The sequence below is a fragment of the Lutibacter profundi genome (assembly GCF_001543325.1).
GTDB classification, from domain to species: Bacteria; Bacteroidota; Bacteroidia; order Flavobacteriales; family Flavobacteriaceae; genus Lutibacter; species Lutibacter profundi.
The window spans coordinates 2870343-2928013 of record NZ_CP013355.1; the positions used below are offsets into that span (position 1 = coordinate 2870343).

General features: G+C 29.5%; 57 protein-coding genes (2 of these 57 cut by a window edge). 32 read left to right on the top strand and 25 right to left on the bottom strand.

The window, feature by feature from the left end:
- From Lupro_RS12625 to nhaB, 8 genes are all read left to right on the top strand, one after another.
- Positions 1 to 496 carry the 3' end of a SulP family inorganic anion transporter gene (locus Lupro_RS12625; RefSeq protein ID WP_068211020.1) on the top strand. 1358 nt of this gene lie to the left of the window's left edge, so the window shows 496 of its 1854 coding nt (coding positions 1359-1854); its start codon lies beyond the left edge, outside the window; it ends in the stop codon at positions 494 to 496.
- A 317-nt stretch (positions 497 to 813) separates the two neighbouring features.
- Positions 814 to 1482 (top strand): TetR/AcrR family transcriptional regulator, encoded by a 669-nt coding sequence (locus Lupro_RS12630; protein ID WP_068211025.1) that lies wholly within the window; start codon positions 814 to 816, stop codon positions 1480 to 1482.
- Entirely contained in the window at positions 1483 to 1812 is a 330-nt protein-coding gene (locus Lupro_RS12635; protein WP_068211028.1) for a hypothetical protein, read from the top strand. It begins immediately after the preceding gene.
- Positions 1813 to 1987: 175 nt separating this feature from the next.
- Positions 1988 to 3583, top strand: a complete 1596-nt coding sequence (locus tag Lupro_RS12640) for a SulP family inorganic anion transporter (RefSeq protein ID WP_068211031.1) — start codon at positions 1988 to 1990, stop codon at positions 3581 to 3583.
- A gap of 31 nt (positions 3584 to 3614) precedes the next feature.
- Complete coding sequence (locus Lupro_RS12645) at positions 3615 to 4442, top strand: universal stress protein (protein ID WP_082703917.1); 828 nt, start codon at positions 3615 to 3617, stop codon at positions 4440 to 4442.
- A 109-nt stretch (positions 4443 to 4551) separates the two neighbouring features.
- Entirely contained in the window at positions 4552 to 5169 is a 618-nt protein-coding gene (locus Lupro_RS12650; RefSeq protein ID WP_068211037.1) for a carbonic anhydrase family protein, read from the top strand.
- Positions 5166 to 5858 (top strand): DUF2490 domain-containing protein, encoded by a 693-nt coding sequence (locus Lupro_RS12655; protein WP_068211040.1) that lies wholly within the window; start codon positions 5166 to 5168, stop codon positions 5856 to 5858. The genes Lupro_RS12650 and Lupro_RS12655 overlap by 4 nt, the downstream gene beginning before the upstream one ends.
- Before the next feature lie 15 nt (positions 5859 to 5873).
- Positions 5874 to 7343, top strand: coding sequence for a sodium/proton antiporter NhaB (gene nhaB, locus Lupro_RS12660; RefSeq protein WP_068211042.1), 1470 nt, complete (start codon positions 5874 to 5876; stop codon positions 7341 to 7343).
- A 118-nt stretch (positions 7344 to 7461) separates the two neighbouring features.
- On the opposite strand, the gene Lupro_RS12665 is transcribed toward nhaB, so the two are convergent.
- Both Lupro_RS12665 and tsaD read right to left on the bottom strand, forming a co-directional pair.
- Entirely contained in the window at positions 7462 to 8667 is a 1206-nt protein-coding gene (locus Lupro_RS12665) for an OprO/OprP family phosphate-selective porin (protein WP_068211045.1), read from the bottom strand.
- A gap of 2 nt (positions 8668 to 8669) precedes the next feature.
- Positions 8670 to 9704: a tRNA (adenosine(37)-N6)-threonylcarbamoyltransferase complex transferase subunit TsaD gene (gene tsaD, locus Lupro_RS12670; RefSeq protein ID WP_068211048.1), complete on the bottom strand. Its 1035-nt coding sequence runs from the start codon at positions 9702 to 9704 to the stop codon at positions 8670 to 8672.
- Positions 9705 to 9812: 108 nt separating this feature from the next.
- Between tsaD and Lupro_RS12675 the strand changes: the two genes are divergently transcribed.
- The 5 genes from Lupro_RS12675 (at position 9813) to Lupro_RS12695 (ending at position 17622) form a co-directional block, all read left to right on the top strand.
- Complete coding sequence (locus Lupro_RS12675; RefSeq protein ID WP_068211051.1) at positions 9813 to 14231, top strand: translocation/assembly module TamB domain-containing protein; 4419 nt, start codon at positions 9813 to 9815, stop codon at positions 14229 to 14231.
- Positions 14224 to 15126 carry a nucleotidyltransferase family protein gene (locus tag Lupro_RS12680; protein WP_068211054.1) on the top strand — a complete coding sequence of 301 codons (903 nt, stop codon included), beginning with the start codon at positions 14224 to 14226 and terminating at the stop codon, positions 15124 to 15126. The genes Lupro_RS12675 and Lupro_RS12680 overlap by 8 nt, the downstream gene beginning before the upstream one ends.
- 76 nt (positions 15127 to 15202) lie before the next feature.
- Complete coding sequence (gene pfkA, locus Lupro_RS12685) at positions 15203 to 16189, top strand: 6-phosphofructokinase (RefSeq protein WP_068211057.1); 987 nt, start codon at positions 15203 to 15205, stop codon at positions 16187 to 16189.
- Positions 16190 to 16216: 27 nt separating this feature from the next.
- On the top strand, positions 16217 to 17209 hold the full coding sequence (gap, locus tag Lupro_RS12690) for a type I glyceraldehyde-3-phosphate dehydrogenase (protein ID WP_068211060.1): 993 nt from the start codon (positions 16217 to 16219) through the stop codon (positions 17207 to 17209).
- A gap of 50 nt (positions 17210 to 17259) precedes the next feature.
- Complete coding sequence (locus Lupro_RS12695) at positions 17260 to 17622, top strand: methylglyoxal synthase (protein ID WP_068211063.1); 363 nt, start codon at positions 17260 to 17262, stop codon at positions 17620 to 17622.
- A 5-nt stretch (positions 17623 to 17627) separates the two neighbouring features.
- Here the strand turns inward: Lupro_RS12695 and Lupro_RS12700 are convergent, their stop codons facing one another.
- The 3 genes from Lupro_RS12700 to Lupro_RS12705 form a co-directional block, all read right to left on the bottom strand.
- Positions 17628 to 18008 (bottom strand): RidA family protein, encoded by a 381-nt coding sequence (locus tag Lupro_RS12700; protein WP_068211066.1) that lies wholly within the window; start codon positions 18006 to 18008, stop codon positions 17628 to 17630.
- A 25-nt stretch (positions 18009 to 18033) separates the two neighbouring features.
- Positions 18034 to 18546, bottom strand: a complete 513-nt coding sequence (locus Lupro_RS13775; protein ID WP_227807449.1) for a hypothetical protein — start codon at positions 18544 to 18546, stop codon at positions 18034 to 18036.
- 119 nt (positions 18547 to 18665) lie between these two features.
- The gene (locus Lupro_RS12705; protein ID WP_227807450.1) at positions 18666 to 20663 is read right to left on the bottom strand and encodes a putative LPS assembly protein LptD; all 1998 of its coding nucleotides are present in this window, start codon (positions 20661 to 20663) and stop codon (positions 18666 to 18668) included.
- 195 nt (positions 20664 to 20858) lie between these two features.
- On the opposite strand from Lupro_RS12705, the gene Lupro_RS12710 reads away from it, so the two are divergent.
- From Lupro_RS12710 to Lupro_RS12750, 9 genes are all read left to right on the top strand, one after another.
- Positions 20859 to 22004, top strand: coding sequence for an N-acetylmuramoyl-L-alanine amidase family protein (locus Lupro_RS12710; protein WP_082703919.1), 1146 nt, complete (start codon positions 20859 to 20861; stop codon positions 22002 to 22004).
- Positions 22005 to 22063: 59 nt separating this feature from the next.
- Positions 22064 to 23023, top strand: coding sequence for an MlaD family protein (locus Lupro_RS12715; protein WP_227807451.1), 960 nt, complete (start codon positions 22064 to 22066; stop codon positions 23021 to 23023).
- A 40-nt stretch (positions 23024 to 23063) separates the two neighbouring features.
- Positions 23064 to 24368, top strand: coding sequence for a 4Fe-4S dicluster domain-containing protein (locus Lupro_RS12720; RefSeq protein ID WP_068211069.1), 1305 nt, complete (start codon positions 23064 to 23066; stop codon positions 24366 to 24368).
- A gap of 30 nt (positions 24369 to 24398) precedes the next feature.
- Positions 24399 to 24845, top strand: a complete 447-nt coding sequence (locus Lupro_RS12725; RefSeq protein WP_068211072.1) for an LNS2 domain-containing protein — start codon at positions 24399 to 24401, stop codon at positions 24843 to 24845.
- A gap of 20 nt (positions 24846 to 24865) precedes the next feature.
- Positions 24866 to 25645: a (Fe-S)-binding protein gene (locus Lupro_RS12730; protein ID WP_068211074.1), complete on the top strand. Its 780-nt coding sequence runs from the start codon at positions 24866 to 24868 to the stop codon at positions 25643 to 25645.
- A 233-nt stretch (positions 25646 to 25878) separates the two neighbouring features.
- Complete coding sequence (gene menA, locus Lupro_RS12735; protein ID WP_068211680.1) at positions 25879 to 26784, top strand: 1,4-dihydroxy-2-naphthoate octaprenyltransferase; 906 nt, start codon at positions 25879 to 25881, stop codon at positions 26782 to 26784.
- A gap of 61 nt (positions 26785 to 26845) precedes the next feature.
- Complete coding sequence (locus tag Lupro_RS12740) at positions 26846 to 27235, top strand: hypothetical protein (RefSeq protein ID WP_068211078.1); 390 nt, start codon at positions 26846 to 26848, stop codon at positions 27233 to 27235.
- Between the two features lie 185 nt (positions 27236 to 27420).
- The gene (locus tag Lupro_RS12745; RefSeq protein ID WP_068211081.1) at positions 27421 to 29691 is read left to right on the top strand and encodes a TonB-dependent receptor domain-containing protein; all 2271 of its coding nucleotides are present in this window, start codon (positions 27421 to 27423) and stop codon (positions 29689 to 29691) included.
- Positions 29692 to 29805: 114 nt separating this feature from the next.
- A complete protein-coding gene (locus tag Lupro_RS12750; RefSeq protein WP_068211084.1) occupies positions 29806 to 30486 on the top strand; it encodes a metal-dependent hydrolase in 681 nt (226 codons plus the stop codon).
- Here Lupro_RS12750 and Lupro_RS12755 read toward each other — a convergent pair whose 3' ends face one another.
- On the bottom strand, positions 30487 to 31383 hold the full coding sequence (locus Lupro_RS12755; protein WP_068211087.1) for a sterol desaturase family protein: 897 nt from the start codon (positions 31381 to 31383) through the stop codon (positions 30487 to 30489).
- A 65-nt stretch (positions 31384 to 31448) separates the two neighbouring features.
- On the opposite strand from Lupro_RS12755, the gene Lupro_RS12760 reads away from it, so the two are divergent.
- The 3 genes from Lupro_RS12760 to Lupro_RS12770 all read left to right on the top strand — a co-directional run bounded on the left by Lupro_RS12760 (position 31449) and on the right by Lupro_RS12770 (position 34676).
- On the top strand, positions 31449 to 32486 hold the full coding sequence (locus tag Lupro_RS12760) for an o-succinylbenzoate synthase (protein ID WP_068211090.1): 1038 nt from the start codon (positions 31449 to 31451) through the stop codon (positions 32484 to 32486).
- Positions 32487 to 32489: 3 nt separating this feature from the next.
- Positions 32490 to 33449 carry a CPBP family intramembrane glutamic endopeptidase gene (locus Lupro_RS12765; RefSeq protein WP_068211093.1) on the top strand — a complete coding sequence of 320 codons (960 nt, stop codon included), beginning with the start codon at positions 32490 to 32492 and terminating at the stop codon, positions 33447 to 33449.
- Positions 33450 to 33524: 75 nt separating this feature from the next.
- On the top strand, positions 33525 to 34676 hold the full coding sequence (locus tag Lupro_RS12770; RefSeq protein WP_179945745.1) for an AMP-binding protein: 1152 nt from the start codon (positions 33525 to 33527) through the stop codon (positions 34674 to 34676).
- Here the strand turns inward: Lupro_RS12770 and Lupro_RS12775 are convergent.
- From Lupro_RS12775 to Lupro_RS12785, 3 genes are read right to left on the bottom strand one after another with little or no spacing between them, the layout of a single operon-like run.
- Positions 34657 to 34989, bottom strand: coding sequence for a hypothetical protein (locus tag Lupro_RS12775; RefSeq protein ID WP_068211096.1), 333 nt, complete (start codon positions 34987 to 34989; stop codon positions 34657 to 34659). The two genes, Lupro_RS12770 and Lupro_RS12775, sit on opposite strands and share 20 nt — an antisense overlap.
- Positions 34989 to 35705 (bottom strand): YebC/PmpR family DNA-binding transcriptional regulator, encoded by a 717-nt coding sequence (locus Lupro_RS12780; protein ID WP_068211099.1) that lies wholly within the window; start codon positions 35703 to 35705, stop codon positions 34989 to 34991. Before Lupro_RS12780 ends, Lupro_RS12775 begins: the two co-directional genes overlap by 1 nt.
- Before the next feature lie 59 nt (positions 35706 to 35764).
- Entirely contained in the window at positions 35765 to 37393 is a 1629-nt protein-coding gene (locus tag Lupro_RS12785) for an acyl-CoA carboxylase subunit beta (RefSeq protein WP_068211102.1), read from the bottom strand.
- 136 nt (positions 37394 to 37529) lie between these two features.
- Here Lupro_RS12785 and Lupro_RS12790 point away from each other — a divergent pair, with 136 nt between their 5' ends.
- The 3 genes from Lupro_RS12790 to Lupro_RS12800 are packed head-to-tail and all read left to right on the top strand — an operon-like array spanning position 37530 to position 39232.
- Positions 37530 to 38063, top strand: coding sequence for an NADPH-dependent FMN reductase (locus Lupro_RS12790; RefSeq protein WP_068211106.1), 534 nt, complete (start codon positions 37530 to 37532; stop codon positions 38061 to 38063).
- 2 nt (positions 38064 to 38065) lie between these two features.
- The gene (locus Lupro_RS12795; RefSeq protein WP_068211109.1) at positions 38066 to 38503 is read left to right on the top strand and encodes a MarR family winged helix-turn-helix transcriptional regulator; all 438 of its coding nucleotides are present in this window, start codon (positions 38066 to 38068) and stop codon (positions 38501 to 38503) included.
- 3 nt (positions 38504 to 38506) lie between these two features.
- On the top strand, positions 38507 to 39232 hold the full coding sequence (locus Lupro_RS12800) for a pirin family protein (RefSeq protein ID WP_068211112.1): 726 nt from the start codon (positions 38507 to 38509) through the stop codon (positions 39230 to 39232).
- Here Lupro_RS12800 and Lupro_RS12805 read toward each other — a convergent pair whose 3' ends face one another.
- Positions 39233 to 40486, bottom strand: a complete 1254-nt coding sequence (locus Lupro_RS12805; protein WP_068211116.1) for a M14 family metallopeptidase — start codon at positions 40484 to 40486, stop codon at positions 39233 to 39235.
- A gap of 154 nt (positions 40487 to 40640) precedes the next feature.
- Here Lupro_RS12805 and Lupro_RS13610 point away from each other — a divergent pair, with 154 nt between their 5' ends.
- The 3 genes from Lupro_RS13610 to Lupro_RS13570 all read left to right on the top strand — a co-directional run bounded on the left by Lupro_RS13610 (position 40641) and on the right by Lupro_RS13570 (position 42841).
- Positions 40641 to 40817 carry a CAL67264 family membrane protein gene (locus Lupro_RS13610; RefSeq protein ID WP_099092403.1) on the top strand — a complete coding sequence of 59 codons (177 nt, stop codon included), beginning with the start codon at positions 40641 to 40643 and terminating at the stop codon, positions 40815 to 40817.
- Between the two features lie 26 nt (positions 40818 to 40843).
- On the top strand, positions 40844 to 42535 hold the full coding sequence (gene ettA / locus Lupro_RS12810; RefSeq protein ID WP_068211119.1) for an energy-dependent translational throttle protein EttA: 1692 nt from the start codon (positions 40844 to 40846) through the stop codon (positions 42533 to 42535).
- Between the two features lie 138 nt (positions 42536 to 42673).
- A complete protein-coding gene (locus Lupro_RS13570; protein ID WP_099092404.1) occupies positions 42674 to 42841 on the top strand; it encodes a hypothetical protein in 168 nt (55 codons plus the stop codon).
- Here the strand turns inward: Lupro_RS13570 and Lupro_RS12815 are convergent, their stop codons facing one another.
- The 9 genes from Lupro_RS12815 to Lupro_RS12855 form a co-directional block, all read right to left on the bottom strand.
- Complete coding sequence (locus Lupro_RS12815; protein ID WP_335339113.1) at positions 42842 to 43156, bottom strand: DUF6122 family protein; 315 nt, start codon at positions 43154 to 43156, stop codon at positions 42842 to 42844.
- A 2-nt stretch (positions 43157 to 43158) separates the two neighbouring features.
- Positions 43159 to 43773: a WbqC family protein gene (locus Lupro_RS12820; RefSeq protein ID WP_068211122.1), complete on the bottom strand. Its 615-nt coding sequence runs from the start codon at positions 43771 to 43773 to the stop codon at positions 43159 to 43161.
- 43 nt (positions 43774 to 43816) lie between these two features.
- On the bottom strand, positions 43817 to 45361 hold the full coding sequence (gene lepB, locus Lupro_RS12825) for a signal peptidase I (protein WP_068211125.1): 1545 nt from the start codon (positions 45359 to 45361) through the stop codon (positions 43817 to 43819).
- An 18-nt stretch (positions 45362 to 45379) separates the two neighbouring features.
- Positions 45380 to 46084: a 4-hydroxy-tetrahydrodipicolinate reductase gene (dapB, locus tag Lupro_RS12830; protein WP_068211128.1), complete on the bottom strand. Its 705-nt coding sequence runs from the start codon at positions 46082 to 46084 to the stop codon at positions 45380 to 45382.
- 2 nt (positions 46085 to 46086) lie between these two features.
- Positions 46087 to 46665 (bottom strand): DUF5683 domain-containing protein, encoded by a 579-nt coding sequence (locus tag Lupro_RS12835; RefSeq protein ID WP_068211131.1) that lies wholly within the window; start codon positions 46663 to 46665, stop codon positions 46087 to 46089.
- Complete coding sequence (locus Lupro_RS12840) at positions 46665 to 47564, bottom strand: ParB/RepB/Spo0J family partition protein (protein ID WP_068211134.1); 900 nt, start codon at positions 47562 to 47564, stop codon at positions 46665 to 46667. Before Lupro_RS12840 ends, Lupro_RS12835 begins: the two co-directional genes overlap by 1 nt.
- Positions 47548 to 48330 (bottom strand): ParA family protein, encoded by a 783-nt coding sequence (locus tag Lupro_RS12845; protein ID WP_068211137.1) that lies wholly within the window; start codon positions 48328 to 48330, stop codon positions 47548 to 47550. The genes Lupro_RS12840 and Lupro_RS12845 overlap by 17 nt, the downstream gene beginning before the upstream one ends.
- A gap of 120 nt (positions 48331 to 48450) precedes the next feature.
- Entirely contained in the window at positions 48451 to 49908 is a 1458-nt protein-coding gene (locus Lupro_RS12850; protein WP_068211139.1) for an aminoacyl-histidine dipeptidase, read from the bottom strand.
- Between the two features lie 19 nt (positions 49909 to 49927).
- Entirely contained in the window at positions 49928 to 50560 is a 633-nt protein-coding gene (locus Lupro_RS12855) for an NAD(P)H-dependent oxidoreductase (protein WP_068211141.1), read from the bottom strand.
- Between the two features lie 98 nt (positions 50561 to 50658).
- On the opposite strand from Lupro_RS12855, the gene Lupro_RS12860 reads away from it, so the two are divergent.
- Entirely contained in the window at positions 50659 to 51948 is a 1290-nt protein-coding gene (locus tag Lupro_RS12860; protein ID WP_227807452.1) for a DUF2851 family protein, read from the top strand.
- Here the strand turns inward: Lupro_RS12860 and Lupro_RS12865 are convergent.
- The 6 genes from Lupro_RS12865 to Lupro_RS12890 form a co-directional block, all read right to left on the bottom strand.
- Entirely contained in the window at positions 51945 to 52703 is a 759-nt protein-coding gene (locus Lupro_RS12865) for an MBL fold metallo-hydrolase (protein WP_068211143.1), read from the bottom strand. The genes Lupro_RS12860 and Lupro_RS12865 overlap by 4 nt on opposite strands.
- A gap of 34 nt (positions 52704 to 52737) precedes the next feature.
- Positions 52738 to 53154 (bottom strand): hypothetical protein, encoded by a 417-nt coding sequence (locus Lupro_RS12870; RefSeq protein WP_068211146.1) that lies wholly within the window; start codon positions 53152 to 53154, stop codon positions 52738 to 52740.
- Between the two features lie 162 nt (positions 53155 to 53316).
- Complete coding sequence (locus tag Lupro_RS12875) at positions 53317 to 55110, bottom strand: acyl-CoA dehydrogenase family protein (RefSeq protein ID WP_068211149.1); 1794 nt, start codon at positions 55108 to 55110, stop codon at positions 53317 to 53319.
- Between the two features lie 29 nt (positions 55111 to 55139).
- On the bottom strand, positions 55140 to 56324 hold the full coding sequence (locus Lupro_RS12880) for an acetyl-CoA C-acyltransferase (RefSeq protein WP_068211152.1): 1185 nt from the start codon (positions 56322 to 56324) through the stop codon (positions 55140 to 55142).
- A 13-nt stretch (positions 56325 to 56337) separates the two neighbouring features.
- Positions 56338 to 56718, bottom strand: coding sequence for a four helix bundle protein (locus Lupro_RS12885; RefSeq protein WP_068211155.1), 381 nt, complete (start codon positions 56716 to 56718; stop codon positions 56338 to 56340).
- A 36-nt stretch (positions 56719 to 56754) separates the two neighbouring features.
- Positions 56755 to 57671: the end of a 3-hydroxyacyl-CoA dehydrogenase/enoyl-CoA hydratase family protein gene (locus tag Lupro_RS12890; RefSeq protein ID WP_068211158.1), read on the bottom strand. It continues 1483 nt past the right edge of the window; 917 of the gene's 2400 nt are visible here — the last part of the coding sequence; its start codon lies off the right edge, out of view — the gene reads right to left on this strand; the stop codon is at positions 56755 to 56757.

The window sequence follows — 57671 nt, forward strand, 5'->3', positions numbered from 1 at the left end:
ATACGCCGTTGGAATAGGTTTGATAATTGCATCTTTAATGTTTATGAAAAAAATAGGGGATTTAACAGCTGATAGATCAAGCATTGAATCTTTTGATAGATCAAAAGCATGGCCAGATGAAGTTAATTTATCAAAAAATTTAAAAAATGAAGTTTTTATAAAGCATATAAGAGGACCTTTATTCTTTGGGTCTACAAGTTATTTTCAGCAATTAGTGAAACAAATTCCTAATACTGCCTCAATAATAATTATAAGAATGGGGAGAATGCAATATATAGATCAATCAGGATTATATGCTATGGAAGACGTTTTGGTTGATTTAACAAAACAAGGCAAAAAAATATTGTTAGTAAATATTATTGAGCAACCACGTTACATGCTTGAACGTATTGATATAATACCAGATTTAGTACCCGAAGATCAAATTTTTGATAGTTTTGATGAAAGTTTGGTTTGGGTTAAAGAAAATGCTGTCAGTATTAATAGAGCTCAATAGCACCACTTAATTAGTTTAAATATTAGTTGTATAATAAAAGCTTATATTTTTTTAAGCTTGTTATTCAATCTGTATATGCAACTCTAATTCTATAATTATAATGGTACAGCCACTAATTATACTGATGCCATTTAAAATTTACGTTAAAATTAGGTATGTACAAAAAACATTAAAATCATTTGGTGTTTTGTCTTGCGTTTTAAATTTAATTTTTAAACTACAAAGTGTTAATAGTTGCATATTATGTGTTTTACAAAAAAAATACATAATAAAACTTGCATAATTGATAGTAATACTATTATATTTGCAAGTGTAATATGAAAGATTTACAAATACATATAGAGGTTAACTCAGAATTATATTTGAAAAAACCTGATTCATCTGAATTAGGACGTAGAATTATATCAGGAAGTATTGAGTTGATAAACGAACTTGGTTTTGAAGAATTTACATTTAAGAAATTAGGTAATAAAATTGGATCTCCTGAAAGTTCTATTTATCGTTATTTTGAAAGTAAACATACATTATTAATTTACCTTACCTCTTGGTTTTGGAGTTGGATTGAATATCGCTTGGTTTTCGCCACAATAAATGTCAATTCACCAATTGATAAGTTAAAAAGAGCCATTAAAATATTAACTCAACCAGTAGTAGTTGATAAGTCGTTTTCATATATAAACGAAGTATTATTGCATAAAATTATAATAACGGAATCTGTAAAAGTATTTCATACCAAAGATGTAGATGATGAAAATAAAAAGGGTTATTTTAAATCGTACAAACAAGTTGTTCAGAGGGTTAGTGGCATGGTAATAGAGATAAATCCAAATTTTAAATTTCCTCATATGCTAGTTTCTACTGTTATTGAGGGGGCAAATCATCAAAGGTATTTTGCACAACATTTACCATCGTTAACTAACGTAGAAAAAGGAAAAGAAAACATAGTAGAATTTTATATAGACTTAATTTTTAAAGTTATTAAGTAAATGAGTGAAAGCGTTTTTCATAGAATATCTTTAATAAGGTTGTTTGTTTTTAACATATTGATAGCTGTTATGATAATTCTACCTGCCGCACAAACGCTAGAACTTTTAAGTCTATCAAATTATGAATTAGTTAAGTTTAATGATGATGGAAGTACTGACAATCAAGAAAATATAGAGCGTAATAGTAAAGATGAAAAAACAGTATTTCAAATTTACAATGTTACTTATTCCTATTACGGTTATAAGAAAAAAATACGATATAAAAAGAATCAAGAATTAATATCATACTTTAATCAGGATATTTTTATACCACCGCCTGAAAAAATATAATCTCCATACGCTACAACTCAAAATATTTAAGAGATAAACTTATATCTATAGCACAATTTCTAGAAGAAATTGAGGGTTGTTATATTATAAATTAATAAAAATTTAATCAATTACAGATATAAAGGTAGGTGCTAAAAACCAATGTTGTATCAATCAAAAAAAAAATAAAAAAATCATGAATTCTTCAAATCCATTTAAAAACTTAAAAGCTGATTTGCCAGCGAGTGTTGTTGTATTTTTTGTTGCACTTCCTCTTTGTTTAGGAATAGCATTAGCTAGTGGAGCACCTTTGTTTTCTGGCTTAATAGCGGGTATTATAGGAGGTATAATAGTTGGAGCATTAAGTGGCTCGCAAATTGGTGTTAGTGGTCCAGCGGCCGGACTTGCAGCAATTGTTTTAACAGCTATTGGTACTCTTGGTAGTTTCGAAAATTTTCTTTTAGCGGTAGTACTAGGAGGTGTAATTCAAGTGCTTTTTGGAATACTAAAGGCTGGTATTATTGGTTATTACTTCCCTTCATCTGTAATCAAAGGAATGCTAACAGGAATAGGTATTATAATAATTCTTAAACAAATACCCCATTTTTTTGGTTATGATGCCAATTTAGCAGAAGGTTTCGCATTCTTTGATGTTGACGGAGAAAATACATTTTCAGAAATTATTAATTCTATCAATAATATTAGTCTTGGAGCAACATTAGTTGCTATTATAGGTTTAGGAATTCTTATTCTTTGGGACAGTGTTTTAACCAAAAAAGCTAAAATATTTAGACTTATTCAAGGGCCTTTAGTAGCAGTAGTATTTGGTATAGTATATTTTGTTATAACAAAAGGTAATGAAAAGCTGGGTATTTCTTCAGCACACTTGGTAAGTGTACCTGTGCCAGAAGATATTACATCTTTTATAAGTCAGTTTAGTTTTCCAAACTTTGGAGCCATTACAAAACCTGAAATTTGGATAGTTGCTTTTACAATTGCATTAGTAGCCAGTCTTGAGACGTTGTTGTGTGTTGAGGCTACAGATAAACTTGATCCATTAAAAAGAGTAACACCTACAAATAGAGAACTATTGGCTCAAGGTACAGGAAATATTCTTTCAGGACTTGTAGGTGGTTTACCTATTACACAAGTAATTGTGCGTAGCTCTGCGAATATCCAATCTGGCGGAAAAACTAAAATGTCTGCAATTATTCACGGTATCTTACTCTTAATTTCTGTGATTTTAATTCCAAAATTGTTAAATATGATACCACTATCAGTACTTGCATCTGTTTTACTTATAGTTGGTTATAAACTTGCAAAACCTATGTTATTCAAGCAAATGTATGAATTAGGGTGGAAACAATTTGTACCGTTTGTGGTAACTGTTTTGGGAATTGTTTTTACAGATTTACTTGTAGGAATAGGTCTTGGATTGGGTGTTGGAATTATTGTAGTTTTAATAAAGAGTTTCCAAAATTCTCACTTTTTACATATTGAAGATAAAAGTAATGGGAAACATAAAATTAAAATGACTCTTGCTGAAGAAGTAACTTTCTTTAACAAAGGAGCAATTCTTAAAGAATTAGACAGTCTTCCTAGAGATACTTATTTAGAGCTAGACGTTAGAAAAACACGCTATTTAGACAATGATATTATTGAAATTTTAGAAGACTTCTCAATTAAAGCAAAGAATAGAAATATAGATGTTAAACTTATTTCTGAAAGAGGAATTATTGAAAACCCAAGTAGTTATATACAATTTTTTAAACTAAGACCTAAAACTGCTTAATGCAAGATGAATAAATAAAAAACTTATTATTATGATGGAAGCTAAATATAAAATATTAGTATTAGTAGACTTATCTGAAACATCTCATGAAACTTTAAAAAATGCTTTGAATTTAGCAAAAGTGATTGGGGGTAGTTTAGAAGTATTCCATGTGAAATCATTAACAAATATTGTGAAAAATGAAAATCAAATCTCAGCGATGAGGTCTTTAGATGAGGAAAAGAATTTATCTAAAAGAAAATTACAAAATTTAGTAAATATTTTCTCAAAAGAAGAAAGTATTCCCCTTACATTTGATTTCGCATTTGGCAATGTAAAAAATGAAATTGAACATCACATTGAGAAAATCAAACCAGACATTATTGTTTTGGGGAAAAGAAGACAGAAAGTTTTTAATTTTTTGGGCGAAGATGTGACACAATTTTTATTAAATAAATTTTTTGGCATTATTTTAATTGCTGGTGAAGGTAAAAACCTTCAATCAATTGATGGTATTTCAATTGGTTTTTACAGTGATACATTGGGTGATTATAACGTTGAAATCACTAAAGATTTAAGTAAGAAAGCAATCAGTCCTATAAAATTTTTTAAAGTACGTAAAAGATCCTCCGTTCATGCTACAAATGAAGCTGTGAACCGTCTAAAATCTACTTATAATGGCAAAAATGTAGTCGAATATGAATTTGAAGAAAGTTCAGATGCATTGATAAATTTTGTATCAAAAAATAAAATAGGATTGTTATGTATGGGCAGAGGAGGTAAGAAAAAAGACTGGACAGATAAATTTATAGGCGAAATCATTGGAACTAATAGGGAAAATAGTAAATTAAAGGCTCCTTTGCTTATTTATGGAAGATAGTAATAATAAAGAAACTTTAAAATGAGCCTAATATTTTTTAAAGAAGTATAAATAAAAGTAAAATATAATACTTGCCAAATAAGGCATAAAATAATTAAAAAGAATAATTATGAGAACACAAACAAAAATAACACAAGATAATCTTACACCTAAAGATGCACACAAAATTTTAGTTGAGGGTAATCATAGATTTGTACAAAATTTAAAAGCACAAAGAAATTTACAAGACCAAGTATTTGAAACAAGTAAAGGCCAATACCCTTTTGCTGTAATACTAAGTTGTATTGATTCAAGGGTTCCAGCTGAACTGGTTTTTGATCAAGGAATAGGTGATATTTTTAGTGCAAGAGTTGCTGGGAATATTATTAATGAGGATATACTAGGCTCTATGGAATATGCGTGTAAAGTTGCAGGTTCTAAAATAGTTGTAGTTATGGGACATACCAAATGTGGTGCTGTAACTGCTGCTTGTCAAAATGTTAAATTAGGAAATATTACGCCCTTATTACACAAAATAAAGCCAGCCGTTGATATAATAAAAGTTGAAAGAGGAGAATTTGATGAAGAAGCAATAGAGGAAGTAGCTTTAGTCAATGTGAAAATTTCAATTGATAGAATTAGAGAAGAAAGTCCAATACTGTTAGAAATGGAAGAAAATAATGAAATTGAAATTGTTGGAGCTATTTATGATGTATCAAATGGTAAAGTAGACTTTTTTGAATCATGAATATAGTTGTAAATTCAATTAAAAGAATTTCATTAATACTACTTATTTTACCCTTTTCTCTTCTTGCTCAGCAAGAAGAGGTGGGTAATTGGCTTATGTATTTTGGGACAAATAAAATTAGTGATAAATATAGTATTCATACAGAAATACAATATAGAAATTATACAATAACTCCAAATAATACAGAGCAATTATTATTAAGAACAGGATTAAATTACCATTTTTCTGATAGAGCTACTGTAACAGCTGGTTATGCATATATACCTTCTTATATTTATGAATCTGAACAAAAATCACCTGAAACAGAGGAGCACCGTATTTGGCAACAATTTATTTTAACCAATAAAATTGGTAGAGTAAAATTTGAACATAGATACAGAATTGAACAACGATGGGTTAATCATGATTATAAAAATCGTTTACGATACCGTTTAATGTTATTTGTACCACTAAATAAACCTAAAATTGAAAAAGGAAGTGTTTTTTTAGGCTTGTATGATGAAATTTTTATCAATACAAAAGAAACTTTTTTTGATAGAAATAGGTTGTATGGAGCCTTAGGATATCAATACAATAAAACAACAAGTATGCAGGTAGGTATGATGCATCAGCAAGTAAATAATATAGGGAAATGGTATTTACAATTTGCTCTAGTTTTTAATACAGATTTGACAAACAAAAATAATTAATTTCAAAATAAAAGAATGCTTAAAAACTTTTTAGGGAATAGCCCTATATGGTATAAATACACAATAATTAGTTTTTTAATTTTTAATGTAATTTTCTATTTCACTTTAGGGTCAACAATAACAGCTTGGATTTTTATTGCTGAATTTATTTTCACACTAGCTATGGCTCTAAAATGCTATCCACTAGTTTCAGGAGGTTTATTAGCAATACAAATTTTATTTTTAAATCTAACAACAGCAAAAAATGCCTATCATGAAGTAGCACAAAACCTTGAAGTTATATTGCTATTAATGTTTATGGTAGCCGCTATTTATTTTATGAAACCCTTATTAATGTTTATTTTTAGTAAGGTTTTTACAAAAGTAAAATCAAAGTTAGCTTTATCACTGTTATTTGTAATTCTTTCCGCTGCTCTTTCAGCGTTTTTAGATGCGTTAACTGTAACTGCAGTTTTAATTAGTGTTGGTGTTGGGTTTTACGGTGTATATCACAAAATTCATTCAAGTGACCTTGATTTAAATGACGACGGTACATTAGATAGAAAACAATTAAGTGGAGAAACATTAGAACAGTTTCGTGGTTTTTTAAGAAGTTTAATAATGCATGGTGTGGTAGGTACAGCACTAGGTGGTGTAATGACTTTGGTAGGAGAACCTCAAAATCTACTAATTGGAGAAAAAATGGGCTGGGATTTTATTGAGTTCTTTAAACAAATGGATGTAATAACAATCCCTGTTTTTTTTGCAGGGTTGTTGACAACAATTATTCTTGAAAAATTTAAACTATTTGGTTTTGGTGCAAAATTACCAGATGTTGCTAGACAAATAATTGAAAATTACACAATTATAGAAGATGAAAATCGTACTGAAAGAGAGAAACACAGACTTGTAGTTCAAGCCATTGCTATGGTACTACTTATAATTGGTTTAGCTTTACATTTGGCTCCAGTAGGGTTTATAGGTTTGGCTTTAATTATTTTTCAAACGGCATTCATGGGGGTAACAGATGAGCATCATATAGGGCCTGCATTTGAAGAGGCGTTACCTTTTACAGCATTATTGGTTGTCTTTTTTGTAATTGTGGCAATGATTCATGACCAACACTTGTTTAAACCAATTATTGAATGGGCACTATCTATGGAACCATCAACACAACCAATGATGTTCTATATTGCAAACGGATTACTATCAGCAATTAGTGATAATGTTTTTGTTGCTACCGTTTATATAAATGAAATTCAAGCCTCATTTAATGCAGGAGAATTATCGAGATTACAATACGAAAAATTGGCCATTGCAATTAATACAGGCACAAATTTACCAAGTGTTGCAACACCAAATGGACAGGCAGCATTTTTATTTTTGCTTACTTCAGCATTAGCTCCTTTAATTAATTTATCTTATGGAAGAATGGTAAAAATGGCTTTCCCATATGCAATTGTTTTAGGAGGTGTTGGTTTATTATGTGTTATGTATTTACTGTAGATTAGGCAGTGGTATTGTTATAAAGAAAAGTATAACTTATTAAAATAATCATCTTTAATAAGTTATACTTTTATATTTGATAATGATGTATGATCAAAAGTTTATGAGGTTTATTAATTTAAAAAGCAACCTGAAATTTCATTTGAAAAATAGTGCTATTACCAACAGCTTTTAATTTAGCAGAGGTATAGTCAATACTAAATTTTGTTACTGGATTTAAATGCCAGTTAATACCAACTGTTATGTCGTTTAAAACTCCTCCTTCAATAGATTTATCAGCATAATCTGCAGAAGAAAATCTCGTAACAAACTCTACAGCTCCAATTCCTTTTCCTGTTGCATTGAAATTAGATTTTGGAGAAACCCTTTTAAAATACCCTACTTTTTTCGAATAATTTTTATGTTCTCCTGTAATAAAATAACTTAGTTCAATATAGTATCCAAAAAAATTATAATTTTCTAATAAATCTTTTCTATTGACTCTAGAATGGATATACTCAGACTGAAGAGAGAAATAGTTGAGCATTAATGCAACTTCTATTCCTGTTAATTGAACATTGTCAACTTGATTTATGATTCCTGTATTGATATAGCTGGTAAGTAAATAAGCTTCTGGTCTAGATTTTATGCTGTACTTACTTTCATTGGGAGTTCTATAACTATATGCTAATCCAACGTGTAGAAATTTATTTTTTTCTTTGTTAGAAATTGGTAATGCTGTAATTCTTCCGGTAAAGTTGTACTTATTTCCAAAACTTGTAAGTCCAAAATTATTGGTATCTCTAAAAGTACCAATAGCCCAAGTCGCATTTTCATTAAAAGCAGTATTCGAAAACATAAAACCATTATTTCTACCAGGTGTTATATCAATATTTGAAGCACGTTCAATAAACGACATATCGTTACTGCTATTGTATTGATCTAGTCCAAATGGCTCTTTAAAATATCCAATTGTAAATTTTCCTACAATAGGTAATTTATGAATTGAAATGTGAATATCTTTAACAGTAGTTGGCCCTTCTGCAAATTCAAGTTGTAAATTATAACTAATAAAATTAAAGATAGAACCAGAATTGTAAAGTCTAATTCTTCTAAATTTAGAACCGTTATTTGGTTTTCCAAATAAGTTATCAATTACTTCATTTTGTGAAGAATAAGACCAATGTTGTTGAATTATTCCTCCAAATTTCATTTTAAAATTACCGTCATTACTTTCTAAATGATAACCTTTATTCCAAAATAATTTAAATTTTTTAGTTTCTTGTGCCCAAATAAAAGTGAAATTAATTAAGAAAATAATTCCTAAAAAAAGAAGTTTTTTCATTATTAATTTTCAGTTACTTTTAATCTTGCAGTAGTAATAGTTTTTTGATTTAAAAAAGTATTTTCTAAGTATTTAAGATAACCTACAATGGCTATCATACCAGCATTATCAGTTGTATATTCAAATTTTGGGATATAAGTAGTCCATCCTAATTTTTCTTCGTAAGATTTTAAAACTAATCTTATTTCAGAATTTGCACTAACACCTCCAGCAATAGCAACATGTTTAATTCCTGTTTCATTAACGGCCTTTTTTAGTTTATCAAATAAAATTTCTACAATGGTATACTGTATAGATGCACAAATATCATCTAAATTTTCTTTAATGAAATGTGGATTTTCTTTAGTTTTTTTCTGAATAAAATAAAGAATAGCTGTTTTAAGCCCGCTAAAACTAAAATTCAATGCATCAACTTTAGGTTTGGTAAACTTAAAAGCTTTAGGGTTTCCTGTTTTTGCATGTTTATCTATTAAAGGGCCTCCCGGGTAAGGTAACCCAAGAATTTTAGCCGATTTATCAAAAGCCTCACCAACAGCATCATCTAATGTTTCTCCAAGAATTTCCATATTAAAATAACTAGAAATTTTTACAATTTGGGTATGTCCGCCACTTATGGTTAAACACAAAAAAGGAAACGGTGGTTTTTGTTGTTTCTCATCATCAATAAAATGAGCTAAAACATGTCCTTGCATATGGTTAATAGCAATTAAAGGTATGTTTAAAGCTAAAGAAATTGATTTGGCAAATGAACTTCCAACCAATAATGAACCCATTAATCCAGGTCCGCGTGTAAAAGCTATGGCATTTAAGTCTTTTTTGTCGATATTTGCCTGTTGAATTGCTTGTTGAATTACAGGTACAATATTTTGTTGATGCGCACGAGATGCCAATTCAGGAACAACACCGCCATATTTAGCGTGAATTTCTTGAGTTGCAACAACATTTGAAAGTATTTTTCCGTTGCATATTACAGCAGCACTTGTATCATCACAAGAAGATTCAATACCAAGAATATAAATTGATTTATTTTTAATCATTTAATAACAAATAAAGGCATGAAAATTGCCATAAAAAACGCAAATTTAAGGCATATCAAACGAATTAAAAAAATAGTTGTTAGAATTTTACTGATACTGCTCCTTTTAATGGCTGTAGTAAGCATGTTATTATCTATAACTGCAGTACAAACCAAGTTAGGTAAAACAGCTACAAGTTACCTGCAAAAAGAGTTTGACGTGACCATTAATGTTGATAAAATTGATTTCTCCTTTTTAGGCAATGTTCAACTTAAAGATATTTTAATAAAAAATCATCATGCAGATACACTAATCTATGTTAAAAATTTAGAAACTTCTATTTTTAGTTATCGCAATATGGTGAATAGTAAATTAGATTTCGGACAGATTTCATTAAATGGTTTTATTTTAAATATAAATACGTACAAAGGAGAAAAGGATGATGCTTTAACCGTATTTATTGATAAATTTGATGATGGAGTTAAGACAGATAAACCTTCAGGTTTTTTGCTAACAGCAACCAATTTGAAATTAGAAGATGGCTATGTTGAAGTTATTGACTATAATAAATTTACAGAGAAGCCTTTATTTTTTAAAAATATTAGTGGAGGCACTAAAAACTTTAAAATACAAGGGCCTAATGTGTATACCATTATTGAAAATTTAAGTTTTGTTGAAAATCATGGCATAGAGATTAAAAGTTTATCGAGTGATTTTACCTATACTAAAACACATATGAATTTTATAAATACGCTGTTAACAACTGAAGTCTCTTCAATTTTAACAGATATAATTTTTACGTATAAGAGAGAAGACTTTTCTGATTTTAATAATAAAGTTAAAATAGAGGCAAATGTTAAAAAGGCAACGGTTTCAATAAGAGATTTAAAAAATTTTTACAATGAAATAGGAACAAATGATGTGTTACACTTTACAACAAAAATTACAGGAACCTTAAATAACTTTACAACTAAAAATCTTAAATTAACAACAGATAAACAAGCAATAATTAGAGGAACCTTAAATTTTAAAAATTCATTTAATCAAGAGAATGGATTTTCATTAAACGCAAATTTAACAAATTTAACATCTGATTATTATCATTTAAAAACGCTATTGCCAAATATTTTAGGGAAAACATTACCCTCATCATTTAAAAAATTAGGTAGATTTACCATAAGCGGTGAAACATATTTAACACCAAATTTAATCAATGTTCAAATAACAATGAATACTGATATTGGTACAACAATATCAGATTTAAAATTAACAAATATTGATAATATTGATGAGGCCTCATATTTTGGGCATATTAAAATTATTGATTTTGAATTGGGGAAAATTTTAGATGATCCTTTAATTGGTCAACTTTCTATGGAAGCTGATGTTGATGGAGAAGGGTTTACCTTAGAAAAGATAAATACGTCAGTAAAAGGAAAGGTGTCCAAACATCAATATAAAAATTATACATATAGTAATATTAGCATTAATGGAGTTGTAAAAAACAAACATTTTAATGGAGAAATGGAAGTGAATGATAAAAATATTAAGCTTAATTTTAATGGTTTAGCTAATTTTTCTTCAGATATTTACACTTTTAATTTTAAGACACTCGTTGATTATTGTGACCTTAATAAACTTAATCTTTTTAAACGTGATAGTATTTCAAATATAAAAGGAGATATTGATATAAATGTAAAAGGGAATTCATTTGATGATTTGGTAGGAACCATAAATTTTAAAAATTCACTGTATACCAATCAAAAAGGAAATTATTTTTTTAAAGATTTTAATATTACTTCTTCATTTAAAGATACGATAAGAACAATTACAGTAAACTCTTCAGAAATAATAAATGGAAATATAAAAGGAATTTTTAAATTTAATGAATTGGGTAAATTAGCTCAAAACTCGTTGGGGAGCATTTATTCAAACTACAAACCGTTTAAGGTAAGTGCAGGTCAGTTTTTAGATTTCAGATTTAAAATTTATAATAAAATTGTAGAAGTTTTTGACCCTGAAATAACACTTTCTACAAATACATTAATCAAAGGTGAAGTAAATTCTGATGATAATTTATTTAAACTAACCATTAAATCACCTAAAATTGAAGCTTATACAACCGTTATTAAAAATTTAAATTTACAAATAGATAATAAAAACCCATTTTTTAATACGCAACTTCAAGTAACTAAAATTAACACAAAATACTATGATATTGCGAAGTTGCATTTAGTGAATAAAACACTGAATGATACATTGTATTTTAGAACTCAATTTAAAGGAGGTATTAACAATACAGAAGATTATAATTTAGCATTTTATCATACATTTAACAAAGAAAACAAATCTGTTTTTGGAGTTCAAAAATCGGATTTAACTTTTAAAAATAACAAATGGGTGATAAATCCTGCAAATAATTTTGAAAATAAAATAGTTTATGAAAATAAATCCAATACATATAAAATTAATCCATTTTTAATAACTTCTAAACAACAACAAATTATTTTTTTTGGTGAAATAAATGACACTATTTCAAAACAGTTAAAATTTAATTTTAAGAATGTAGAATTAGCGAATATTACCCCAAACATTGACAGTTTAAATTTAAAAGGAACCATAAATGGCACATTAAATTACAATCAATTACAAAAACAGATACAGCCATCAGCAAATTTGCTAATATCAAATTTTGATATAAACAATTCAAAACAAGGAGATTTAAAAATTAATATTGAAGGAAAAAATTCATTAAAAGAATACACACTTGATATTTCATTAAAACGAGATAACAATATTAATTTGAATGCAAATGGCAGTATTGATTTTAGACCAAAAAAACCTAAAATAGATGTAATTGTAGATTTTAATGAATTTAAATTAGATGCTTTTAGCCCTTTAGGGGAAGGTGTAATAAGTGATATTAGAGGGTTTGTATATGGTAATGCACATTTAACAGGGCTATTAAATAACCCAACAATGGAAGGCGATTTGTATTTAGATGAAGCAGGTTTGTCGTTTCCATACATTAACGTTAACTATAATTTTGAAGGAACAAGTATTATTGGGTTAAAAGGGCAAGAATTTATTTTTGAAGATATAACCATAAAAGATAAAGTTTACAATACAAAAGGGACATTAACTGGAGTTTTAAAACATCGAAATTTTGAAAATTGGAACTTAGATCTAAAATTAATCACAAATAATCTATTACTACTAAATACAGTTGAAAAAGAAAATTCCATTTATTATGGAACTGGATTTATAAGTGGAGAGGCAACAATAAAAGGACCAACAGATAAACTAGTAATTGATGTTGTTGGAAAAACAGAAAAAGGAACACATTTTGTAATACCAATTAGCGATGTTAAAACGGTTGAAAGCTCTCAATTGATTCGTTTCATTAATAAAAATAAACAAGAAGATAATGAAGAGAAAAGAAAAGCATTTCTCTCAGAAAAATTAAAAGGATTAACATTAAATTTCAATATAGAAGTTACAAAAGATGCCGTTGTTGAAATGGTGCTAGATAAGGCAACAGGAAGTTATTTAAAAGGAAGCGGTACAGGGAATTTACAGTTAGAATTAGATACCAAAGATAAATTTGATATGTACGGAGATTTTGTTGTAGATAATGGAGTCTATAATTTTAAATATGGGGGGTTTATAAATAAACCATTTAAGGTAAAAAAAGGAGGTGCAATCTCTTGGAGCGGAGATCCATATACAGCTGATATTAATATAGAAGCTGTTTATAGAGTATCTGCAAATCCAAAATCTTTATTAGAAAACATTACTACTAATCGGAAAATTCCAATTGATTTAGTTACTCGTTTTTCAGGTGAATTATTTAATTCCCAGCGAGAGTTTGATATTGAAATTCCTAACTCTAGCTCAACAGTAGCTTCAGAGTTGGCATTTAAATTAAATAATAATGATAAAAATATAAAAACGATTCACTTTATGGCACTACTTGTATCAGGTAGTTTTTATAATGAAAACGATATAAGTGTAAACAGTAATGCAGCGTTGTATGGTACAGGATTTGATTTGCTTTCAAATGCTTTTGACAATATTTTTAATCAAGGAGATAGTCGTTTTAAACTAAAGCCTGTATATACTGTTGGAGAAAAAAATAAAATTGACAATTTAAATATTGATGATCAATTAGCTATAGCTCTCGACTTTCAGGTAAATGATCGAATTATAATTAACGGAAAAGTAGGTGTTCCAATTGGTTCAAAAAAACAATCAAATGTAGTGGGTGAAGTTAATATTGAATTTTTAATGAATGAAGAAGGAACCTTACGTTCTTCTGTGTTTAACAGGCAAAATGAAATTCAATATACAGAAGAAGAAGAAGGATATACACAAGGTGTAGGGATGACTTACCAAATAGATTTTGATAGTGCAAATGAATTATTGGAAAAATTACGTTTAAAAAAGAAAAAATCAGATTCAATTAGTAAAATAAAAATAATTGATACTCTCAAAGTTAAAAGTCAATTATTAAACTTTAAAATTAAAAATAAACATAAAAATGGATAAACCAACATTGGTAATTTTAGCTGCGGGAATAGGTAGTCGTTATGGAGGGTTAAAACAATTAGATACATTTACCCCACAAGGAGATACTATTTTAGACTTTTCAATTTATGATGCAATTCAGGCAGGTTTTGGAAAAGTAGTATTTATTATTAGAAAAAGTATAGAAAAAGATTTTAAAGCATTCTTTAATAAAAAACTAGAAGGAAAGATTGAAGTAGTATATGTTTATCAAGAGATAGACAATATCCCAGATAGGTTTAAAGATAATAACAGAGAAAAACCTTGGGGTACGGGTCATGCACTATTAATGGCTAAAAATGTAATAAAAGAAAATTTTGCGGTAATTAATGCCGATGATTTTTACGGTAAAGAAGCTTTTGAAGTTATGGCGAAATCATTAAAAAAAATGGATAAAGATTCATACAATTTTAATATGATGGGCTATATATTAAAAAATACAATTTCTAATTATGGCTCTGTTTCTAGAGGAGAATGTAAAGTAGATGAAAAAGGTTATTTAACAGGTATTACAGAACGTACACATATTGAAAAAATAAATGGAGTTCTTAAATTTAAGGATGAGGATGGTAATTATACTCCAATATCTGAAGATACTATTGTATCCATGAACTTTTTTGGGTTTACGCCAAAATATTTTGAAATTTCAGAAAATTTATTTGAAGAATTTTTAGGAAAAAATTATAAAGAGCCAAAAGCAGAGTTTTTTATTCCATTAGTAGTAAATTACGTTATTGTAAATAATATAGCTACAATGGAGGTTCTAAAATCTAATGCTCGTTGGTTTGGGGTTACCTATAAACAGGATAAAGAGCATGTTACTTTTGAAATTCAAAAATTAAAAGACAAAGGGTTTTATCCTATAAATTTATGGTAATAAGTAATAAATAAAATAAATTTCAATTAAAAGTTAATTTTCATTCAAAATTAAGTTATAATTTTGCCTTTCGATTATGGGAAAAAAAATAAAAAAAATAGGGGTAATGACCTCAGGAGGTGATGCGCCAGGGATGAATGCAGCTATTAGAGCAGTAGTTAGAGCCTGTTCGTATTACAATGTAGATTGCGTTGGAATTTATAGAGGTTACCAAGGTTTAATAGATGGTGATTTTAAAAATCTATCAGCTCGCCATGTAAGTAATATTATTAATAGAGGAGGTACTATTTTAAAAACTGCAAGATCTAATGAGTTTAGAACGAAAGAAGGAAGAGCGAAAGCATATAAGCACCTTAAAAATGCTGAAATTGATGCCTTAGTGTTAATTGGAGGAGATGGAACTTTTACAGGAGGAATGGTGTTTAATAATGAATATAATTTTCCTTGCATTGGAATTCCTGGAACCATTGATAACGATATTTTTGGAACAAACTATACCATTGGCTTTGATACAGCACTCAATACAGTTGTTGAAGTTATAGATAAAATAAGAGATACTGCAAGTTCACATAACAGATTGTTTTTTGTTGAAGTTATGGGAAGAGATGCCGGTTTTATAGCTTTAAACGCAGGTGTTGGAGCAGGTGCTGAAGAAATTTTAATTCCTGAGGAAGATATGGGGTTAGATCGTTTATTAGAATCCTTAAAACGTAGTAAACGCTCTGGTAAATCATCAAGTATTGTTGTTGTTGCTGAAGGAGATAAAATAGGTAAAAATGTTTTTGAACTAGCCGATTACGTTGAAAAAAACCTGAAACAATACGAAGTTAGGGTATCTGTTTTAGGTCATATGCAGCGAGGAGGTTCTCCAAGTTGTTTTGACCGTGTTTTGGCAAGTAGATTAGGCGTAAGCGCCGTTGAACTGTTGTTAGATGGGAAAACGAATTTAATGGTTGGTTTAATAAATAATAAAGTTCAAACTACCAACTTGGAAAATGCTGTAAAAGGCCATCATGCAATAAATAGAGAATTATTAAGAGTTAGTGATATAATGTCAATATAATATTTCCAATAGATTAGAATATATAATATGATTAAAATAGGAATAAACGGATTTGGTAGAATAGGACGTTTAGCGTTTAGATCTGCAATTAATAGAGAAAATGTTCAGATAGTTGCCATCAATGATTTACTTGAAATAGAACATTTAGCTTATTTACTAAAATATGATTCAGTGCATGGACGTTTTAATGGTACAATTGAAATAAAGGAAGGGGCACTTGTAGTAAATGGAAAACCTATTAGAGTTACTTCAGAAAGAAATCCTGAAAATATACAATGGAATAAAGTGAATGCCGAGTTTGTTATTGAATCAACAGGATTTTTCACCGAAAAAGCAAAAGCAGCGTTACATATTAAAGGAGGAGCTAAAAAAGTAGTAATTTCTGCACCTTCAAAAGACGCTCCAATGTTTGTGATGGGGGTTAACAATAAGAACCTTTCAAAAGATGACCTTATTTTTTCAAATGCATCATGTACCACAAATTGTTTGGCTCCTATAGCTAAAGTTTTAAATGAAAAATTTGGAATTATTGAAGGATTGGTAACCACTGTTCATGCTGCTACATCTAGTCAAAAAACGGTTGACGGACCCTTAAAAAAATGGAGAAGAGGTAGATCTGCAATTAATAATATTATACCAACTACAACTGGTGCAGCAAAAGCGGTTACTAAAATTATGCCTGAGTTACAAGGTAAATTATTGGCGATGGCAGTTAGAGTTCCAACAGCAGATGTATCATTAATAGATTTAACAGTACGTTTAGAAAAACCAACTTCTTATGAAGAAATTAAAGAGGTTATGAAAAAAGCTTCTGAAAATGAATTTAAAGGAATTATTGGGTATACTGAAGATGAAGTTGTTTCACAAGATTTTGTTTCAGAAACAAGAACTTCAGTTTTTGATGCTGAAGCAGGTTTAGAATTAAATCCTAATTTTTATAAAATTATATCTTGGTATGATAATGAATTTGGATATGCAACTAAAATAGTTGATTTAATAGAACATGCAGCTTCACTTTAAATTAATATAGTTAGTTCTACTTTATGCATGATTTTTTATACCTTTAATCTATGGAAATAGCAATTATAGCACACGATGGTAAAAAAGCCGAAATGATTCAATTTTTAATGGATTTTAAGGCTGTTCTATCAGCTAAGAAAATACATTTGATTGCCACAGGAACCACAGGTAAAAATGCCGAAAAGGCAGGTTTTAAAGTCCGTAAATTATTGTCTGGACCTTATGGAGGCGATGCTCAAATTGCAGCTCGTGTTGCAGAAGGAAAAACCAACATGGTTTTCTTTTTTAGAGATCCTTTAGATAAACACCCTCATGAACCAGATATAGCAATGCTAATGCGCTTATGTGATGTGCATAATGTACCATTGGCTACAAACCCGGCAACTGCAGAGTTATTAATGAAATCTGTCTAGTAAAATTACTTTATAGCAATCATTGAAATTTCAACATTCACAAACAATGGTAAATTTCCAACTTCTACTGTTTCACGTGCAGGTGCAGTATCTGCATTAAAATACTTACCATAAATAGTATTAATTTTTGAAAAATCATTCATGTTTTTTACAAAAATGGAAGTTTTAACAACATTTTCAAAAGTCATACCAGCTTCAGTTAAAACAGCTTTCATATTTTCTAATACTTGTTTGGTTTCCTCTTCAATAGATGATTTTACCAATTCACCAGTGGAAGGGTTTAAAGCAATTTGACCTGAAGTATACAGTGTATTACCTGTTAAAACGGCTTGATTGTAAGGCCCAATTGGGGCTGGAGCATTTTTTGTGTTAATTATTTTTTTCATTTTATATAAATTAAAAATTGTTAAACTAGAACAACCTTCGGTCAGGAACTTGTCTCTTATCATATTTTAAATCACTTAACATAGATGATTTAACACCAATAAAGAAATAATAAGTTTGTCTAGTTCCAAAAGGTACCCAATTAAAATTTAACTTCCAACTATCTAAATCTCTAGAAAAACGTAATTGAGTGTAACTAAAACCTTTACTTTTTATGTCATACCCTGAAGAGAACCCAACTTTCCATTTGGGTGTCAATTCAATATCACCTGAGAACATTAGTGAATTGGATGAAATTTCTTTTTGTCTATTAGAGTTTGAGTAGTTTAAAGAATATGCAAGATTTAATTTCCAAGGAAATGTAGCTTGATATAATTTTGCAGACTTAACCTTTTTGTTATTAGTATCAGACTGAGATCCCAAATTATTACTATTATTCAGGTTTTCACCAAAAATACCATCTGAATTATTTGCTTTTGCATTCTTTTCTTTTTCACTTTCTTGTTTACTAGATTTACTGCTAGAAAAAGAATAATTCATAGTTAATGCGGCATTTGTTAATCTAAATAAACTACCGCCATTATTTATATTAAAAGTGTTTATTTTAGTTCCATTACTTGTAATTGCATAAGGATCTAAAGTAGCATTTAAATTTAATTTTAATTTTTATTAAAAAGATCTGTACCAGCATTCATTCTAACTGGGTTCCACTTTAGTGAGTCAGCAGCCATATTATAACTAGTTGAAAAATTAAGATTATTAATTAATGTTATTTTTTTTGCTTCAGTTTTGGTTGAATCTTTGGACATTACTTTTGCTTCAAAAGTATTGTTTAAGGCAAAATTCAAACTGTTTGAGAGCCCTGCACCAGGCCCACCGTAAATTCCGTTGCTAAAAGGAGAATATTCAACAACATCATTTGGATCTTCGCTTTGTTGAACTTCTTCATTAAACGAACTAAAATCTGGGCGATAACTATATGATATATTTGGTCTCATCACATGTCTAATGGCTTGTAACCGTCCTTTTTTAAATTTAAGCATACCATAAATAGTTGTAGATAAAGACACACCAGTAGCATATTCTCTGTAAGAACTAAATTTATTTAGAGTATCTGTTACAACAATATTTTCTTCAGCGTTATATGTTTTATGTATTCTATCAAAATACCAAACTTCTTTATAATTTGCATTTGGAGAAAGGGTGAAGTATTTTAAAACTTTCATATTGGTGCTAAATGTAGCATTGTGCTGTAAACCAGATTTTGCAGTTTCAAACATTTCTTTTTTTAAGAAAAAATCATCAGTTGTGTCAATTTTGTTATCTCCTCTTAAAGTATAAGTTACACCCAATTTTTGCAAGGCATTTTTTTTAGAACCAGATTTTGAAGCAAAAGGATATATTCTATCCATATTAAGTTGCAAGGAAGGTAAAGACATGGTAATACTTTGGGTATTGGTGTTTTGCGCATGTGTTACTGATAGTGAAATATTAAAAGGTGTTCCTATGAATTTTTTGTAGTATGAAATGGAAGAGCTTAATGTATTATTTAAAAACGCATTGCTGTTGTATTCGTTTAAAGATTGTCTATAATAAGTACTGCTACCTAAATTTACTGAAGCAGAAAATCTTGAATTTGGACTTGCTTTTGTATCTTGGCTATGGCTCCATCTAACATTGTAATTGGTAGTTTTAGAATAATCGTCAAAACCTTTAATACTGTTTATTAAATTTTCGTATTTAAAACTAAAATTACCACTATATTTATATCTAACAGAATAATTAGATTCTGTTCTTAAACCCCAGCTTCCATTGGTATAAACATCTCCTAAAACTGCCAAATCAACATAATCGTTTATTGCAAAATAATAACCTCCATTTTGTAAAAAGTACCCTTGTTGAGCTGTATCACCCCAAGTAGGCATAATAAAACCAGAAACACTTCCTTTTGTTAAGGGGATATATGCAAATGGTAAAAATAAAGGGGTAGGAACGTCAGTTATTACTAGATTACTTAAACCTATTATTATTTTTTTATTGGGTACAATTTTAGCTTTCTTGGTTGTTATGTAATAATCTGGATTGTCTTTTTTAGAAGTTGTAAACTTTATATTTTGAACATAAATTGTTGAATCATTTTCTTTTTTAGTGGTTTCACCTTTTATTATAACTCCGTCTTGCTCCGTTTTTAGTCCCCAAATCTTAGCCCTTTCAGTTTTAAAGTTAAAAGCTATGGAGTCTTGTGCTGATTCTTCAGCGCCTTGTTTAAAAACAGGTAGTTGAGAGTATTCTCCAATACTATCTTTAATCCCTTTTGCCCAAACAATGTTCGTATTGTTATTTATTTCAATATATCCAGCGGTTAAATCAATATCTTTATAATGAATATGTGCATTATTGAATAAAATAATTTTATTTTTTTTAATATCTTGTTTAATTAGGCTATCTGCACTGTGAATTACAATGCTCTCAAGAAGTTCAATGGGTTTTATTATTGAATCTTTACTTTTCGTTCCCAAAGAGTCTGTTGCAGAATCTTTTATGGGAATTTTAAGAGTATCTGTAAATTTTACTGGGAAATTTTCAGAAGATATTTTTTTAATTTCTTGAGAATATAGGGCAGCGTTGACAAAGCCAACAGCCAGTATCAAAAACAAAGTAAAATGTATATTTTTATGATATGTTTTAATAATGAAAATTTTTATAAAAAAACCTTATAAATTGGGCTGATAGCATAAGTTTTTTTAAATTAGCTTATTAATTAATCAACCACATAATTGATTGTTTGTAAATGTATGGCTTAATATTTGAAACACACAAATAACAAACGCCAAAAATAATTAAAATAATTGATGAACTCACAACTCTTTTCTAAAATTAATATAACAACGAAATTCATTTTTATTTTCGTATTTTTTAGTGCCTTTTTTTTTATTACTAATTCAGCTTTTGCTCAAGAAAAGGATTTTATTGTAGTGTTAGATGCTGGGCATGGAGGGAAAGATCCAGGAAAAGTAGGCTATAAAAAAAGTAAGGAAAAAGAAATTGCCCTTAAAATAGTATTACAAATAGGAAAGTTATTAGAAAAAGAAAAAGGAATTAAAGTGATTTATACACGAAAAACAGATGTATTTGTTGATTTGTGGGAAAGAGGGCGTATTGCAAATAAAGCAGATGCAGATTTGTTTGTGTCTATTCATTGTAACGCTCATAATTCACAAGCGTATGGAGCTGAAACTTGGGTGTTGGGTACTCATGCAAATAAACAAAATTTTGAAGTTGCAAAAGCTGAAAATGCAGTAATCTTACTAGAAGATAATTATCAAAAAAACTATAAAGGATTTGATCCAAACTCTCCTGAATCTGTTATTGGATTAACATTGATGCAGGAAGAATATTTAGATCAAAGCATACAGTTGGCAAGTATTATCCAAAAAGGTTTAACTGCAGATTTAAAGAGAAAAAATAGAGGTGTTAAACAAGCAGGGTTTGTAGTTTTACATCAAACATATATGCCTAGTGTTTTAATAGAAACAGGTTTTATAACAAATAAAATTGAGGGTCCCTTTTTAAATTCTAAAAAAGGTCAACAAAAATTTTCTAATGAAATCTATAAAAATATTTTAAAATATATTCAACAGTTAAATTTAAATACGATTAAAAATGAGATTGTTAATACTGATAAACTAAAAAAAACAAAAGAAAAAATAATTAAAAAAGAGATTGCAAATAATTTTGAAAATGTAGAGTTTAAAGTTCAAATAGCATCAGGCTCACGTAAGTTAGAAACAAAAGCCTATAACTTTAAAGGGTTAAAAAATATAAAACGTGTTAAGGTAGGAAATACATATAAATATTATTTAGGGTTAACACAAAGTTATTCTAAAATTAAGGAGTTACAAAAGTTGGCAAAATCTAAAGGTTTTACATCCGCTTTTATAGTAGCATTTAAAAATGGTAAAAAAATACCAGTGAGCAATATTTTAAAAAAATCGTAGCCTGTTTGTTTATTACTCACAGAAAAAATTAGTAATATTGCTACATAAATATTTGTATTTTGAAAATTACAAGAGAAGTAAAAACTGGAATTGTTGCTATTAGTGTTATAGCTCTATTTATTTGGGGTTTTAATTATTTGAAAGGTCTTAATTTATTTGATGGTCCCCTAAAAACATATAAAACAGAATACAGTAATGTAAGAGGGCTAAATAAAGCAAGCGTTGTAACTATTAATGGGGTAGAAGTTGGTAAGGTTATTAATATTGTGTTTAATAAAACCCCCGAAAAAAGAGGACAGTTAATAGTAGAATTTAGTGTTGAAACAGATTTTGAATTTTCAAAAAAAAGTATAGCTAAAATTTATAGTGCCAGCTTAATGGGAGGGAAATCACTGGCAATAATTCCTTCTTACGAAGGTGAGATGGCTAAATCAGGAGACTTTTTGAAAGGTGAAATTGAATCAGATATTTTTTCTTCAGTAACCGAAAAATTAAATCCTTTACAAGCAAAAGTAGAAAGTGTTATTGTTAGTGCAGACTCTCTAATGGCAGGTTTGACAGATATTTTAGATGTTAAAAGTAGAACCGATTTAAAGTCTAGTATAAAATATCTTAATGCTACAATCTTAAATTTTAAAAATATTTCAGAATCAGTTGATAAACTGGTTAAAAGTAATGAGGAAAAATTAGGAAATACACTGAATAATACTGAATTAATGACTGCAAACCTAGCCAAACTTTCAGACACTTTGGTAAATGCAAATTTAGGGTTAACAGTTAAAAATTTAGAAACAACAATAACTAGTTTAAATAAAATTTTAGAAAGTGTAGAAGAAGGGAAAGGTACTTTAGGAAAATTATTGAACGATGAAGGCATGTATAATAACCTAACAAATGCTTCAAAAGAATTAGAAGAGTTGCTAAAAGAAATGAAGTTACACCCAAAACGATTTGTTCATTTTTCATTGTTTGGGAAAAAGGATAAAGGTTATCAACCCGAAAAAAATCAAAAACAATAGTTTCTTTAAATAAATATTACAATTATATACAAACTGAAATATGAATTATATTGACAACATAATATTCGCAGTTATTCTAATTCTAGGAATTGGTTTTTTTATTAAAAACATTAAAAAAATTAGTAGAAATATAAAGTTAGGAAAAGATATTGATAGAACAGACAATGCGAATAAGCGTTGGAATAATATGATAATGATAGCTTTGGGGCAGTCTAAAATGGTGAAACGCCCCATCGCAGGAATTTTACATATTATAGTTTATGTGGGCTTTATAATTATTAATATTGAAGTTTTAGAGATAATTATAGACGGGCTTTTTGGTACTCACAGAGTGTTTTCCTTTTTAGGAGGTTTTTATAATTTTTTAATAGGCTCATTTGAAATATTAGCATTTCTAGTTTTAGTAGCAGTAACTATTTTTTGGTTACGTAGAATGGTTGTTAGAATTCCTCGTTTTTGGAATAAAGAAATGAAAGGTTGGCCAAAAAATGATGCCCTCTATATATTGTATTTTGAAATGGTATTAATGTCGTTATTCTTAATTATGAATGCAACAGATATGCCTTTTCAAACCTTAGGTTCAGGAAATCCTATAAGTCAGTTTTTGGCACCAATTTTTAAAGGATTTAATCCTGAAACACTACATATCATTGAGCAATCAGCTTGGTGGATACATATCATTGGAATTTTAGTGTTTTTAAACTATTTATATTATTCAAAGCACCTTCATATATTATTAGCTTTTCCTAATACTTATTTTGCAAATTTAAATGTGAAAGGAAAATTAAACAATTTAGAAGCAGTTACAAATGAAGTGAAATTGATGATGGATCCAGATGCAGATCCTTACGCTTCAGCTCCCGAAGAAGAAAGTGCAATACCTGAAAAATTTGGAGCAAGTGATGTGCAAGATTTAAATTGGGTACAATTAATGAACGCATATACCTGTACAGAATGTGGTAGATGTACTTCATCTTGTCCAGCAAACCAAACAGGAAAAGAGTTATCACCGCGAGCAATTATGATGAAAACTCGTGATAGACTTGAAGAAGTAGGAAAAAATATTGATAAAAATGGAAAGTTTGTAGATGATGGAAAACAATTATTAAATGATTACATAACTCCAGAAGAAATATGGGCTTGCACAAGTTGTAATGCCTGTGTAGAAGAATGCCCTGTTAATATAGACCCATTATCTATTATTATTGATTTGCGTAGATATTTAGTAATGGAGCAATCTGCAGCACCTCAAGAGCTAAATATGATGATGACAAATATTGAAAATAATGGCGCACCTTGGCAGTATAATCAAATGGATAGATTGAATTGGAAAGACGAAAAATAACAATAACTATTAAAATTAAAAAACCTTAAAATGAAAAAAGAAGATGTAGAAAAATTACTACATGACAAAGTTGAAGGAGGATTGCATATCAGTCCTATTTTGCCTGAAGGAATGAAAAATTATTTAATTGATATTGACGGAACAGTTTGCGATGATATACCCAATGAAGAGCCAGAACGTATGTTAACAGCGAAAGTATATCCTGATGCCTTAGTAACTTTAAATAAATGGTTTGATGAAGGACATATTATATGTTTTTTTACATCAAGAACTGAAGAGCATAGAGAATACACAGAAACTTGGCTTAAAAAGAATGGTTTTAAATACCATAGCTTGTTAATGGGTAAACCTAGAGGAGGTAACTATCATTGGGTAGATAATCATTTAGTTAAAGCAACTAGATATAGAGGTAAATTTACCGATTTGGTTGAAAAAGAAGTAACTATTGAAGTTTTTGACGACGGTCAACACGAATAAAAAAATAAAATATTTAGACAATGAAAGTACCAACAATGGCAGAAATGATGGCACAAGGAATACAACCTGAAGTATTATTTTGGGTTGGTTGTGCCGGTAGCTTTGATGATAGAGCAAAAAAAATAACAAAAGCTTTTGTTAAAATCTTAAATAAAGCAGATGTGAAATTTGCTGTTTTAGGTACCGAGGAAAGCTGTTCTGGAGATCCAGCAAAAAGAGCTGGAAATGAATTTTTATTTCAAATGCAGGCAATGACAAATATTGAAGTGTTAAATGCCTATGAAGTAAAAAAAATTGTAACCGCATGTCCGCATTGTTTTAATACATTAAAAAATGAGTACCCAGAATTAGGAGGAGTGTATGAAGTTGTACACCATACAGAGTTGTTAAAATCATTGCTAGATGAAGGTAGAATAACCATTGAAGGAGGTAAATTTAAAGGAAAAAAAATAACATTTCATGACCCTTGTTATTTAGGGCGTGCTAATGATATATACGAAGCCCCTCGAGAATTAATTCAAAAATTAGATATTGAATTGGTTGAAATGAAACGTTGTAAAACTAATGGTTTATGTTGTGGTGCTGGAGGAGCACAAATGTTTAAAGATGCTGAAAAAGGAGATAAAGAAATTAATGTAGAGCGCACTGAAGATGCAATTGAAGTAAATCCAGATATTATAGCCACAGGTTGCCCATTTTGTAATACAATGATGACCGACGGTGTAAAAATAACGAATAAAGAAAAAGAAATAGAAGTGTTAGATATTGCTGAACTTATTGCTAATGCTGATGATTTATAATTTTAGAGGTCAGTAGATAGTTTCATACAATTAATTTAATAAATTCTATTTGTTTGTGTCAGGTCGAGCGCAGTCGAGAACTATTTATGTATGATATAGTTCTCGACTGCGCTCGAACAGACAAATTATTTTACATTATACTTTTTATATTCAGTGTTTTACCATTTCAAATTTATATGTAGTTATCTACTGACCTCTATATAATTTTGTCACACAAATTTCAACAAAATATGATTAAACATTACATAGAAGCAGCTCGTTTAAGAACTTTACCTCTCTCAATTTCTGGAATTATTGTAGGAAGTTCCATTGCGGTTTCTCAAGGTTATTTTAATTGGATTATTTTTATTTTAGCATTGTTAACTACAATAGGATTTCAAGTTATTTCAAACTTTGCTAATGATTATGGTGATGGAGTTAAAGGAACTGATAATAATAACAGAATTGGACCCCAAAGAGCTATACAAAGTGGTGTTATTACTCCCAAACAGATGTTTAAAGCAATTAAAATATCAATTACTGTAACATTAATTGTTGCTATTTTACTTATTTATTTTTCATTTGGGAAAGATGATTTTTTTAATTCAAGTATTTTCTTTCTATTAGGAATTGTTAGTATTGCTGCGGCTATGAAATATACTATGGGTAAAAAAGCTTATGGATATAGTGGTTTAGGAGATTTGTTTGTATTTCTATTTTTTGGTTTATTGAGTGTTTGTGGTAGTTATTATTTATATGCCAAGCAACTAGATTTAGTTATTTTTTTACCAGCTTTTTCTATCGGATTTCTTAGTATTGGAGTTTTAAACCTAAACAATATGCGTGATATGGAAAGTGATATTATTTCTAGTAAAAACACGTTAGTTGTTAAAATTGGAAGTAGACTTTCTAAATACTATCATTACTTTTTATTATTGTTTTCATTTTTACTTGCGTTGTTGTACGTTGTAATTAACTACAAGTCACAAATTCAATTTTTATTTATTTTAGCCTATATACCTATTGTTAAGCATTTTATTATTGTTTATAAAAATACAATACCTAAGCTACTAGATTCTGAATTGAAAAAACTGGCAATAAGTACTTTTGTGTTTTCTATATTGTTTGGTTTAGGAGAGGTTTTATCTCAAATTTTTTAACCAATTTTGTTTTTAGAATAAAAAATTAAAGATATATTTGTCCTCTGTTAAAAATGGATAAGTGAAAAAACAAATTTTAGGCATATTTTTTTATCTACTTTATTTGTTAGCAATGGTTCGCCCTATTGCCCCTATTATTGAATATTATGCTAACTATGATTATATAGCTAGTGTATTATGTGAAAATAGAGATAAGCCTTATTTAGCTTGTAATGGGAAATGTTACTTAGAAAAGCAATTGAACAAAGTAAATCATAACAATCACGATCACAAATCTACCATTCCTCAAATAGATTTTGATAAGTATCCAGTTTCACCTATTGGACAATTCTCTTATCAATTTAGTAATATTAATGAATTAAATTTTGAAAGATTATTCATTTTAAAGAATACTTCACAAGATTATTTTTCTTCCATATTAAAACCACCACAGGTTATTTTCTTCATATAATCTATTGCTTAAAATTTAGTATACATAGTTATTGCTATGTTAGCATGCGTATTGTGTTTGCAAATAATTGTGGATACACTTAAGCTATTCTACTTCAATTTTAAGATTTAATCAAAAACATATTAATAAGTAATAATACTGTAATCGCTAAAAATTGAGTGCGATTAGGTTAAAAATTATATTCAATGAATAATAAGACTGTATATGCTAGTATATTACTAGTATTTGTTGTGGCATTGTCGTATGCCCAAGAAACAACGATTAAAGGAAAGGTGATTGATGATAAAACAAATAATTATATTGAAAATGCAATCATAAAAGTTTTAAAAAGTAATAAATACACAATTAGCAATAAGAATGGAGAATTTACTTTAAACGTCAACGAAGGAGATCAAATTGAAGTTTCTCACATAAGTTATAAAACGGTAGTAGTAAATGCTCAAAGTCAATTAACCATTACCCTACAATCAGTCCCAATAAGTTTAAATGAAATTATTGTTTCGGCAAATCCTTTACAAGATATTTCTCAATCTGTAGTAGTGAATGAAACTTCAAAAAAAATAAGTCAACCTAGAAGTGTTGGGGGGTTGTTTAGAGATATAAAAGGATTTGGTATTGCCAAAAAAGGAGCCTATGCTTCAGAACCTGTATTTCGTTCATTTAGATTTGAACAATTAAACATACAATATGATGGAGGTATGAAAGTGTTAAATGCTTGTCCAAATAGAATGGATCCTATTACAACTCATGTAATACCTGAAGAAATTGAAAAAATAGAAATTGTTAAAGGTCCTTTTACAGTTCGATTTGGTCAAAACTTTGGAGGAATTATTAACCTTGTAACAAAAACTCCTGATAGAAATAAACTAGGTGTTCACGGAAGTATAGAAGGAGGTTATGAAACAAATGGAAATAACTTGGTAAGCGGAGCATCCGTTATTTTTGTTGGTAAAAAAGTAGACTTAAATTTTAACGGTTCATATCGTGATTTTGGTGATTATACTGATGGAAATGGAATAGAAGTTCCTTCGTCATTTAGAACAACAGATTATTCAATTAAAGTAGGAGTAAACCCAACAGATAATCAACGTTTGCAGTTTAGCTGGAGACAATCTTTCAGTAGAGATATAGATCACGCTGGGTTACCAATGGATTCCCCCTACGATGATAGCTATTTAACAGGAATAGATTATAAAATTAATGAACTTTCTGAAAAAATCAGCAGCTTTACAGTAAAAGTATTTTATTCATATGTTGATCATTTGATGACAAACGAAGGACGCCCTACATTTATGATGGTAGATGCTGCAACACCCGTTGAATCTTGGACTTATGGAGGTAAAGCAGAATTGGTACTTAGCCTCTCTGACAATTCAAAACTTTATACAGGTATTGATGCTAATATTATTGATAGAAAAGGAAATAGAACCAGAATAGTTAAAATGATGAATGGTATGGTGCTTCCTAACCCTATGACCTTTTACGATAAAGTTTGGCAAGATGCAAATTTAGATGATATAGGCTTATTTGCTGAAGGTAAATTTAAAATTGAAGATTATACTACACTAACAACAGGTGTTAGAGCAGACTTTATTGCAACCTCGTTAGATGACCCAGCGGCAAATTTTGAAGCTTTATACGGAGGTGCTATTAACGATAAAACAGAAACAAATATTAGTGCTAATATTTCTGTAAAATATCAAAAAAATGGTTTTCAAACTCAATTGGCTTTTGGTAGAGGTGTAAGAACTGCTTCAATGGTAGAACGCTATATCAATCATTTTAATGTTGGAGTTGACCCTTATGAATATGTAGGAAACCCTAACTTAAAACCAGAAGTAAATAACCAAATAGAATTGTCTTTTTTTAAAAATTTTAAGAACATATTTATTGGTGCATCATTTTTTCATTCATTCTTGGAAGATTATATAACAGCAGTTGTAACAGATATTCCTCGTGTATATATGCCAACAACACCACCAACTGTTACAAAGCAGTTTATAAACGTAGATAAAGCATCTCAAACAGGTTTTGAATTTACATTTAATGTAAAAGCTTCAGAAAAAATCTCATTCACTTCGGATGTATCCTATACAAGAGCTCAAAATAATGATTTTGATGAGCCTATCCCTCAAATTCCGCCTTTTAAAGCAAACTTAGGAGCTAAATATGAAAGTAATAACTATTGGGTTTTATTAAGTTCAAGGTTAGTTGCAGCTCAAAATAGGATTTCAACAACATTTATGGAAGAAAAAACACCTGGTTTTGGAACACTAGATTTACGTTTTGGTTTTGAGCCAAGTAGAAGATTATCAGTTGGTGCAGCAGTACTTAATATTTTTGATAAAGCCTATTATGAACATTTAAATTTCTCGTATCAAAATTCAAATACCCTATCAGGGAGAATTTTTGAACCGGGGAGAAATTTCACAATATATATTAAGTATAAGTTTTAGCAATACTTTATACTTATTTGTTTGTTAATTTGGAAACCACGAAATATTAATTTTTTCGTGGTTTTTTTGCTAATTTTTTTTAAATTGCAGTAAACCAACTAACACAACTTCACAATGAAAATAACTTATTTAGGACATGCAAGTTTAAGTATTGAAACAAGAGATAAAACATTACTAATTGATCCTTTTATTTCGGGAAATGATTTGGCTAAAAGTATTGAAATTGATAAATTACAAGCAGATTATATTTTGATAACGCATGCACATGAAGATCATATTTTAGATGTTGAAGTTATAGCAAAAAGAACAGGGGCTAAAATAATTTCTAATTTTGAAATTGTTACATATTTTGAAACTAAAGGCATTGCTGGTCATCCAATGAATCATGGTGGGAAATGGAAATTTGATTTTGGAACTGTTCATTATACCAATGCTGTACATTCAAGCTCATTTCCTGACGGAAGCTATGGAGGTCAGCCTGGTGGGTTTGTAATTGAAACAAGTCACCATAGATTGTATATAGCAGGTGATACAGCTTTAACATACGATATGAAACTGATTCCTGATGTTATTGGAGAATTAGATTTGGTTGTTTTACCAGTGGGAGACAATTTTACGATGGGAATTGATGAAGCAATAAAAGCCAGTACGTTTTTAAATTGTAATAAAGTTTTAGGCTATCATTTTGATACATTTGGTTATATAAAAATTAATCATAAAGAAGCGTTTGAAAAATTTGCTAAAGCTAAAAAGGAAATATTTTTATTACCAATAGGAGAAAATATTAAATTGTAATTAGGGCTTATTTTTTAACCATTCTTGTCTTAAATCATTAGATAATATTCCTGTTCCATCATGTTTCCACCCTGGTGGTTTCACAAAATATTTTAGTCTATTTCTAAACGAAGTTTTAGAAGTAAATACATCTTTAAAAATAGCGACCCACTCATGAAAAGCAATAGTTATTGGATTAAATGAATTTATATTTGAAGTTAATCCATATACAACTTTTTCATCTTCCAATTCTGATTGGAAAGTTCCAAAAAATTTATCCCAAATAATTAATATGCCTGCATGATTTCTATCTAAATACAGAGGGTTAGATCCATGATGCACCCTATGATGAGATGGTGTATTAAATATTGCCTCAAACCAACGAGGCATTTTGTGTATTAACTCTGTATGAATCCAATATTGATATAATAAGCTAATACTCATTTGGGTAAAAATCATTAATGGATGAAAACCCAATAGAGGCAATGCTAAATAAAAAATAAAACCAAAAAAACTACCAGTCCAAGTTTGCCTTAAAGCAGTACTTAAATTGTATTTTTGTGAAGAGTGATGTACAACGTGTGATGCCCAAAAAAAACGACTTTCATGGCTAATTCTATGAAACCAATAATAAAAAAAATCTTGTCCAACAAAAACAAGTAACCAAGCCCACCAAGTAAAAGGTATTGTAGTAATTTTGTAATTTTCATATAAGAAAGTAATTACAAAAACAATTATTAATTTACTAACCATTTCAATAAAAACATTGCCAATTCCCATTGCTAATGAGGCAAAGGTATCTTTAATATTATAGCTATTAGGCTTTTTCTTATAAATTACAATTCCCTCAATAATTACCGTGGCAATAAAAAAAGGAATAGCATAGTAAATTAAGTTTGGAATGTGTGGTATTTCCATGAAATTTTATTATTTGCTTCCAATATAAATAAATTTTATTTATTTGTACCTTTCAGCGTAAAAATATGAGAGCAACCTTTTTAAAATACATACTAAATTTTAAGCAAGCTAGTGGTACCTCTAGGGGAGTTTTAAAAACAAAAGAAACCTTTTTTTTAAAACTTATTGACGGAAAAAGAATAGGAATTGGAGAATGTGCTGTTTTTAGAGGGCTTAGTGTTGATGACAGACCTGATTATGAAAATAAATTACAATGGCTTTGTAATAATATTAATCAAAACACAACGAATCTATTAAATGAGTTAGTAGAGTTCCCCTCCATACAATTTGGTTTAGAACAAGCTGTTTTATCTTTAAATAGTGTAAATAATTTTGAGTTATACCCTTCAAAATTTACACAGTCTAAAGATTCAATAAATATAAATGGTTTAGTATGGATGGGTAATAAATCTTTTATGAATCAACAAATAAAAGAAAAAATAGCGGCTGGTTTTTCAACTATAAAAATGAAAATTGGAGCGATAGATTTTAAAACAGAATTGTCTTTATTAAAAAGTATTAGAAAAGAGTTTTCAGCTGAAGAAATAGAATTAAGAGTTGATGCTAATGGAGCATTTAAATATTCAGAGGTTTTAGAGAAATTAAAAAGATTAGCTGAATTTGAACTACACTCAATAGAGCAGCCAATAAAACAAGGGCAGTTAAATTTAATGGCAGAAATATGCTTAAAAACACCAATTCCAATTGCGTTAGATGAAGAGTTAATAGGTGTTTTTAATGTAACAAATAAGCAAAAATTACTACAAATAATAAACCCGCAGTATATAATTTTAAAACCCAGTTTGGTTGGCGGATTTAAAGGAAGTGAAGAATGGATAAATTTGGCTGAAAAACAACAAGTTAAATGGTGGGTAACATCTGCTTTGGAAAGTAATATTGGTTTAAATGCAATTGCACAATGGACATATTCTTTAAATACAAAAACCCCTCAAGGTTTAGGAACAGGAAGTTTATTTACCAATAATTTTAAAAGCCCGTTAGAAGTTAAAAAAGGACATTTACATTATAACAATTCAAAAAAATGGAAATTTAATTTATTTTAATTTATGAAATTTATACAACAAGCATACAAAGGGAATAATCAATGGTGGGCATATATAGTAACAATTATAATTTTATTTTTTGGATGGCAGTTTATAGGGGTTATTCCTTTAACAGGTGTTGCATATTTTTATGCCAACGATTTAAATGAATTTGCTAATGCAGCTAAAGATAATTTTGCAACTTTAGGTATTGATACAAATTTGTATTTATTTTTAATAATTTTAACTTTTTTAGGAGGGTTATTATCTTTGTTTTTAGGAATAAAAGTTATTCATAGAAGAAAAATTATAACATTAATTACCAGTCGAGAAAAACTAGATTGGAGTAGGGTATTTTATGCATTTAAAATTTGGGCTGCACTAGGCGTAATTATGATTTTAATAGGATATTTTATTGCTCCTGAAGATTATGTATGGAATTTTAAACCTTTGCCATTTTTTATTTTAGTAGTTATTTCATTGTTGTTTTTACCAATTCAAACTAGTATGGAAGAATTGTTATTTAGAGGTTATTTAATGCAAGGTTTTGGAACGTGGTTTAAAAATTCATTTATTGCATTAATCTTAACTTCAGTAATTTTTGGCTTATTACACGGTTTAAATCCTGAAGTTGAAAAGTTGGGTTGGATTAGTATGATATATTATATTGGAACAGGTTTGGTATTGGGAATTTTCACCTTAATGGATGAAGGAACGGAATTGTCTTTAGGGTTCCATGCTGCAAATAATATAATTGCAGCGGTTTTTGTAACTGCAAATTGGACAGTTTTTCAAACGGATGCTTTATTAGTAGATATCTCTGAACCTTCTGTTGGATGGGAAATGTTTGTACCTGTGTTTATTTTGTATCCACTAGTTCTATTTATTTTCTCTAAAAAATATGGTTGGACCAATTGGCAAGAAAAATTGATGGGAACAATACGTAAACCTATTGAGTTGAAGGAAGAAGAATTTATAGCGTAAGTTTTATAGGTGTAAAGTATAAAGTTGAAAAGCTTTAAAGTCAGGAACAAAAATTACGCCATTCTACACTGCGATATGCAATCTTACAAATTAGAAATTAAAAACAATAAACCAGAAGCCAAAAAAATATTGATCTTGGAAAAAACATCATTTCATAAAGATTTTAAATTACAAGGAATATCATTTAGTTCAAAAGAAGAGTTAATTAATTTTTCTACAAAAAACTTGAATGTAGAGGTTACTCATTTTTTGCAGCAATGGTTTAATAATAGTTTGTTTGTAGAAGTAAAAACATCAGGCTCAACAGGGAAGCCCAAAGATCTAAAACTTCAGAAAAATTATATGGTAAATAGTGCGAAAGCCACAGGTGAATATTTTAAATTGCCTAAAAATACTACAGCATTATTATGCATGTCTCCAAATTATATTGCTGGTAAAATGATGTTAGTTCGCGCATTAACATTGGGTTGGCAATTAGATGTTGTTGAACCAACTTCAAAACCATTAGAAAACACTTCAAAACAATATGATTTTTCGGCAATGGTGCCAATGCAACTACACAATTCTTTAAGTGAGTTGTATAAAATAAAGAAGCTAATTGTTGGGGGTGGCGTTGTTTCAAATGAATTACTTAACAAAATTCAAAATGTAAATACAGAAGTTTTTGCTACTTATGGAATGACCGAAACAATTACACATATTGCCATTAAAAAATTAAATCACTTCAATAACGTCATTGCGAATGAAACGAAGCAATCTCATTATAATGTATTACCAAATATTTCAATTTCTAATGATAGTAGAGGTTGTTTAGTAATTAATGCACCAAATGTTTCTGAAGAAAAAATTATTACAAATGATATTATTGAACTGATTTCTTCCACAAAATTTAACTGGTTAGGACGTTATGATACTGTAATTAATTCGGGAGGAATAAAATTAATTCCAGAACAAATTGAAGAAAAGATTAGAAGTGTTTTAACATCACGTTTTTTTGTTTCGGGATTGCCAGATGTTATCTTAGGAGAACAATTAATTTTGGTAGTTGAATGTATTGATACGGAAATGAATGAAGAAGATATTTTCAAAAAAATAAAAAAGCTAAAATCTGTATCTTCCTATGAAATTCCTAAAAAAATATATTTTTTAGATCGATTTGTAATTACTGAAACAAAGAAAATAAATAGAAAAGAAACACTAAAAATGATTAAGAGTATCGACTTATAATTTTTAAAATCACTAGCAATTTTACCAATATTAAACCCGAATAATGCCATACAGGGGTTTTTGTGGTTTCTTTCAATTCAAAGTAGGCAAGTTTAATATCATTAGGCATATCTTCTAGCTGATAATTTTGATTGCAATTCGTGCAATTTGATTCGCCATATTTCCCTACAGAAATTAGAGGTAATTGTAAAAAGTGTTTATACCTTCCTGAAACAATTATTTTTGTTGATTGTTTTTTGTTGCACTTAGGGCATACAATAGTCGAAGTTATTTCGCTTTTTAGTATTGAAGATTTTTTATTAATTAATGGCATTACATTTCCATAGAGTGGTACACGTTTTGAACATCATCATCCTCTTCCAATTTTTCTAATAATTTTTCAACATCAGCCTGTTGCTCTTCGGAAAGCTTAGTAGTTGTAGTTGGAATTCGTTCGAATCCAGAAGAAAGAATTTCTAAGTTATTTTCTTCTAAATATTTTTGAATAGCTCCAAATTGTTCAAAAGGGGCATAAATTAAAATTCCATCTTCATCTTCAAAAACTTCTTCAACATCAAAATCTATCAATTCTAACTCAAATTCTTCTAAATTCATTTTTAAATCTTCTGCTTTCACTCTAAAATTACAAGTATGGTCAAACATAAAAATCACAGAACCTGAAGTTCCAAAATTCCCATCACATTTATTAAAAGCAGCTCTTACATTAGCAACAGTTCTATTGTTATTGTCAGTTGCTGTTTCAACAACTAAAGCAACACCATGGGGTGCATATCCCTCAAATAAAACTTCTTTATAGTTGGCGGTATCTTTGTCACTTGCTTTTTTTATAGCACGTTCTACATTATCTTTTGGCATATTAGCTGCCTTTGCATTTTGAATAACAGCTCTTAAGCGTGCGTTTGTTTCAGGGTTTGGGCCACCTTCTTTAACTGCCATTACAATATCTTTACCAATGCGAGTAAAGGTTTTTGCCATTGCAGACCAACGTTTCATTTTTCTTGCTTTTCTAAATTCAAAGGCTCTTCCCATAATTTAATATTATTTTTAGTGTTGCAAATGTAATTATTACAATATATTTTCACAATTTTTCACACTTGAATTACTCCCAAATTAAATTCTTTTTTAATAGGGGCATGGTTGGCAGCCTCAATTCCCATACTAATCCATTTTCTGGTGTCTAACGGGTTTATAACGGCATCAGTCCATAAATGTGCAGCTGCATAATAAGGAGATGTTTGTTTGTTATATCTTTCCTGTATAGATTCTAAGATTTCGTTTTCTTTTTCTTTTGAAATTTTTTCACCTTTCTTTTTTAGTGATGCGGTTTCAATTTGCAATAAAACTTTGGCAGCTTGCCCTCCTCCCATAACTGCCAAACGTGCTGATGGCCATGCTACAATTAATCTTGGGTCATAGGCTTTTCCACACATGGCGTAATTTCCCGCACCGTATGAATTTCCTATAATTATAGTAAATTTAGGAACTACAGAATTACTTACGGCATTTACCATTTTGGCTCCATCTTTAATAATACCACCGTGTTCACTTTTGCTACCAACCATAAAGCCAGTTACATCTTGTAAAAAAACTAATGGAATTTTTTTCTGGTTGCAATTTGCAATAAATCGTGTTGCTTTATCTGCACTGTCTGAATAAATGACTCCTCCAAATTGCATTTCTTTTTTTGCGTTTTTCACAACTTTTCGTTGGTTAGCAACAATACCAACTGCCCAGCCATCAATACGTGCGTAAGCACAAACTATTGTTTTTCCATAGTTTTTTTTATATTCTTCAAATTCAGAGTCATCAACAATTCGTTCAATAATGGCACGTATTTCATATTGTTCAGTTCGCGTTTGTGGAAGTATCCCTAAAATATCTTCAGGATTTTCAATAGGTTTTCTTGCTTCAACTCTGTTAAAACCAGCTTTATCAAAATCACCTATTTTATCAATAATATTTTTAATTTTATCTAAAGCTTCATAGTCATCCTTGGCTTTGTAATCAGTTACTCCACTAATTTCACAATGTGTGGTAGCTCCTCCCAAAGTTTCATTATCAATACTTTCGCCAATGGCTGCTTTTACTAAATAGCTTCCTGCTAAAAAAATACTTCCAGTTTTATCTACAATCAATGCTTCATCACTCATAACTGGTAAATAAGCACCACCGGCTACGCAACTTCCCATAATAGCAGAAATTTGTGTTATTCCCATACTGCTCATTATAGCATTGTTTCTGAAAATTCTTCCAAAATGTTCTTTGTCAGGAAAAATTTCATCTTGCATAGGTAGGTAAACGCCTGCACTATCTACTAAATAAATAATAGGCAACCTATTTTCAATAGCAATTTCTTGAGCTCGTAAATTCTTTTTCGCTGTAATAGGAAACCAAGCACCAGCTTTTACAGTGGCATCATTTGCAACAACAATACATTGTTTTCCTTTAATATAACCAATTTTAATAACTACTCCACCCGATGGGCAACCGCCGTGTTCTTTGTACATATTATCACCAGCTAAAGCACCAATTTCTATTGACCTGGATTTATTATCAAGCAAGTAGTTAATTCTTTCTCTTGCCGTTAATTTACCTTTTGCTTTGTGTTTTTCAATGTTTTTAATTCCTCCGCCTTTATAAACGTTTAAAAGTCTTTTTTTTAGCTCGGTAAGTTGAAGTTTATTGTAATCTTCGTTTTTATTGAAATTGATATTCATTTTGCATGTTTTACTATTCGCTAAAGTACAAAATGAATATTAAAATTAATAAATATATTCCTTGGTTGTAAATACCTAGGTAAATATAAATATTTATTGTAAGTTTGTATCAAATTAAGAACTTAAAACAGGTAGAATGAAGAAAAATATAATAACAATAGGAGGTAGTAATAGTAAAAATTCAATTAATAAAACGTTGGCTGAGCATGTTGGAGGGATGATGAATGATATTGAATTAACAAAAATTGATTTGAATGATTTTTCAATGCCACAATTTTCAATTGATATTGAAAATGAAGAGGGTTTTTCTGAGGGAGTAACTAATTTAAATACTATAATAAACAAAGCCGATGGTTTTATTATTTCATTGGCAGAACACAATGGTTCTTATTCGGTAGCATTTAAAAATGCACTTGATTGGCTATCTAGAATTAACGGTAAGGTTTGGAGAAATAAGCCGGTACTATTACTAGCAACCTCGCCAGGCGAGAGAGGAGGGCAAACGGTATTAGATATTGCTTTGGGGAGATTTCCTTATATGGGAGCAACTATTATTGGAAGTATGTCCTTTCCTTCATTTTTTGAAAATTTTAAAGAAAATGACATTGTAAATACAGATTTAAAATTAAAATTGGTAGAACTGGTTAATCAATTTAAGAAAGCATTATAGTTGTGGGAGATATTTCTAAAGATATTAATTCAATATTTTCCAATGAGAGAGTTAAAGCATTGATTAATATAAAATATACTGCTAATTGGTTAGATACTATTGGGAATGAGCTGTTAAAACCTTTCAAAATTTCTGTACAGCAGTATAATATTTTAAGAATATTGCGTGGAGCTGAAGAGGCGATTACAGTGAGCACCATTAAAAAAAGAATGATTCAAAAATCTCCAAACGCTACTCGATTAATGGATAAGTTATGTGCTAAAAAATTAATTGAAAGAACTCGATGTGAAAATGATAGAAGGATAGTTTATGTTAAAATTTCAGATAAAGGATTAAAATTATTATCAAAAATTAATATTGAAGAATTCAATAATCAGATGAATAACATAACGGTAGAAGAGGCCGAAACATTAAATAAAATTTTGGATAAAATTAGATAAGTAATGAAAAAAACAATACAAAGGGCGAATGAAAGAGGAACTGCCAATCACGGATGGTTAAAAGCCAACTTTTCGTTTAGTTTTGCAAATTATTACAACCCTGAAAAAGTAAATTTTGGCGCTTTACGTGTTTTAAATGATGATGTTATTGAAGCAGGGATGGGTTTTGGAACACATCCGCATAATAATATGGAAATTATTACTATTCCGCTAGAAGGCGCTTTAAAACATAAAGATTCTATGAGTGATAAATGGATTACTTTAGAAACAGGTGAAGTTCAAATAATGTCGGCTGGTAGTGGTTTAATGCATTCCGAAATGAATAATTCAACCACTGAACATATTAACTTGTTTCAAATATGGATAGTTCCAAATAAAAATGAAGTAAAACCGCGTTACGATCAAGGAAAATTTTCTATTTCTGCTAGAAATAATAAATTACAAGTGTTAGTTTCATCAATTGATGATAATGTAGCAAATGAGAGTCTTAAAATTCATCAAGATGCTCAAATTTCAAGAATAGATTTAAGTGAAAATACTGAATTTGAATATGAATTAGCTTCAGAAGAAAAGGGTGTTTTTGTAATGGTCATTAATGGAGAAGTTGAAATTGCTTCAGAAAAATTAACAAAAAGAGATGCTATTGGAATAGAGCAAACAAACCTTTTTAAAATTACTGCTAATAAAAAATCAGAGGTGCTTTTTATAGAAATTCCAATGAGATTCTAATTATTTTTCATTTAAAATTTTCATCATTTCAATAGCGGCAACTTTAGCTTTTGCTTTAACAAAACTTCTTGGCGTTTCATCTCCAATTTCATAAGTAATAGCTGTAGCTTTAAAATATCTTAAAAACCAGCCTTTTGAAACAGGTTGTGTGCTATCTTCTCTAATTTCATTAGGAGTGTAATTAGGAAAAGTAGCATCAATAGCACTAAACCACTCATCATAAAAATGCGGAATTGTAGTTCCTTCCATAGTACCACTTGTATAATATAAATCTTCTTGAGTAGAATGAAAATCAATACCTAAAACAACTTTTCCATCTGATTTTTTAGCTGTTTTTACAATTGTTTTTGTAACCGCCTTCACTTCTGGTTGTCGGTAAAATCCCCAATCTCTATTTAAATCTATACCATTTGCATTATGTCTCCAATGACCAAGATCTACACCATCTGGGTTTACAATTGGAAACACTAAAACTCTATATTTCGAAAAGAATATTTTAGACAATTCATTATTTTGAAGTAAGGTTTCTAAAAAACTTTGGAAAGCAATAAAACCAGAAACTTCAGGTGGGTGTTGGCGAGAAAGAAGAACAACAATATCTTTATTCTTAGGGTTTCCTGTATACATATCTAACATAGGAATTGGCCTCCCTAGAACAGATTTCCCTACAGTTTTATAGTGAACTAGGTTTGGGTTTGAAGAAATAATTTTTGAATACCAATTTTTAGTATCTGTTGAAGTAATAATTTCTTGAGCTGAGACGGTTAAAGGTTCTTTTGTGAGGTTTAATTTTATGGTATAAATTGAATCTAGAAAAAATACATTTTCATTAGATATTGGTGTAAACTTTGTTGTTGAAGTTTTAAGTTTTGGTATATACCTATGACTATATTTTTTTGAATATTTAAACTGAACATAAGTAATTTTAGGATTTGTAGACCAAATTTTAAATGCATAAAAAGCACTATTATTTATGGGCGCATTTTCAGGATATATAGAAACAGCAATCATGGTGTCATTAACCTGTGTAACGTTATTTAAACGAGCGCCATCAAATTTGTTAGATAGTTTAATACCCATTTTTTCAAGGTCATAAATTTTCTTTTGTTGTGTGTAAATTTTTTTATTGTGTGTGTTAATAGGTTTTTCAGCATGAATATGTTTAACAGTAGAACAGCTTAGAAAAACATTACTTATAAGTACAAAAGATAGAAATGCTATTTTTAAAGGAGAATTAAATTTGTGTAAATTCATTTTATAAGGTATATGAAGTAAATTAGTATGCAATATTATTAAATTTTATTTTGAACTTCCTTAAAGAAGACATTTTTTATGATATTTATTTAAAAATTGCGATATTTGCTAACTGCTTATTTTTTTTATAGATTAATCAAAACATACAATAAAAATGAATAAAAACACAGTATTAGCTTGGGCTACAGTAATTATGATTATAGTTGGATTGGGGCTTATTGCACTAGGAGCTTTTAGATATAATGATGTTGCAGGTTGGGGGTTTGCCTCGGTAGGAGTAGGTTTTTTTGCAATAGCCTGGGTATTTAATGCATTAAAAGGTAGAGTTTAAAATATTTAAATTAGTATTATTAAGTAATGGCTGACGATAAAAAAGTAATTTTTTCAATGTCTGGAGTAAGCAAAGCTTACCAAGGCGCAAACAAACAAGTTTTAAAAAACATATACTTAAGTTTTTTTTATGGGGCTAAAATTGGAATTTTAGGTTTAAATGGTTCTGGAAAATCAACTTTATTAAAAATTATTGCAGGCCTTGAAAAAAGTTATCAAGGCGATGTGATTTTTGCTCCAGGTTATTCAGTTGGATATTTATCTCAAGAACCTCTTTTAGATGAAACGAAAACTGTTTTAGATATTGTAAAAGAAGGTGTTGCTGAAACAGTAGCCATTTTAGATGAGTACAATAAAATAAATGATTTATTTGGGTTAGAGGAAGTGTATTCCGATGCTGATAAAATGGATAAGCTAATGGCTCAACAGGCCGTACTTCAAGATAAAATTGATGCAGCAAACGCTTGGGAATTAGATACTAAATTGGAAATAGCAATGGATGCATTACGCACTCCGGAAGCTGATACTCCAATCAAAAATCTTTCAGGAGGTGAGCGTAGAAGAGTAGCCTTATGTAGGTTATTATTGCAAGAACCCGATGTACTGTTGTTAGATGAGCCAACAAATCACTTAGATGCAGAATCTGTACATTGGTTAGAACATCACCTACAACAATATAAAGGGACTGTGATTGCTGTAACTCATGATAGATATTTTTTAGACAATGTTGCTGGCTGGATTTTAGAATTGGATAGAGGAGAAGGTATACCTTGGAAAGGAAATTATTCGTCTTGGTTAGATCAAAAATCCAAACGATTGGCGCAAGAATCAAAAACAGCATCTAAGCGTCAAAAAACTTTAGAGCGAGAATTAGAATGGGTAAGAATGGCTCCAAAAGGCCGTCATGCAAAATCAAAAGCACGTTTGGCTAATTATGAAAAGTTAATGAGTCAAGATCAAAATCAATTAGATGCAAAATTAGAAATTTATATTCCTAATGGTCCACGTTTAGGAACAAATGTTATTGAAGCCAAAGGAGTGTCAAAAGCTTACGGAGATAAATTATTGTATGAAAATTTAGAATTTAATTTACCACAAGCTGGTATTGTAGGTGTTATTGGCCCAAATGGAGCTGGGAAAACAACTATTTTTAAAATGATAATGGGTGAAGAAAACCCAGATAAAGGAGAATTTAAGGTTGGTGATACTGCAAAAATAGCTTACGTAGACCAAAGTCATTCAAACATAGATACTGAAAAAACAATTTGGCAAAACTTTTCTGATGAACAAGAATTAATTATGATGGGAGGAAAACAAGTTAATTCTCGTGCCTATTTGAGTCGATTTAATTTTTCAGGAAGTGAACAGAATAAGAAAGTAAGTGCGCTTTCTGGAGGAGAAAGAAATCGTTTACATTTAGCAATGACATTGCGTGAAGAAGGAAACGTTTTATTATTAGATGAACCAACCAATGATTTGGATGTAAATACATTGAGAGCACTGGAAGAAGGTTTGGAAAACTTTGCAGGTTGTGCTGTTGTAATTAGCCATGATAGATGGTTTTTAGACAGAGTTTGTACACATATTTTAGCTTTTGAAGGTAATTCTGAAGTCTATTTTTTTGAGGGTTCATTCTCAGATTACGAGGAAAATAAAAAGGCTAGACTTGGTGGAGATTTAATGCCTAAGCGTATTAAATATAAAAAGTTGATTAGGTAATAAATCTGAATTTTACATAAAGGTTTCTTATTATTTATAAATTTTATAGTTAAAAAAGAATGGCAAAACAACTATAAGATGCACGAATTCATTAATTTATATCATTTTACGTATATTAATAACTAAAATTCAAAGATTATGGATAAGAATAGAATACTAACAATTTCATCAGTATTACTAATTATTTTAGGTATTGCAATGGTTTACATAGGAGGATTTTATGCACCAAAAATTATGTTACCTCCAATAATTACAGGAATAGGATTCTTTATTATTGCTTGGTCTTTAAATGCATTAAAAAAATAATTAAATCCAAAAACAGTCTATAAAATCAGTGAACATATGAAAAAGTAATCCAATTGCTAGTATTCTTAATTTAGGGACGAAAAGCAATAAGAGATACAACCCAATTGCATAATAGGAGTGAAGCGGATGAAAATTGATGCTACATCTAGTAGCATCAAACAACGGTGTAGCAATTAAGTGATCTAAATCTACTAACATAGTTAAGATAAATAGTAACCATACTTTTTTCCAATTATTCTTAAAAAATAAATAGGCTATAACACCCGGAACTAAAAAGTGCATTCCATAGTGTGTTAGGAATCTAAGAATATCCACAATTATAAATTTATTTTTTGATTTTCTAAATAATTTAAAGCATTTGGGCCTTCCATAAAAAGTAAATCTAAAATACTTAAATTAGAAATAAAACCATGATTAGTGTTAAATACCTGATAGTAATTTTTTAGATTAACTATTTTTTCAGGTTTTGCAATTGCTAAATAACGAATATCTAAATATTCAGTTTCTTTTAGAAATTCAGTTGTTTTTGAAGTTGGTATTTCTAATTGTAAGGCATCCATTATAAATTCATGGCACTTCAAATTTAAATCTAATAAAAAGGGGATTCTTTTTTCAAATATTGGTCGTAAATCATCAATGTAAAATTCAAAAAAAGGAGAAGAACTATATGCTGTTTTCAACGTTTTTAAATGTAATTTTTGCCAATCATCCTTATAATCAATTTTTATATCTTTTGTTTTTTGCTTTATACCTCTGCTATGTTGAATAGGGATATTTAATGAATGCTTACCATTGGCTGTATATATATAGCAACGATTTCTGTAAGTTTGTTTTTGAAAATTATCTTCTATTTCAAATATAATTTTTTTTGATTTTGCTATTGTAACATATTGTATTATCGGTGAAAAATATGTTGGTTGTAGTAAAACCATAATAAATAGAACAATTATTTAAATCTAAATGATATTTGTGATATTATCCTTCTTCTTTCTTGCGTTTTCTATAAGAACTGTAACCAAACCAAAGAGCTAAAGCTCCTAAAAAATAGTATAAGTACGAAACTGGTTTTCCACTACCATGAACAGTTGTGAACACACGCTCCCATCTAATTTTATTTGCAATTCCTTGTGCATTACTATTCCAGCTAAACCAAATAAAAACAGGTTTGCCAACTACGTGGTCAAAAGGAACGTAACCCCAATAACGGGCATCTTCAGAATTATGTCTGTTGTCACCCATCATCCAATAATAATTTTGTTTAAAGGTGTATGTACTTGCTAATTTTCCATTGATAAAAATTTCATCTCCGTTAACAGTTAAATTATTATTTTCATAAACCTCAATAATTCGTTTGTAAAATGGTAAAGATTTAGCGTTTAATTCAACTGTTTTACCTGCTTCAGGAATATAAATTGGCCCATAATTATCTCGTGACCATTTGTATTGTTCGTTATGAGGGAATAAAGTTGAATCATAATTTCCTTTAGGAGAAATATCTTTTATTACACTTTTAACTAATGGATTATTTTTTAGCTTTCGTGCATTTACATCCGTTAGGTTTACATAATATTCTCCATTGTTTCCACCTCCTAATTCTGTAGATTGATACCTTGTCATTAAACTTTGAGGATTAAAACCTTCCTTTACAATTACATGGTGAAAATATTGAGGTTTTGCTCTATCAGGTAGTACTGTTTGTTTTCCATTAATAAAAATGTAACCATCCTTAATTTCTAAAGAATCTCCTGGAACACCAACACAACGTTTTACATAATTTGATTTTTTATCAATAGGTTTATCAACATGAATTTTAGAATTATCTCTAAAAAAACGAACGGTATCTGTAGGCCAGTTAAAAACAACAATTTCATTTCGTTTAATATTTTGAAACCCAGGTAACCTAAAATAAGGTAGTTGAGGTTTTTTTAAATAAGATTTTGCTTTAATAAAAGGGAGAGAGTCATGAACCATTGGAGCTGCAATTACTGTCATGGGAGTTCTAGCTCCATAATGAAACTTACTTACAAATAAAAAGTCACCAACTAATAATGATTTTTCTAATGATGAGGTTGGAATGGTATATGGTTGCATAAAATAAGTATGAACCAATGTTGCAGCAACAATGGCAAAAACAATAGAACTTACCCATTCCCCTAATTCAGTTCTAGATTTTAAACTTCGATCTTCAATATATTTAACATTTGTTAAATAATTTATGTAATACGTGTAAAAACCTAGTGTTAAAACCGCTAAAAAGGAATCAACGGTTGAATTTTTTCCGAAACTTCGAATAGTTTCAATCCAAATTACGGGAAACATCAATAAATTTATAATAGGTATAAACAATAAAATTATCCACCAAGTAGGTCTTTTTATTATTTTCATCAATATAATTGCATTGTAAATAGGGATTATTGCTTCCCAAGATTTTCTACCTGCTTTTATGTATAATTTCCACGTTCCTAAAAAGTGAATTACTTGAATTATTAAAAAAAATATAAACCATTGAGTCATTGTCATAATTAGTAATTTTAAATATTATTTTAAATCTAAAACATCTTTCATTGTAAAAACGCCTGTTTTATCAACCAGCCACTCAGCTGCAATTATAGCTCCTAAAGCAAATCCATTTCTATTGTGTGCTGTGTGTTTTATTTCAATTGTATCTTCTGCTGATTCATATTTGATTGCATGAGTTCCGGGAACATCAGGAATACGTTTTGATGCTATAGGTATTTCATTTTTATTATTTGTTACATTTAAAGACCAATTATCTTTAGAGCTATGTTTTAAAATATCTTCGGCCAACGTTATTGCAGTACCACTAGGTTTGTCAAGTTTTTTGGTATGATGAATTTCTTCTATTGATACTTGGTAGTTGTTTAAATGAGCTATTATTTTAGCTAAATATTCATTCAATTTAAAGAAAACATTAACACCTATACTAAAATTAGAGGCATAAATAAAACTTCCTTTTTTTTTCTTGCAAAGTGCAGTAACATCATTAAATTTATCTAACCAGCCAGTGGTTCCACTAACTACAGGAATATTGTTGTTTAAACAATTAGCAATATTTTCAAAAGCCATTGAAGGAATACTAAAATCAATAGCTACATCCGCTAAAGTTATATCGTAATTTTTAGTGTTTTTACCAACTTTTAACACAATTTCATGACCTTTATCTAAAGCAATTTGTTCAATTGTTTTCCCCATTCTTCCATAACCTAATAAAGCAATTTTCATTTTTAAAAATTAAAATTAATTTGTGCACCAACTATTGGCCTTTGGTTTATTGAGTTTTTAATTAACTTAGGACTTATAGATAAATTGTTATCTACATTATGTTGCAATAAGTGTGCATTGGTACTAGCTTCAATAACTTGTAGAGCATATAAAGCAACAGTTACCAATAATGATAAATCTCTATCTTTTTTATATCCCTTTTGGGCAGTTATTAAAGCTTCTTCTGATAATAAAATATTACCATTCACTCCATCAAATTCATGTGGTTTTCCATCTTTCATTAATTTAAAAGCAGTTCTAGCCCTATTATAATTAGTGTTATTTGAACTGTAAAAATAAATACTAGTACCTAATGCAGCATAAACAATTGGGATTTTCCAATATTTTTTGTTGTATGCTTGTCCTAATCCAGGTAAAATAGCTGAATAAAACGCCGCTTTTGAAGGAGAAAGAGGATTGTAAATGTTTGAGTTGCCAAAGTCTGTATCATTAACATTTAAGGCACCATTTTCTTGAGAAAAACAATGGACAATAGTTAAAGAAGTTATAAAAATAAATATGAATAACTGTTTATTTAACACTATTGTAATAATTTTTTAATTCTATTGAAATCTTCTTCAGAATGGAAAGGAATAATAATTTTACCTTTGTCTTTCCCTGCCAATTTAATATTAATTTTATGCCCAAAATATTCACTAAAAGTCTTTAAACTTTGAGAAATAAATTTTGGAGTTTCAGTATTGTTAGAAATTTTTTTCGGTTTGGTAATTGTATCTTCTCTAAGACCTTTAACTAATTGCTCTGTTTGACGAACCGATAATTTTTGTTGAATTATTTTCTCATAAATATCTAATTGGTCTTCTATTTTTTCAACATTTATTAATGCTCTACCATGTCCCATAGTTAAAAAACCATCACGCATACCCGTTTGAATAATAGGGTCTAGTTTTAGTAACCTTAGGTAATTACTAATAGTGGAACGTTTTTTTCCAACACGTTTGCTCATTTCTTCTTGAGTTAAGTCTATTTCCTCAATTAATCGTTGGTATGAAAGAGCAACTTCAATAGGATCTAAATCTTTACGTTGTATATTTTCAACCAAGGCCATTTCAAGCATTTCTTGGTCGTTGGCAATTCTTATATATGCAGGAATTGTAGTGTTTCCAATTAATTTTGAAGCTCTAAATCTTCTTTCCCCAGAAACTAATTGAAATTTATTCCCTTCTAATTTACGAATAGTAATAGGTTGAATAACTCCTAATTCTCTAATAGAACTTGCTAATTCAAGAAGGGATTCTTCATTAAAATAACTTCTAGGTTGAAATGGGTTTACGTCAATTAAATCCATTTCTATTTCAATAATAGAACCTACAATTTTATCTGCATTTTTATCATTCGCTGAATTAATATCTGAGCTTGAATTATTTAATAAGGCAGATAACCCTCTTCCAAGTGCTTGTTTTTTAGTAGCTTTTGCCATCCTTATTATGTGATTTTAAAATTTCGTTTGCTAAGTTAATATAATTTATGGCACCTTTACTAGTTGCATCGTAGGCAATAATGCTTTCTCCATAACTTGGGGCTTCGCTTAACCGAACGTTACGCTTAATAATGGTTTTAAAAACCATATTTTGAAAGTGTTTTTTTACCTCTTCTACTACTTGGTTTGAAAGACGCAAACGCGAGTCGTACATAGTGAGCAATAAGCCTTCAATATCTAAATTTTCATTGTGTATTTTTTGAACACTTTTTATGGTATTTAACAATTTCCCTAATCCTTCTAAAGCAAAATATTCACATTGAATGGGTATAATTACAGAATCTGCTGCAATAAGAGCATTAAGAGTAATTAGTCCAAGTGAAGGGGCACAATCAATAAATATGTAATCATATTCATTTTTAATACTTTCAAGAGCTTCTTTTAGCTTAAATTCACGCTTATTTTTATCTACCAATTCAATTTCTATGGCTACTAAATCTATGTGTGCAGGAATAATATCTACATTTGGAGAATTGGTTGAAACAATGGCTTCTTTAGCTGTAATTGTATGTTCTAGCAATTGATAGCTTCCTTTTTCAACAGCTTCAACAACAATGCCAAGGCTTGAAGATGCATTAGCTTGCGGATCGGCATCAATTAGTAATACCTTTTTTTCTAGTACGCCCATTGCAGCTGCTAAATTCACAGTTGTTGTAGTTTTACCAACACCACCTTTTTGATTGGCTATTGCAATAATTTTTCCCATAAAAGTACGACGAGTTATATAAAGATGTAAAAATACAATTAATTATGGTTTTTAAAAGAGAATAACATTAACAAAACACTAAAAAATAAAGAGGTTGTAACTTTCAACCTCTCTAATTTTTTAATTTTTGGTAGGTATATGTTCTAAAATCTCAAGTAAATATTTCCAAAATTTTTGAGCAGATTTAATATTGGCTTTCTCATCAGGTGAATGAGCACCTTGGATTGTTGGCCCAAACGAAATCATATCCATATCTGGATAATTTGTACCGAGAATACCACATTCTAGACCTGCATGGCAAGCTACAACAGCTGCTTTACTATGAAATAATTTCTCATAAGTTTCAGTTAAAACGTTTAATATTTGAGAGTTTACGTTAGGTTTCCAACCAGGATAAGAACCTGAAAGTGTAACTTGATACCCTCCTAATTCAAATGTAGCTTTTAAGGCATTTGCCAAGTCAAATTTTGATGTTTCAACAGACGACCTTGTTAGGCATAAAATTGTAATTTCTTCATCTTTAACAATCACACGGGCTATATTATTTGAAGTTTCAACTAAATCTTCCATATCATTACTCATTCTATATACGCCATTGTGTGCGGCATAAATAGCGTTAAGTAATGTAATTTGACTTATAGTTGTCATTACTTTTTTAGGAGCATCGGTTTCGGTAATTAAAATTTCTAAATTAGGGTCAACAGTGTTTAGCTCTTGTTTAATTTCGGTTATAACGTTATTTATTTTTTTTAAAAAAGTATTTTTTTTAGCGTTATAAACAGAAATTATAGCAAAACTTTCTCGAGGTATAGCATTTCTTAAACTTCCCCCATTTATTTCTGATATTCTAATAAAATCTTGAGATTCATATAATAAACGATTCATAATTTTATTAGCATTTCCAAGACCTTTATGTATATCCATCCCAGAATGTCCACCGTTTAATCCAGTTACAGATATTGAAAATCCAACACTATTTGTAGGAGTATGCACCTCATGATAAACATTTTTAACAGTAATGTCAATTCCTCCAGCACAACCTATATCAATTTCATCATCTTCTTCTGTATCTAGGTTAAGCAATATTTCTCCATCTAAATATCCAGCTTGTAGTCCCATTGCACCAGTCATTCCAGTTTCTTCATCAATGGTAAATAAGGCTTCTAAAGGAGGGTGTTTAATGTTACTTGATTCTAAAACACTCATTATTGCAGCAACTCCCAAACCGTTGTCAGCACCAAGTGTTGTTCCATCTGCACGTACCCAGCCATCTTCAATTTTCATTTTAATACCTTCTGTATCAAAATCAAAATTAGTATCAGCATTTTTTTGATGAACCATGTCTAAATGTCCTTGCATTACAACAGGTTTTCTATTTTCCATTCCTTTTGAAGCAGGTTTTTTTATAATAACATTCCCAACGGGATCAACAATTGTTTCGAGGTTTAATTTTTTTCCAAAGTCTACCATAAACTGGATTACTTTTTCTTCTTTTTTGGAACCTCTTGGAACTGCATTTAAATCAGCAAAATTATTCCAAAGAGCTTTAGGTTCTAGTTCTCTGATCTCTTTATTCATCTTTATATTGTGTTATTTACTATGATAATTCTATAATACTTTCACTCAGTGGTTTTCTTACCTTTTTCATGCCACTCATAATATCATCTTCTGCTCTAAAACCTACAGGTAGTAATAAAACAGATTTTAAATTTAAGTTTTTTAAATTTAACAATTCATCTATTTTTTCTGGAACAAAACCTTCCATTGGGCAGGCATCAATTTTTTCTGCGGCACAAACAGTCATTAAATTTCCTAAGGCAATATATGTTTGGTTTTTAGCAGATTGCTGTTTTTCTTCAACTGTTTTGTTTTTGTACATATCAATCAGTTGTTTTCTAAAGTCTGAAATTACTTTTTCATCAATATTTCTTATTCGCTTCTCCATATCAAAATAAGCATTAATGTCATCAGTTGTTGTGTCTTCTTCAATACATAAAATTAATAAATGAGAGGCATCAGCAACTTGACGTTGAAAATAGGCATGTTCTACAAATTTTTCTTGGATTTCTTTATTGTTAATTACAATTAATTTTATAGGTTGTAAACCAAAAGATGTGGGTGTTAAATTGAAAGCTTTTTTTAGCGTTTCAATTTGTTGATTTGTCAATTTTTTTGAGGGATCAAATTTTTTAGTAGCATATCTCCATTCTAAGCTATCAAGTATGTTCATTTGAATTAAATTAGTTTTTACAAAATTAACCCAAAAGTACTCAAATTTAGTCAATTTTAATAGTCAATTTTCATAACTAAAAGTTAATTTATACTTTTATGAGAATTAAAATTGCTATGAAAGAAAATTTACTACATTTTGTGTGGAAACTACAATTGTTTTCACCAATGAAATTACAATCTACCAAAGGAGAATTTATTCAAGTTGTTGCTTCTGGAATAGAAAATAAAAATACAGGTCCAGATTTTTTGAACGCTAAAATTGTAATAGGGAAACAACTTTGGGCTGGAAATGTTGAAATTCATATAAATTCATCAGACTGGTATGCACATACTCATGAAGTTGATAGCAATTATGATTCAGTTATTTTGCATGTTGTTTGGGAACACAATGTTGATATTTATAGAAAATCCAATCAAAAAATAGCAACATTAGAGTTGAAAAATTATATATCTAAGCATTTATTGGATAATTATAAGTTGCTTTTTAATAGGCCTAAAAAATGGATTAATTGTGAACATAATATTGAAGTAATAAATTCATTCATTTTAACACATTGGTTTGAACGGCTTTTTTTTGAGAGACTAGAACAAAAATCAGATGATATTCAACAACTATTAACTTCAAATAATAACGATTGGGAGGCTACTTTATTTATTTTATTAGCAAAAAATTTTGGATTAAAAATTAATGCTGATGCATTTAAAAATTTCGCCACTTCTTTTAACTTTTCAGTTGTTAGGAAAGTTTCAACAAATCTCAATCAATTAGAAGCATTGTTTTTTGGTCAAGCAGGTTTGTTAGCTAATAACTTTGAGTCAGCATATTTTAAAAGATTAAAAGAAGAATATGAATATTTAAAAATAAAATATAAACTAACATCAATTTCAAAAGAGCAAGTTCAATTTTTTAGATTGCGACCAAATAATTTTCCAACGGTAAGATTATCTCAATTAGCTTCGTTGTATTTTAAACATAAAAATTTATTTTCAAAAATAATTGAAGTGAATACAGTTGAAGATTTTTATGATTTATTAGCAACTGCTACCTTACCTTTTTGGGAAACTCATTATACGTTTGAGAAAGAGTCAAAAAAAAGCATCAAAAAATTATCAAAATCATTTATTGATTTAGTGTTAATTAACACCATTGTACCTGTAAAATTTATGTATTTAAAAAATATTGGTAAAAGTAATTTTAGTTCAGTAATTTCTATAATAGATCAAATTAAGCCTGAAAAAAACAAGATTACTTCAAACTTTAATAATTTAAAAATTAAAAGTAGTAATGCTTTTGAAACGCAGGCTTTGTTACAGCTTAAGAATGAATATTGCAACCATCAACTTTGTTTACAATGTGAAATAGGGAAAGAAGTATTAAAAATTTAATTTGGATACCAGTTACGTATACGAATTTCAATATTTTTATTTTTGGCGTTTACTAATTTTTTAAATTTAGCAACATCACTGTATTCGTTTTTTCCTCTGTAATGAAATGGATACACAATTTTTGGCTGAAACTCTAGAACTGCATTTGCAGCTTGGTTTATATTCATAGTATAAGGTAAATTCATACAAATAAAAGCAATATCAATATTTTGAAGCATTCTCATTTCTAAAATATCTTCTGTGTCTCCTGAAATATAAATACGTTTATTATCAATAGTTAAAAGATATCCATTACCTCTTCCTTTTGGGTGTTTTGAATTTGTATTTTCAGGTAAATTATACATTGGTATAGCTTTTATAAACATGTTAAGCCTATGAACCCCTTGGTTATTTTTTAAAATAGTTAGTTGTGAGTTGTATTTTTCTGGTAATTTATTTGCGACTGCTTCAGGAACTATAAAAATAGTATTAGAAGTATCTATAGAATTTAATGTTTTTAAATTTAGATGATCTCCATGAACATCAGTTATTAAAATAATAGCAGGTGATTTTAAGTTAGTGTATATTTTTTCTTTTCCTGAAGGGTCAATGAGTATTGTTTTGTTGTTAACAGTTAATATAAAACTGGCATGCGAAATTGGTTGAATTAGAATATATCCATTATTAGTTATTATACTATCAATTGTTATTTTTTGCGACCAAATGAAATGATTAAGTAACAAGAAGGTAATTAGTGAAACTGTTTTTAATTTCATAGGTTCATATTTTTCTGTAAGATTACTAAAAGAATTAAAGAGTTGTTTTGTTATAGAAATCTTTTACCCAGGCAATTAATTGATTTTCAGTAAGTAACTCTGATTTATAGACTCCAATTAATTTATCTTTAACCAGCATATTAGATTTAATTTCTTTCTTAAATAATTTTTTCATTTTTGAAGGGCCAAAAAGCACAACGTTATCACAATTTATAATTTCTTTTAATAATTGTTTGAAAAATTTTTTAGTTTGTATATTTCTACGGTTCAGTTTATTCTTTTCAAAAGTCATATACTGTCCGCCAAATCTACCATATTTTTTAGACTCTCCCGGAACACGCTCTCGGGTTTCAATGTTAGACTCAATTTTTTTAATAGAGTGATTATTGTTTGTAACTTTAATAATAAAAGCTTGTTTTGTGTCGATCCAAATTCCAATATTTTTTCTCATAATTGTTAATTTAACGGATTAAACTATTGGGGCAGTAGTAAATACTAGATTGCTTGTATAAAATTACGAAAAAATAAAGTTAAATATCAATTCTAAACAAGAAAAAGCTACAACAAATTTGTTGTAGCTTTTCGGTTGTAATTAAATTGCTTGAATTAAAATTTAAAAACAATAACTGTTTTCGGCTATTATTTTCTCTGCAATTAATTTTCTAAGTGCAATTGGGTTTGGGTTATTTACATATTTAGTAAAGCGTTTTAATCCCATAAGCATCATTCTTTGTTCATCTCCTTCAGCAAAATATAAAATAGCTTCCTTACCAAAACTATTTATTTTTTCAACAGCATTGTACAAATTTAATTTAGCCATTGCAATTTGGCTTTCGGCTTCTTTTTTAGAAGTTAAATTAACAATTTTTTCGGCCTTTAAAATGGCAGATTCAGCCATGTAAATTTCAATCATTATTTCTGCAGCAGCCAAAATTAATTGTTGATGGTTGTCTAAATCAGCGCCATATTTTTGTACTGCTTTTCCCGAAATCATTAGGAAAACCTTTTTTAACTTGGCTATCATATCTTTTTCTTCAGACAATGTTTCAGAAAAATCGGGTGTATCAAAAGAAGGAATTCCAAGTAAACTATTACCAACTTCCATGGCCGGTGTAATTAAATCAATTTTACCTTTCATTGCTTTTTTTAGCAACATGCCAACGGTTAATAAACGATTAATTTCATTTGTACCCTCATAAATTCTGGTAATACGGGCATCTCTCCACGCACTTTCCATTGGTGTATCTTTAGAGAATCCCATTCCTCCAAATATTTGAATACCTTCATCAGATACATATTGGGAAACTTCTGAACCATAAACTTTTATGATTGCACACTCAATAGCATACTCGCTAAAAGCAGTTAATTCAGCATCTTGATGAGTTTTACCGGCAGCTAATAATGAGTCAATCATATTTTGGATGTCTTTTGCTGCTCTGTAAGAGCCTGCATCTAGCGCAAAAGTTTTTGTACTCATTTCAGCATATTTTTTTTGGATAGCACCAAAATTAGAAATGGCTGTTTTAAATTGCTTACGTTCGTTTCCGTATTTAACAGATTCGGTAACAATTCTTCTACTTGCGTCTAAACAGGCTGCTCCTAATTTAATACGACCAACATTTAGAGAGTTTAAAGCAATTTTAAATCCAGCTCCTCTTTCTGACAGCATATTTTCAATAGGGATTAGCGTATCATTAAAAAATACCTGACGAGTTGAGGATGATACAATTCCAAGCTTGTGTTCTTCTTCTCCAAGAGTTACACCATTAGGATTATTTTTATCAAATTCTAATATAAATGCTGTGATATTTTTATCATTTTCAATACGGCCAAATACAATAAAAATTTCAGCAAATCCCGCATTAGAAATCCACATTTTTTGTCCGTTAATTTTGTAGTGTTTTCCATCTTCAGTTAATTCAGCAGTTGTTTTACCTGAATTTGCATCACTACCTGCTTCAGGTTCAGTTAAACAGTAAGCACCAAATTTTTCTCCAGATGTTAAGGCTGGCAAATATTTTTGTTTTTGTTCTTCGGTTCCATACAAGAAAATAGGCATGGTGCCAATTCCGGTATGTGCACCAAAAGCTGTTCCTAAAGATCCTGTAGCTGCTGATATATAGTCAGTTACTAACATTGTAGAAACAAATCCCATTCCTATTCCTCCGTATTCTTCAGGAATTGAAACTCCCAAAAAACCCATTTCACCAGCTTTACGCATTACTTCTTCAGTTAAAGCGTAATCTTTACTTTCAAATCTCTCTTTCAAAGGCCAAACTTCACGATTTATAAAATCTTGAACAGCCTCTTTCATCATTTTTTGTTCTTCATTAAACTCTTCAGAAACAAAAATATCTTCAGATTTAATTTCTTTAATTAGGAATTCTCCTCCTTTAATTGTTGCCATTTTAAGTTATTATTTAATTTTTAGATGTTTTATTTTAAAAATTCATAAACTCCAGCCGCACCTTGTCCAGTTCCAACACACATTGTTACTATACCATACTTGTTTTTTCTTCTGCGCATTTCATTGAAAAGTTGTACAGATAATTTTGCTCCTGTACAGCCAAGAGGATGTCCTAATGCAATAGCTCCTCCATTTACATTTACAATGTCAGGGTTTAAATCTAATCCTCTAATTACTGCTAAAGATTGTGATGCAAAAGCTTCGTTAAGTTCAAATAAGTCAATATCTTTTATGTTCAATCCAGCTTGTTTTAATGCTTTTGGTACGGCATGCATTGGTCCAATACCCATTATACTTGGTTCAACCCCAACAGCAGCATAAGAAACTAATCGGGCAACTGGTTCTAAATTTAATTCTTTAACCATTGCTTCGCTCATTACTAATACAAAAGAGGCACCATCACTCATTTGAGATGAGTTACCTGCAGTAACACTTCCGCCTTGAGCAAAAACTGGGCGTAATTTTGCTAATGCTTCTAAGGAAGTTCCTTTACGAGGGCCTTCATCAGTATCAACTACATAGCTTTTTTCTTTACGTTTGCCGTTTGAATCTAAATAAGTTTGATTAACAGTAATAGGAACAATATCATCTTTAAAAGTTCCTTCTTTAATTGCTTTTAATGCTTTTTGATGTGAATTGAATGAAAAAGCATCTTGATCTTCGCGTGAAACATTGTATTTGTTAGCTACTGCTTCAGCGGTAGTTCCCATTCCCCAATAATAATCTTCATGGCCAGCTTTTACAACGTCATAATTTAATTCAGGTTTGTAACCGCCCATAGGTACTGAACTCATACTTTCTGTTCCTCCTGCAATAATACAATCGGCCATACCTGCTGCTATTTTTGCTGAAGCCATAGCAATAGTTTCAATTCCAGAAGAACAAAAGCGGTTTACAGTAACACCAGGAATATCTACAGAATTTAATCCCATTAATGAAATTAAACGTCCCATATTTAAACCTTGTGAGCCTTCTGGCATTGCACAACCAACCATAACATCATCAATTCTTGAGATTTCTAGTTGCGGTACTTGTTTTAATAAATATTGAATGGTTTCTGCAGCTAAATCATCAGATCTTTTAAATCTGAAAACACCTCTAGGTGCTTTACCTACTGCAGTTCTATATCCTTTTATTATATATGCTGTTTTCATTTTATATTAGATTTTAGGATTGAGTATTGAGTATTGAGATTTTAGTTTCAAGACTTTTTTGAAATGAATAGTTCATCTTTTGAACTTCGGTAATTAAATCTAGAACTGGTTGAACTTTTTCTTTTGAAATTAGACCAAGCTCTATAGTTAAAATTAATTGGGTATGAAGTTCATATGCAGATCCATTTGCGATACTCAAAAAATGTTTAAATTCTTTATTTGAATTCCTTCCAGCACCTTCAGCAATATTTGAAGGTATTGAAACAGAACTCCTTTTAATTTGAGAAATTAATCCATATTTTTCATTAGAAGGAAGAGCAGTAATAAGTTGATAAACTAACATTGTTAATTTTATCGATTTTTTCCAGATTTTTAACTCTTCAATTTTATGCATAACTACTTCTAATTACTAAATACTTTGTTCTCAATACTAATTACGTAAAGGTTTACCTGTTTTTAAAGTATGCTCAATTCGTTGTAGTGTTTTTTTCTCTGTTAATAAAGAAAGAAAAGCTTCACGTTCTAAATCGAGTAAATATTGTTCAGAAACATACGTAGGTTCAGATAAATCTCCACCAGACATTACGTAGGCTATTTTATTACCAATTAATTTATCATGTTCTGAAATATAAAATCCTTTTTCCATAGCATCAGTTCCAACCAAAAACATACCTAATGCTTGTTTACCTAATACTTTAACTTTTTGTGGAGTAGGTTGGGTATAACCATCTTTTACCATTTGTAGCGCGTAACGTTTTGCAGTAGCAATTTGCCTATCTCTGTTAACAACTACAATATCTTTACCTGGTTTCAAAATGTCTAAATCAAATGCTTCATGAGCTGAAGTACTTACTTTGGCCATTGCAATGGCTAAAAAGTGTTCTCTTAACCTGTTTAGTTCAACATCACCATCTTTAAAAGTTTCTGCGGCTCTTAAGGTCATTTCTTTTGTGCCTGCACCACCAGGTAATAACCCTACTCCAAATTCTACCAAACCAATGTATGATTCAGCAGCGGCTACAACTTTATCAGCGTGTAAAGTCATTTCACAACCACCGCCAAGTGTCATTCCGTGAGGGGCAACAATAGTTGGGATACTTGAGTAACGCAACCTCATAACAGTATCTTGGAATGCTTTAATTGCAAATCCAAGTTCATCGTATTCTTGTTCAACAGCAGTCATAAATACCATAGCTAAATTAGCGCCTACTGAAAAATTAGGTGCTTGGTTACCAATAATAACAGCTTCATATTCTTGTTCTGCTAAATCAATTCCCTTATTAATAGCCTGAATTACGCCACTACCAATAGTATTCATTTTTGAACGGAATTCTACATTTAAAATTC

Bases quoted from the DNA above. Each gene is read 5' to 3' on its own strand.
- Lupro_RS12630 (WP_068211025.1), top strand. From the start codon at position 814: ATGAAAGATTTACAAATACATATAGAGGTTAACTCAGAATTATATTTG.
- Lupro_RS12635 (WP_068211028.1), top strand. From the start codon at position 1,483: ATGAGTGAAAGCGTTTTTCATAGAATATCTTTAATAAGGTTGTTTGTT.
- Lupro_RS12640 (WP_068211031.1), top strand. From the start codon at position 1,988: ATGAATTCTTCAAATCCATTTAAAAACTTAAAAGCTGATTTGCCAGCG.
- Lupro_RS12645 (WP_082703917.1), top strand. From the start codon at position 3,615: ATGATGGAAGCTAAATATAAAATATTAGTATTAGTAGACTTATCTGAA.
- Lupro_RS12650 (WP_068211037.1), top strand. From the start codon at position 4,552: ATGAGAACACAAACAAAAATAACACAAGATAATCTTACACCTAAAGAT.
- Lupro_RS12655 (WP_068211040.1), top strand. From the start codon at position 5,166: ATGAATATAGTTGTAAATTCAATTAAAAGAATTTCATTAATACTACTT.
- nhaB (WP_068211042.1), top strand. From the start codon at position 5,874: ATGCTTAAAAACTTTTTAGGGAATAGCCCTATATGGTATAAATACACA.
- Lupro_RS12665 (WP_068211045.1), bottom strand. From the start codon at position 8,667: ATGAAAAAACTTCTTTTTTTAGGAATTATTTTCTTAATTAATTTCACT.
- tsaD (WP_068211048.1), bottom strand. From the start codon at position 9,704: ATGATTAAAAATAAATCAATTTATATTCTTGGTATTGAATCTTCTTGT.
- Lupro_RS12675 (WP_068211051.1), top strand. From the start codon at position 9,813: ATGGCTGTAGTAAGCATGTTATTATCTATAACTGCAGTACAAACCAAG.
- Lupro_RS12680 (WP_068211054.1), top strand. From the start codon at position 14,224: ATGGATAAACCAACATTGGTAATTTTAGCTGCGGGAATAGGTAGTCGT.
- pfkA (WP_068211057.1), top strand. From the start codon at position 15,203: ATGGGAAAAAAAATAAAAAAAATAGGGGTAATGACCTCAGGAGGTGAT.
- gap (WP_068211060.1), top strand. From the start codon at position 16,217: ATGATTAAAATAGGAATAAACGGATTTGGTAGAATAGGACGTTTAGCG.
- Lupro_RS12695 (WP_068211063.1), top strand. From the start codon at position 17,260: ATGGAAATAGCAATTATAGCACACGATGGTAAAAAAGCCGAAATGATT.
- Lupro_RS12700 (WP_068211066.1), bottom strand. From the start codon at position 18,008: ATGAAAAAAATAATTAACACAAAAAATGCTCCAGCCCCAATTGGGCCT.
- Lupro_RS13775 (WP_227807449.1), bottom strand. From the start codon at position 18,546: ATGAATTATTCTTTTTCTAGCAGTAAATCTAGTAAACAAGAAAGTGAA.
- Lupro_RS12710 (WP_082703919.1), top strand. From the start codon at position 20,859: ATGAACTCACAACTCTTTTCTAAAATTAATATAACAACGAAATTCATT.
- Lupro_RS12720 (WP_068211069.1), top strand. From the start codon at position 23,064: ATGAATTATATTGACAACATAATATTCGCAGTTATTCTAATTCTAGGA.
- Lupro_RS12725 (WP_068211072.1), top strand. From the start codon at position 24,399: ATGAAAAAAGAAGATGTAGAAAAATTACTACATGACAAAGTTGAAGGA.
- Lupro_RS12730 (WP_068211074.1), top strand. From the start codon at position 24,866: ATGAAAGTACCAACAATGGCAGAAATGATGGCACAAGGAATACAACCT.
- Lupro_RS12745 (WP_068211081.1), top strand. From the start codon at position 27,421: ATGAATAATAAGACTGTATATGCTAGTATATTACTAGTATTTGTTGTG.
- Lupro_RS12750 (WP_068211084.1), top strand. From the start codon at position 29,806: ATGAAAATAACTTATTTAGGACATGCAAGTTTAAGTATTGAAACAAGA.
- Lupro_RS12755 (WP_068211087.1), bottom strand. From the start codon at position 31,383: ATGGAAATACCACACATTCCAAACTTAATTTACTATGCTATTCCTTTT.
- Lupro_RS12760 (WP_068211090.1), top strand. From the start codon at position 31,449: ATGAGAGCAACCTTTTTAAAATACATACTAAATTTTAAGCAAGCTAGT.
- Lupro_RS12765 (WP_068211093.1), top strand. From the start codon at position 32,490: ATGAAATTTATACAACAAGCATACAAAGGGAATAATCAATGGTGGGCA.
- Lupro_RS12770 (WP_179945745.1), top strand. From the start codon at position 33,525: ATGCAATCTTACAAATTAGAAATTAAAAACAATAAACCAGAAGCCAAA.
- Lupro_RS12775 (WP_068211096.1), bottom strand. From the start codon at position 34,989: ATGCCATTAATTAATAAAAAATCTTCAATACTAAAAAGCGAAATAACT.
- Lupro_RS12780 (WP_068211099.1), bottom strand. From the start codon at position 35,705: ATGGGAAGAGCCTTTGAATTTAGAAAAGCAAGAAAAATGAAACGTTGG.
- Lupro_RS12785 (WP_068211102.1), bottom strand. From the start codon at position 37,393: ATGAATATCAATTTCAATAAAAACGAAGATTACAATAAACTTCAACTT.
- Lupro_RS12790 (WP_068211106.1), top strand. From the start codon at position 37,530: ATGAAGAAAAATATAATAACAATAGGAGGTAGTAATAGTAAAAATTCA.
- Lupro_RS12800 (WP_068211112.1), top strand. From the start codon at position 38,507: ATGAAAAAAACAATACAAAGGGCGAATGAAAGAGGAACTGCCAATCAC.
- Lupro_RS12805 (WP_068211116.1), bottom strand. From the start codon at position 40,486: ATGAATTTACACAAATTTAATTCTCCTTTAAAAATAGCATTTCTATCT.
- Lupro_RS13610 (WP_099092403.1), top strand. From the start codon at position 40,641: ATGAATAAAAACACAGTATTAGCTTGGGCTACAGTAATTATGATTATA.
- ettA (WP_068211119.1), top strand. From the start codon at position 40,844: ATGGCTGACGATAAAAAAGTAATTTTTTCAATGTCTGGAGTAAGCAAA.
- Lupro_RS13570 (WP_099092404.1), top strand. From the start codon at position 42,674: ATGGATAAGAATAGAATACTAACAATTTCATCAGTATTACTAATTATT.
- Lupro_RS12820 (WP_068211122.1), bottom strand. From the start codon at position 43,773: ATGGTTTTACTACAACCAACATATTTTTCACCGATAATACAATATGTT.
- lepB (WP_068211125.1), bottom strand. From the start codon at position 45,361: ATGACAATGACTCAATGGTTTATATTTTTTTTAATAATTCAAGTAATT.
- dapB (WP_068211128.1), bottom strand. From the start codon at position 46,084: ATGAAAATTGCTTTATTAGGTTATGGAAGAATGGGGAAAACAATTGAA.
- Lupro_RS12840 (WP_068211134.1), bottom strand. From the start codon at position 47,564: ATGGCAAAAGCTACTAAAAAACAAGCACTTGGAAGAGGGTTATCTGCC.
- Lupro_RS12845 (WP_068211137.1), bottom strand. From the start codon at position 48,330: ATGGGAAAAATTATTGCAATAGCCAATCAAAAAGGTGGTGTTGGTAAA.
- Lupro_RS12850 (WP_068211139.1), bottom strand. From the start codon at position 49,908: ATGAATAAAGAGATCAGAGAACTAGAACCTAAAGCTCTTTGGAATAAT.
- Lupro_RS12855 (WP_068211141.1), bottom strand. From the start codon at position 50,560: ATGAACATACTTGATAGCTTAGAATGGAGATATGCTACTAAAAAATTT.
- Lupro_RS12860 (WP_227807452.1), top strand. From the start codon at position 50,659: ATGAGAATTAAAATTGCTATGAAAGAAAATTTACTACATTTTGTGTGG.
- Lupro_RS12865 (WP_068211143.1), bottom strand. From the start codon at position 52,703: ATGAAATTAAAAACAGTTTCACTAATTACCTTCTTGTTACTTAATCAT.
- Lupro_RS12870 (WP_068211146.1), bottom strand. From the start codon at position 53,154: ATGAGAAAAAATATTGGAATTTGGATCGACACAAAACAAGCTTTTATT.
- Lupro_RS12875 (WP_068211149.1), bottom strand. From the start codon at position 55,110: ATGGCAACAATTAAAGGAGGAGAATTCCTAATTAAAGAAATTAAATCT.
- Lupro_RS12880 (WP_068211152.1), bottom strand. From the start codon at position 56,324: ATGAAAACAGCATATATAATAAAAGGATATAGAACTGCAGTAGGTAAA.
- Lupro_RS12885 (WP_068211155.1), bottom strand. From the start codon at position 56,718: ATGCATAAAATTGAAGAGTTAAAAATCTGGAAAAAATCGATAAAATTA.